This is a genomic window from Bacteroidales bacterium (genome assembly GCA_013141385.1).
Classification (GTDB): Bacteria; Bacteroidota; Bacteroidia; order Bacteroidales; family Tenuifilaceae; genus UBA8529.
Genome location: JABFRB010000032.1, coordinates 1 through 49,252 on the forward strand (window position 1 = coordinate 1; position 49,252 = coordinate 49,252).

Consider the following 49,252-nt stretch of genomic DNA (forward strand, 5'->3'; position numbering starts at 1 on the left):
ATTAAAAATCTAATTATAAACAGGGAACATTATTCCCATTAAAACAAATACTTTATGAAGTTACCGTCAGAAAGTTCTTCGAGTGAGGTATTGGTTAACTACTCTGTTTACACATCGGTACGGGTGGCTGCTAAACATGGAACTAATCAATTATCTAACCCATTAGTTGATGCTTACGAAGCATTAGAAACAAAAATTACAGAACGAAAAAGGAAGACAAAGGAAAGTGCTGCAAAGCTGGCAATGCGCGACGAAAAAAACGATTGTTGCGATAATGCAATTGTAAATTTATCGTTGGAGCTCCTAAGTGCCACTGGAAACAATAGGGAGGATATTCGCTATAAGAGTTTATATACCAAAACTCCAAGTAGAATAACAGTACAACCAATTAAAGATAAATCGAGCGATATTAAAGTATTAATTCAAAAGCTTAGTACCAATAGCGGGGATGCTATATATGCAAAACATCTGCCGATACTACAAGCTGCCATAGCTGAACTCGATGAAGCAGAAGCAAGCTACCAAGCAGCATTGATAAACGAGCAAAGCAGCTACGATTTCGAAAAAGCATCCCAAGCAGCATTACGCAATACTTTAGTAAGAACCTACGGAAAGCTTATTGATATAGCCGGGAAAAAGAATGCAGATAACTACTTTAAGAAATCAGCCGATAAAAAGAAGAAAGAAACAAAGCAGGGAGAAAAACCCATTGAGCCTTGAGATAAATAGAATGATATAAAAGTTAAACCTTTTACGGAAATCTAATCTCATAGGATAACATTTCCGCCCTCGAAAGTGTCTGCACATTTTGATTTTTGCTCAAAGCCCCCCCGCAAAGCAAAAAACACAAAAGGAGCAGACACTTTTATTTTATCATATCTCCAATTTGATAAAATATAGAATATGATTGATTTTGAAACCCCAAAAAAGATAAAATCGCCTTTTGATAATTTATAATAAATCATTAAGTTTGATAAAGATTACTAAAAGGTACACAATACATTCCAATATGGGTTTATATATGTACTTTTAGTGTATATATAAACAAGTTGCCAGTAATTATAAAAATGAAGCCAAGTGCTAGAAATTAACCGAATATTGATTCAATTAAATAAAGCTGTTGATGCAGCTAACTCAGAATTTCCACAGGAAAGGGGAATAGCAATTACTCTATTTGATAACTTAATTGAAGTGCAACTATTCAAAAAAGCAGAGATTATATTTTTATTTGATAGAACTACTTGGTACAAAGGGAATAGGAAATTTAATTATAAAACTCGAAATAGTTCTTTAGGTTATTACGATTCATTATTAAAATTTTCCAAAAATAATGGAATAATTACAGAGAGTGATTTTGAAATTCTAAAATATGCACACAGTATTCGGAATTCAGTATTTCACAATGGCGTGTTGAATAATCTAAAATTAGATTTAGCAATTTTAATTTTTTATGACTTTGTAAATAGGAATATAACAAAATGGGGAAGTCCCCTCGGCTTGATATGCTATAAAAATTCGCCCGGGTATGAAAAAATAGATTTTGGACAGGGGTTAGGGAAAAATAAAATTTCATTAGGCCATAAAGATTATTTTGATGAAGCGGTAGGTTATATCCTTGGTAAGATAAAAATTCGGTCAGGTTTAAATGAAAAGGTACAAAATATATTAGAAACACAAATTGAGAGAATTAAAGACTCAATTGAATTTATAAATTCAGAATCTAAAACTCTAAATTTTTACGATGTTCTTGGGCGATATTGGTATTTAAATGATGATTTCTTTAATTTTTATAAATCAGGTCGTAATCCTAAAAACCTTGATAGTATTTTACTTTTGTATGGTTTTTTACGAGAAAATAAAGAGTACTTAGATGATATTGAAGAATTAAAAAGGAGACAAACTAAAGGTAAAAAACTTTTAAGAAAATATCGTTCACAAAAAAATGAAAAATACCCACATTGGACAGATATTAAAAATATTGAAAAGCGAATTTTAAAATTGAATGGACTAGAACCTGATAAAGTTTTAAAGAATTTAATAGATATAGAAAATAAGATATCTTATTTATATTCAGATTTGGATCAAGCAAGTTCAGATTTAGATTTATATATTCAAGAATTAATTGATATTGAGAGAGAAAAATAAATAACTACTGGCAATCGAGTAGGCAGCCGATGGGCTAAAAGCCTATCGGAGAGCCTCCCCGCTCGCCGAAGTTTAGCGAAGCGTAACTTCGTCGTAATTAACCGAACGAATCCCGAAGGGATCGACGAAGTCAACTGAGCTCATCGAAGATAAATAGCGGTCTTAAATCGCACCAATACCAAATTAAAATTCCCTTGCAAAGCAAAAAAACAAAAGGAGCAGACACTTTTGTTTTTCACATCTCCAATTTGATATAATATAGAATATGGCTATTTATAAAAGACCAAAAAAGATATCAATAATGCTGGTTAAAATTTATTTATGAACTGTCAGGACATAAAAGAAGTAAAGCCACTGAGATTTATATAGATGTAACAGAAAAGAGTAGCAGAAAAATTCGATCTCCATTAAATGATTTAATAATTTAAACTACTTTTGGTATAGAAATATTATACCATAACAATGGTACAATATATACCAAATATTGTTGTATATATACCATTGGGTGGTATATATAAACGAGTTAGCGGCAATAAAAACAGCAGTATGGAGAATCGAACAGAACTAATATTTTCTAATACGACTGCTGTAAAACTTTTGAGATTTAAATAAATTAAAGGATAATAATTATGAATACAAAAAAAACTTTTCAAAATGAAAAGATTAATGTAAAGATAATACTGTCAGCTTTATGGGTTGCAGTAATGTTTATCTATGTTTATGCTGATATTAAGACACTTTTTCAACCTAAGATTCTCGAGCAGATTATCTCAGGAATCGTGGCTGGAATGACAATTAACCAAGGTTTTTTATTTGCAGCAGCTATATTAATGTCTATTCCTGCAATTATGATAATACTCTCACTGACATTAAGACCAAACATAAACAGATGGGTTAATATTATTATTAGTTTTTTATTTATTATTCTGATCATTATTTCACGTTTTGTGCCAGGCAAAATATGGTACTACTATATCTATTATCAGTCAATTGAAGCAATTTTTCATTTTCTAATAATTTGGTATGCATGGAGATGGCCAATACAAGAAGAATAATAGAGAAATTAACAAAATAAAAGATAGATACACGACCGCACAACAACGCCTATCTGTCATTGGGGTTTTACAGTGAAGTTGTTCTTTCGTAGCACGTTTGCAGGTTTGTGGTGGCGGAAAGTTTACAGCTTCGAAGTCCCCCCGTTAAGTGGAGGCTGTAAAAACAAAAATGATTGGGTTGGGCGGTCGGCTGTGCCGCCGTCCACCTATTCCTCCCGCTCGGCATTCTAAGACATAAGCAAATAAAATAGAATAATTATTTTTGTATTGCCAAATAACGACTGGCGGAGCCAAACTCCCAAACACAACAAATAAGCAAAACGTTAGCGTGTCATAATAGAAGAAATAATAACTTTCAAAATAATTTATAGAAGAGCAATTAAACAAGCATTAATATAACAGTATGAAGAACAAAAAAAGCACTTATATAATTGTTTCAATTTCCATTTTCGTTGGACTATTACATTTCGTTATTGGTCCTGATTATCAAGGAATTTTCAAGCATTTTGTTCGTGGATATTTAATTGACATTCTGCTACCTATGAATCTATACTTATTGATGCAAATATCACTAAGAAAGAACATATCAGTTAATAAAGCCCGAATCATAGGTGCAATAATCACTGTTGCTTTTGGAACAATGGTAGAAATATTACAACTTTATAAAATTGAATTTTTTGGCAGCACATATGACCCCTGGGATATTCTTATGTATACAATTGGAGTTGGTTTGGGTATTGTATTTGATTTGACAATAATTGACAAGTTTGAAAAGCAAAGACAGAAAAATGAATAATTACGAACCCCGTTCAGCGAAGCGTAACTTCGTCGAGCTGAGGGAAATTATTAATTTCCAATCTATTTCTGCTTCATCTTCAAATAAATATTTGTGAGTACCTTCTTTGTATAAAGGGGGAACTCGCCATTCATCATCCATCCGTAATAGCTGGGTTCTTTTTCCAGCACTTCAACTACCGATTTGCCTTTATGCTTTCCAAAGTTGAATACCTCAACACCCTTTTCATCAATTATGATTCGTCCTAAAAAATCAACGTTTTTGGTTTGTGCGCTAAATTCGGCAAGAAATTCGACATCATTCTTAAGATCTGTATATTTATCAAGTTGAGACATAAGCACCTCATAGGTTGCATAGGAGTCGGCACCTGCATTATGCGCATTTTCTATTTCCTTATCACAATAAAACTTAAGTGCCGCACCTAGAGTTCTCTTTTCCATCTTATGAAAGATGGTTTGAACATCAATAAATTTACGCTTTCTAAGATCTAAATCAACCCCAGCACGAAGAAACTCTTCCGCAAGTAGTGGAAAGTCAAATTTATTTGAGTTAAACCCTGCAAAATCGCACCCTTCAATAAAATTCGCCAATGATTTTGCCACCTCTTTAAACAAAGGCTCGTTCTTTATATCTTCATCTGTAATGCCGTGAATGGCAGTAGTCTCAGGAGGGATTGGCATTCCAGGGTTTACCCTTTTAACTTTTAGTTCCTCTCTCCCATCAACATGAATTTTAAGAACAGCAATTTCAACAATTCTATCTTTTATTACATCAATACCAGTGGTTTCGAGGTCAACAAAAACGAGTGGATTTTTAATATTAAGTTTCATTGATGGACAGTTTACTAAATAGGGTAAAATTTGTTACAATTTATAAAGATAAAAGGCTGTTTCAAAACCCGAATATTATTGATTATCAGCGAAACGAAGAATACTTAAAATTCAATTTATTACTTCGCTCAGACAATACGATATTAGTTTTGAAACAGCCTTAAAATATGTTTGTTAAAAAATTAAGCACTAATCATCATTGGCATTAAGAGCATCAAGATGTCCTCATCTGCATTCTCATTAACCAATGGGAAGATTAAACCAGCCCTTGAAGGATCTGAAAGCGATAGAACCACATCAGAAGTTGATATATTCGCTAAAATCTCAATAAGGAAAACAGATTTAAATCCGATTTCCATCTCATCACCATCGTATTGGCATTTAAGTCTTTCGTAAGCTGATATTGAGAAGTCGAGATCCTGAGCCGAAACCGTAAGCTGATTACCGCCAAGGCTTAATTTAATAAGATTACTTGCCTGATTTGCATAAACAGCAACCCTACGAAGTCCATTATATAACTCAACCCTATCAATTGAAAGTTTATTTGGGTTATCAGCAGGTATAACTGAGTTATAGTTTGGATATGAACCTTCTACCAAGCGACAAACTAATGTGTAGTTTGACATGGTAAATAGGGCGTTCTTATCATCAAATTCTAAGATAATTGCACCTGATTCTTTTCCAAGAATATTTTTAAGTAATGCTGCTGGTTTTTTTGGAAGGATAAATGATGCTTCGGATTCCGATTGAACATCTTTACGTCTATATCTAACCAACTTATGAGCATCAGAAGCTACAAAAGAAAGGCTATCAGTAGCTAATTCCATAAGGATTCCATTCATTACAGGACGTAACTCATCATCGGCGGTTGCAAAAATGGTTTTTGATATTCCGCTTAAAAGAAGATCCGCTGCTACTTTAACTGTAACCTTACGATCTGGTTTAAGTTCGGCGCGTACTGGGAAATCTTCTGCAGGTTGCCCAACAATATTAAATTGTCCATTCTCAGAGTTAACAACAACTGCAAGGTTTGTGTTATTAATATCAAAAGTTAAAGGTTGCTCGGAGAATTCCTTAAGAGTATCAACAAGAATACGGAAAGGAATAGCGATAGAGCCCTCTTCCATAACATTTTCGAGATGTAACCGGGTGGATAGGGTGGTTTCCAGATCCGATGCGGTTATCTCAAGCTCATTCCCCTCGAGCTTGAAAAGAAAATTATCGAGGATAGGCAGGGTGTTTTTATTGCTAATTACCCTACTAACAATGCTAAGATGACTTAACAGTTCGGTACTTGAAACTACAAATTTCATCTGATATATTTTTAAATGATTATTTAAAGTTAAATGTTATTTGAAATTTATTTTTACCCCAAATTATATCTTTTCACTTAAAGCATAAAGAGTTTCTGGGTCAAAATCTGCTTCATTATCCCATTCAATAGTATCAAAACTTAAATGAACAGTATTAAACTTATCTACATTTCTAAGTTCCTTGAATATACCCTGATTTAAGTATGGATTCATATCGAATTTTCGCTTTTCACCATTTTCAAAAGTAAGCAAAAGCTTAAAATTATTAATCGGTTCAACTTTTTTAACAGCTAAATACATTACAATTTTATTTAAGTGGTTCAATAGTAAAAGGTTTCTCACCATTTTGGCAAAGTTTCCAATCGGCTATTAACTCATCTTTATGTATCTCAATCCATGCTAAAACTAGTTTAATTTGTTTAGTAGGCAAACTTCCCTGTATTAAATCTCCATTAATAATCTCAATTCGGCTGTACTATCTTGATAATACACATGAATATGCGGTGGGTTATGTTCGTTAGGTGCGTAATACATCCTCACAATAATTCCAAAAAACATTGACAACGTTGGCATATCCAATTTTTATACAACAAAGATACAACTCATTTAATCCTATTTCAAAACTCTTTCTCAAACTCTGATTTAAAAACACACTCTATTTCCAATCTCTTTATCTTTGATAATCAAAGAAATCACCTCTCAGAATTCACGAGTCAATAATACAAATTTTTATGCACAAGGGCAAAGGTATATCTAGTTTTTCAATCTAAAAGACGATAAGTCCTTAAGTACAGGGTCAAATGCCACATAATTAGCAATGGCTATGATTGCATCATTGTTAAAAGAAATATACAATCGATTAAGATCGAACTTAACTGTTCGTCCAAATTCATCCCTATATTCGTCAACCGGGATTGGATACGTTTTTAGAACAAGTTTGTTTCTGTTTGTAAGGGTAATTGTAAATATTTGTTCGGGTTGGGATAGAACAATAGCGGCTCTCTCTTCTACTGAGGACTTATTCAGAAGTCTTTCATACGATAAATCACTCAAACCAAAAATAAAGTTGACAACGCGGGAAGTATCAAATTTACTAACATTCTCATCAAAATAGGTGGCTTTTAGGTGAACGCCTTTTTCATCCAATGAAACTGAAAATGATTTTTCGGGGCTATTAGGTATTTCGACATCGATATGCGATATCTGCTTAATATCAGCAATAAACAGCCGATTACTTTTCCAATAATCAGGATCAATTACAAATAGTGATGATAAATCACCCTTGAAACCTGGTAACTTGAGCGTATATGCCGTTCGATATTTCTTTAGTTTTCCAATAGCCCCCAAGTCCAAAGTTTTTGTTGATAGTACAGAGTACGATTTTACAATCTCATCATCATTAAATAGTTCAACGCTTAAACCATCTGATGAAATTAAATCTGATAAACTATCGGAAACAGCTTTTGGAAGAGTGGATCCTATATCTACTAGCATTAAAACCTTCATTAACGCCTTTATGGCATCTGTTCTTGTAGAGATAGTATTATTTAGTAGCCATCCCCGCTCTGTACGGTTTAATGTAATTGTAATTGAGTCTTTACTGAGAACTATTTTATTGATAATAGATGTGTCGGCGATAGAAAAGTTTTTGCTAGCAGGGTTAATTGTTCCCGATTTGTAATGGAAAATAAAGAAATAAAGGGCAATACAACATAGGATGAATAGCCAAGCGTATCTTTTTAAAAATTTTTTAATCATTTCAGTTATTACCGTGTAAATTGTCTCTTTCTAAAATAAAGCCAAATCAAGCCACCAAAGATAAGTAGTGCAGAAGGAACAACAAGGTTAAATAGCTGCCAAGCAAATCTCGATTCGGAAATTTTTTGTTTGTCGAGCATACGAAGCTTAAAATCTCGAGTTCTAAGATTCATAAACCCAATATTATCATCAAGATATTTCACCATGTTTATCACTAAATCCTTATTTCCAAAGGTTTGCTTAGTGTAACGATCATAACCAAGGGGAGAAACATAAGCTCCATCGGGTCTGCGCCTAACTTCGTTTCGAATAATATCGGCATCAGAAATAACAATCATTCTAGTAAAAATGCTGGAAGGCTTAAACTCAAAAGGATGTTCGTGATTGTATTTTGATAAAGGTCGATTCTGAAATGCTGATTCAAAATTTCCCTCTAAAAGAACCGCCACAGGTATGTTTGAGCGATTGAATTCTCGTTCATTGAGTTTTCTACTCACCTCCGCCAAATTAACTAGTAATGGAACATTAAGCGTTCTTGAGTATCTTGAACTTGCAAGTAGAACTGCTTTTTTAACGCTACTGTTTCCTCCAACGGTATCAATAGGGCTAACAAACTGTGCCCTAATCATATTTAAATTCCTTGTAATCGGACTACTGCCTGATGCTGACATCAATGGGTAATATACCCAAGGGGATGCAACAAACTTTGAACTCTGTCCAGGTAAAGATGTATTAACGGGAATTATTGCACATTGAATGTCTTGAATCAATGAAGGATTAAGGCGGACGCCATAACGAAACAATTGATCATCAAGATTATGTTGATTCATGTACGCCAATGTTGATGAACCTTGCGAAAGGCTATCTATACTAACAGTAACAGGATCAACAAACCATAGCACTTTTCCACCTCGCATAATATACTGATCTATAACCAGTTTATCGGCTTCGGGCATTGGTTGCTGGGGACCAGCAATAATCACTACGTTATATGGATCGAGAGCCTTGATATCGCCATTAATTTCTACTCTGTAGGTATCATAATATTCTGATAGTTTTTTATCAATATCGCCAGATTCATATTGATCCAACTCGCCATGACCCAGAATGAAAGCAAGTTTTGGAAGTTTCTCAGTACTTAGCTTAAGGATGGCATCAATAAAATAGAACTCAAAGTTTTGAATGGACAGGTTTATATTTTCATCGCCCGAAAGCGCAGGGTTATTATGGAGAAGGTTTACTGAAATTTCCTTTCCCTTAAAGGAAAGGATTGCACCGGGGTATAACATTCTCTGCGTATTTCCACCCTCTTTATCGCGAACCTGAATGTTTGTTGGTTCGAGTCCTTTGTCAATTAAATCTTTAAAAATTGCATCGCGTACTTTAGGGTTTGTGCTTTCTGATGGGTTAATAAACTCGTACTGAATATTCTCTCCACTATAAACTCTAAACTCATCCAAAGTTTCCTTTAAAGATTTTTGCATCCGTTTAAAACCAATGGGCATATCCCCATCAAGATAAATCTTTACGTAAACAACATCTTTTAAATCCTTTAAGGTATTCTTTGATACCTCCGAAAGGGTATATCTTTTTTCTGATGTAAGGTCGATTCTCCAGTAAATAAAACTAGATATATAGCTGATAATAATAACTGAAGTAACTGCAATTATGAGCTGAACAATATTTCGATTCTTAACGGATTTCGACATAACCCTTCTGTTAAATATTACCATTTTCTGCTTTGAATTCTAACCCGTGTAGCGATAATGAAAATGGATGATAAGCATCCAAAGTAGATAACATCTCTAGTATCAATCACCCCACGACTTATTGAGCCATAATGCTCATTGATGCCAAGTTGAACTAATAAATACTTGAAATCGGTGAAAAGCCCAAGCGAAGCTAATGAATCGAACCCGCTAAAAATAAACAGAGATATAATAATTGCAAGGATAAATGATACTATTTGGTTATCGGTAAGGCTAGATGCAAAAACTCCTATAGCAGCATAGGCCGAAGCCAGAAAAAACAACCCGATGAACGAGCCCCAAGTTCCACCAGTATCAATATTACCAATAGGACTTCCTAGGAAGAATATCGATATAAAAAAGATTAGCGAAGGAATGAGTATAAGCAAAACGAGTAGAACCGAGGCAAAGTATTTTCCAAGTACAAGCTTTAAATCGCTAATGGGTCGGGTTAGGATTAACTCAATTGTACCACTCTTTTTTTCCTCAGCAAAGGTTTTCATGGTTATAGCGGGAACAAGAAAAAGGAATACCCAAGGTGCTATGATAAAAAGAGTCTCCAATGTGGAGTAACCACTATCGAGAACATTTAAAGAGCCGGGGAATACCCACATAATAAGACCATTCACCACTAAGAAGAATGTTGCGGCTATGTATCCTGTTAATGAAGAGAAAAATCCACTGACCTCTTTTTTAAAAATTGCGAACATTTCCTTCTGGTTGATTTTATTATTGTCTGCAATAATACCTAATAAAGAATAAACAACCCAAATTGTCATTCCTGCGAACCGTTAGCTCATGAGCGAAGCGAATAATGCAGGAATCTATTTCTTTTAATAGATTCCGGGACTTCGCCCGGAATGACATTAAGTTTCTTTTTTATTTTAGGTATAATGGCAGATATACATATTTTAAAATTCTATTTCTTGACTACTTCTTCTCCGTTTGCACAATGGTTGAGTCCTTATTCTCAATAATCAAATCTGAGGATCGAGTTTGATCAACCTCGCTGATATTTACAATCTTTACTTTTCTATAGTAGTAATTGATAATCTTATCGTATTTCCAACCCCTTGATGCCATTTGCATTGCTCCCTCCTGACAAAGACCAACCCCATGACCATAGCCACGTCCATCAATTCTTATAATATTCTTAACAGCGGTTACTGAAAAAAACGCCGAACGGAGTTTAAAATTGCTCCGTATTTGAATTGTAGGTATTTTCTGATTTGCAATAGGATAGTAAACTGGTCGTTCCTTGGGTTTAAAATCATACTGCTTAATATCAGTTATGGCTGTAGTATCAACACCTTTCGATTGAAGGAATTTCTTCCATTTTCCGAGCGGAATTTTCATCTCCCAACTGGCATTTCGTGTGCTGGTACAATACCTATCCTCTACTGATACTAAATATGATTTTGGGATAAGCCAAACATCCTGTGAGTTAGCAGTAAAACCACCGCAATTTGAATGGAATGCAGCGGTTATAAATTGCATTGTGGTGTCTACAATTACCAGATCTTTTGTAGCTACAGTTGCTGTATAAATATCTTTATCAAAATTCATTTTTCCTTTATACGCTTGGCAATGCGTTCCATCGCAAAGATTGAATCCTTCGCCTTTATGCTTTTCGAGATGAGCCAATGCAAAAGTTCGAGCAATTAGCGATTGGGCTTTGTAGAACTCTTCATCTTTATTTGGTCCAGATTCTGCCTCAACCACAGATGCGATATACTTTTCTCGGTCAATCATATTTATAACCATCAGCCTATTGAATTCCACATATAAGCTGATATTATCGCTGTAGTTCCTAGCAGGAAATGATGGAAGTATGGGTTTAACCCGAATGGCATCATTATCAGTTTGACCTACAATTGAAATTCTTGCCCATGTTCCTAAATTAGAGTTAGCATCTCGAACAAGGATAGAATCACCAACCCTACTCAAATAGACTATTTGATCTGTTCTGAGCTGAATTTCATCCTTTCCAGTAATAAGTTTATAGCTACCTTCTGTTGGTGTTACCAAAACTGTATTCAAACTCAAATCGTTGAAAAGGCTTATACTTACCTTCTGTGAATAAAGGTTTGTGCAGAGCAAAAGACTTAAAGTAACCAATAAAGTTCTATTCATTGCCGAAAATTGAGTTTATTGTTTTAAAAGGTTAACCACTCGTGCCCCAACCCGTTCCGAAGAACCCTCGCCGCCTAAAATCTGCCTTAGTTTGGAGAAATCATTCAGCATATCGTCCCTCTGCTTGCAACCGGGTAGTAGAACGGATGCCTCATTGTAGAGCCTGTTGACATTAAGATCGTATTGCTTTAGCTCCTTTACCACCTCGCGATCCATAATCAGGTTAACTAAAGAGATATATTTAACCTTAATCACAATCCATGCAATTAGCATTGAGAAGAACCCTCCCTTGTAGCAAACAACTTCGGGAACGTTGAGTAATGCCGACTCAAGGGTGGCTGTACCAGATGTTACCAACGCCAAAGTGCTATGTCTGAATAGCTGATAGGTTTGCCCAAACACAATTGAAACGGGTTTGCCTTTAAAATAGGGTTCGTAAACACTTGCGCCAAGTGATGGTGCGCCGGCTATAACGAATTGGTAATCGGGGAATCTATCAACCATTTTTAGCATTATGGGTAGGTTGTACTTAATCTCCTGCTTCCGGCTACCCGCAACCAGTGCAACTATTGGTTTGTTTGGCAGGTTATTCTGCTTAATAAACTCGCCGAACATCTGGTTTTTATCCAACTTAAAGTTAATGGCATCAATTGAAGGGTTTCCCTGAAAAATTGGTTCAATTGAATGTTTCCTGAAATAATCTATTTCGAAAGGGAATATGATGAAAAGTTGATCAACATAGCTCTTCAATATTTTTACTCTTGATTCCCTCCAAGCCCAAACCTTTGGGGCAATGTAGTAGAATACCTTTAGGCCTGATTCTTTAGCAAATTTTGCAATTCGAAGGTTAAAACCGGGATAATCTACCAGAATAACAACATCGGGTTTGTAGACCATTATATCCTCCTTGCAAAGGCGAAGATTCTTAGAAATTGATTTGATGTTCATCAGCACCTCAACGAATCCCATGAATGCCATTTCACGGTAATGCTTTACCAAATCTCCCCCCTGAGCCTTCATTAAATCGCCTCCAAAAAAACGGAATTCCGCATTCATATCCTGTTTTCTAATTCCGCGCATTAGGTTGGATGCGTGTAAATCGCCAGAAGCTTCACCAGCAACAAGGTAGTACTTCATCTTTTATAATTATTTTATACTAAACGAATATCTTTAATCCAAAAACTAAAAGAGCCATAATAATTGTTGCAGCAAGCACTCCTTTGGCTGCGCTAAGTTTATCTATCCAAATAAATATGAAAAAAATAGCCACATTGGGAATAACCGCTAAGCTAAGAATCTGTGAAGAAAAACCTTTTGTTAGTATCATTTCGTAGAATGAAATCAAACCTTTATGTGAAAATCCAAAGAAATAGATCCCAAAAAAGGTTATGCCGGGCACAATAATTCCCAAAACAAGGCCAATCCATTGTTTATCGATTTTTTGCAGCATATTTTTGATCCTGATTATTAAAACTCCATTGATTTAACCTTTCTATTTCTTTATAATTTGTAAGATCGGTGGTTATTGGCACAATAGATATATAACCGTTTGCTAATGCCCATTCATCTGTATCAATTGCATCGGGTTCGTTATTATGAAAATAACCTGTTAGCCAAAAGTATTCCTGCCCACGAGGATCGGTTCGTTTGTCGAATTCTTCCCTCCATATCCCATTATTCTGCCTACAGATTTTTATTCCTTTAATCTTTTCAATTGGCAATACTGGAATGTTTACGTTTAGGCACGATCTGTTCGATAATCCATTCTCAAGAACACTTTCAATTATCGATTTTCCAAAATGCACCGCGGCAGAAAAATCGGGATTGTTACCGTAATCGAGCAATGAGAAACCTATTGAAGGGATATTGTAAAGGCTACCCTCAATTGTTGCAGCCATTGTTCCTGAGTAGAAAATGCTTACCGATGAATTTGAACCATGGTTAATTCCCGAAAGAATCAAATCGGGTGGATTTGTGAATAGCTGATTCATTGCCAGCTTTACACAATCAACGGGAGTTCCATTAACCGAGTAGAGCTCAACATCATCGGTTCTTGAGCGTTTCTTTAATCTCAGCGGGGTTTTAATTGTAATGGCATGTGACATCCCTGAATTGCCCTCATCAGGAGCAACTGCTATAATTCGCCCAAAAGGTTTAGCCATTTCGATTAATGCCTCTATCCCTTTTGCACGAAATCCATCGTCGTTTGTTACCAGAATTACCGGTTTTCTTGTTTCTGTATTATTCCCCATCACGTTATCAATTGACCTGCAAAGATATTTAAATCAACTTATGCTGCAATATAAAAATGGTTGATTAACTTGAATATGTGATTAAACTCGTGTCCATTTGGGTGTTTAAATCCTTCGCTTTGTTCAGGATTTAAATATCTAAAAAACAGATATTTCACTTTATTCAGCATGACAAAGCAACAATCTAATGGTGAACTGAGAATCAGCATATTATACCTACATCGAATTCACGTTAGGCTTAATAAACAATGGTTCGGTAATCTTTTTGGTAGATTTTTGTGACTTGGTGACTTAGTGGCTTTTAATATTTTTTGGCCACCAAAACTCAAAAGCACCAAATTGCACCAAATCAGTAATTCAAAAATATCGGTTAAAAATTTACCGAACTATTGATAAAGATGTTTTAAAGAAACTTTATATAAAAACATCAGAATTGCATAGATACAACCCTGATGTTTATTGATTTTATCTCAAATTAAATGTTTTTTTACTTATCCGGATTAAGAATAATTGGCATAGTCTTTTTTGTATCCATAATAATTAACTTAGCATTGGGTGATGTTGCAATTGCCTTGATCATTTCGTACTGAAGCTGTTTATCACTAAGCCCAGTGCTTAATATCTTCTGATAATCGGCAATACCTTGTGCTTCCACACGTTTACGTTCTGCTTCCTGTTTTTCCTTTTGAAGAACGAAGGTCATTTTTTGTGCATCCTGCTCAGCATTTATCTTCGATTCAATGGTTGTTTTAACCGATTCGGGCAGAGTAAGATTTCGAACCAGTAGCTGCTCAAGGAATAAACCTCTTTCCTTAAAATCTTTATCGATGGTACTAAATATTCTTGCCTGAAACTCATCCCTTTTGGTTGAATATAAAGCAATAGCATCGTAATACACAGCATTGTCCCTAATTTTTGTTCTACAAATAGGTCGAACTATAGTGTTCTTATAATCGGAACCTATTTCTTTTAGAATTCGGGGCGCCTCGGTTGCAACAACCCGATATAGAACGGTAAGATCTACAACTACCTCAAGCCCATCTGCCGATAATACACGAATGGCATCATCGCCGCTTAGATCTCCCTCATCGTGCTTACCCGACATGGTATAGTTCTGAGTTTTGATATTGAATGGAACAACCTCAACCAAAGGGTTAATAAAATTCAAACCGCTTTCAAGAGTAGTATTATTAACTTTCCCGAATAGCTTTTGAACTCCTACTTCCCCTGGCTCAATTTGAACAAGCGAAGCGACAAGTCCGCCAATTACCAATATTGCAATACCAACAATTTTTACAACGGAGCTGTAAATCCGAACCTGAGGATCGCCCTTTGCAAGGGCAAAACCGATTACGATTACAATAATCCCAATTACTATTATGTACATAGTTTCTGATTTTAGTGGTTAAATAATATGTAAAGATACTTAAAGAAAGAGGGTTTTGCCTTAATATACTCTAAAAATCACACCTGTTCACTTAAATCAAATTGGGAAGCAGCTATTACTCTTTTAAGTAATCATTTGTTTTTACTAGCTTATACTCAGGAGAGCATTCAATCAAATAGTTTAAAATATTTAAATGTCCAGCGCCATAAATTACTAAAATTCTATCTGTAGGTTTTGCGTTGATTTTTTGTATATTTCTAAAAATCCTCAAATTTCTATTAAACCACCAACCCGTAACAAAGTCTGCTCCAAATAGCTCATTGTCTTTAGTTTTGTATTTAAAAACGCCAATTAAATAATTTCCTAAATCCTTTTTAATACTGTTATCGTCATTCATTTGAATTAATTCGGGCAGAATACCTTCCGATTTAAAGACCTGTTTTGGAGAGAAATGTATTAAAGTATCCGGATTTTTATAAAAGAAATTCATAAATCTGCTAGCCTCAATGCTATCTTTACCTTCCAGTACCCTTTTAATATCCTCATAATCCTTTCCCCACTCGTTAATACAATATAATTTTTCAATACCCAACATTTTTGCAAGCCTGAAACCAATTTGCTTTTCTTCGCTTCGTCCTAATTGGTATTCGCCTTGTAAGAATTTATTGTAAAGCGAATCGTATTTTGCCTGTTCGGATGGCTCTCTTTCAATAGCAATAATGGTAGGCTTAAATTTTGCAATTTTACCAACAATATCCTCTATTTCCTGTTGGTATTTGGGTTCTAGAACATCAATCTGATCATTTACTTCGATTTTTTTTACATCGCGATTCGGAAAGCTGAAATGGAAAGTTCCCAACATTAGTACTTCAGTTTTTTGAGACTGCCCAAAAGCCGAAAGAAGTAAAAGCGATAAAGCGGTTGTAAGATAAATTTTCATAGTTTTTTTCTTCTAAAGACATCTATTTCTCAATTTTGTTGCATAGTGCTTTGGGAAATATTGGACACTGGTTTTGTATTAAATTGAGGAGTGAACTTCGATGAATTCACATTATGTTAGGAATACTTTGCCAAGCTTTTTATATCCTAATATATCGCAAAATGCGATATTGAGGGAGGATGGTGTTTAATTTCTAAGAATTTGAAGGGTATATAAAAGGAAGGAAAAGTGTTTTATGGTAAGATTTCCGAATTTTTTAAAAAGTTCGGAAATCTAGGGTTTACCCTTATTTCTTTTCCCCTTTTTCAATTTCTACTAAGCCATTCGAGTTAATCCGTCCTGTTAATTTTTCTTCGGAACTAGCATCGAATGTTACATTACTTGTATCAAACGGTTGAATGGTTGCCTTTAATTTAGAATAGGAAAGAATTGATAAATCCTTCCCTATTATTACGCTATCAAAACAACTTTCAGTATCAACCCGTGGATTCGTGAGACAATTGCAAGTCGAAATAATTTCTTTTGATATCAATTTACCAGATTTGTCGAATGTTATAATACCCGGATAAAGCATATCACCAGACTCTCCAAAAAGAAATGCAAAATAATTTGTTGTATCTGGAAAGCAATTAATTATTGTAAAACAAGAACTAGAAAACACTAATGAATCTGGTGTTGAAGCATCTAAGTGATAACCTTTAATGTGATTTCTGGTAGCATCAAACACATAAGGTAGTGCTATAAACTTTGTTTCATGTATTATATGCCTCAGTCTATTTAGTTTTATTGCCTGACTTTTATTTTGGATTTTTGGATTTGTACAAGAAATTAGTACAACTAATAAAATCGATGTAGAGATAAGTGTAGTTTTCATTATTATTTAATTTTATTCTTAGGTTATTTAAACTCTAGCAGGACCTTCGGACTCTGCTAGGTTATCCAACTTGTTTGACCTTCCAGATTCGTAAGAACTGGAAGCGTCAATTGTAAAATTGTTAAGTCAACCCACATTAATTTATATGCTCCCAACTCTTTAAGTAAAACAAAATAAAAAACTATTCCTTTTCCTTTAATTTTATTGTTAATTGCTTTATGGTAAGAACTCCGATCTTTTAAAAGGTTCGGAAATCTAGGGTTTATGTGTTGGGTTTAATCTTTAGCATAGTGCCGCTGTTATGTGCATGTGCTATTTTGTGATACACCTACAATTGTCTGTTCCAGACATTCCCATTCTTAGCCCAAACTCTTTGCTAAAAACGCTAAGAATATTTGACATTTGCTGGCATTCTTCGAATTCATTCTCATAAACATCGGGGCAATTATACCAATAAAATTTGTATTTGTTCTTAGTAGCATACTCTACATAAAAGGTATAACCATCCGATACTTTATTTTTCCATCCTTTTATGTCCGATTGTGCAGGAAGTTTATAGATATCCTCCTTTTCTATTGCAGTAAAAAATGTTTTCCAATTCGTTTTGGGTTCTAATTTCTTAACCCCAAATGTATCGATTGAAAAAGCCTTTGCATAGTCCAACATATTAAGGTCGGGACTCCATTTGGCTGTTTCAACAAAGTTATAGTTTAAGCAAATCCATTTGTTATCTATTTTCTTAATTATGAAAACCTGCCCTAAAGGCATTACTTCAACCTTTGCCCATAAACGTAATTCGAGTGAATCGGAACCATTCTCAAGCTGATTGAGCATTAATTCTTGAGCGGCCTTCTTTTTCACCTCATAAAAGATATCTGGTTGATGAGTTGCCGAAGTATCAGGCAATTCTATTTTAAATATCGGTTTATCCCTGCCAATATTATTACATGCAGATAATGCTACAATCAGAATTAATAATTTCGAGAGATGTTTCATTTTGATAGCATTGTACATTACTAAATCATAAGCCAAACTATTCCTATTCCTTTAATTTTATTGTTAATTGCTTTATGTATTGGGTTTAACTTTAACTCAGAAGTTTAGAACTCCAAATGCGTTATCAGCTCAAATACAATAAATACACTGTTAGCAAACGTAATTATTGGTTTAGGAAATTTCTTATTTTGTTTTTTTCTTTTTCTGAATAAGGAGTTGAATAGTTGTTGTCGCCTGAAAAATTAACAGTTCGAAACAATTCTTTCTTATATATATTCATCACTTTCTTAGTAAAACCGTAAACTTGGATATTTGGTAAAATAATTTCATTTGCCTTATAGTGAATCCAATAATAGGTGTCATAAATCTGGCCAATCTCATTTTCATAGAGAACCAACATATGAATGCAGAATTTGTTATTAATTATGAATTGTGGACTATAGTCTATCCCAGTATGAAAAGTGTCTGTTGGATTAATGTCCTTATATAAATGTTGCCTTTGAAACGAATTAAACTCATTTAGTTTTTGCCTTATAATTGGTACTTCTGATAGTGTATCAGCAACAAAACAACCAATTATTTTTGCAGTATGATTCCCGATATTTGCACCTTTAATCTTAATACTTAATTTAACTTTTACTGGTAAATTTCCAATACTATCTGAAAAATCTAAATTCTTTTTTATTGGAAGAGAATCACATGATAATTCTATTCCTATCACTTCAGGATTTGAAAATTTAAGTTTTGGTCTATATTCAATCGATGTTAATTTATAGTTTGTTTCTTTTAATTCATTTTCAGATGAGCAAGATTTCCAAGTTGAAAAGATTGCTAATCCAAAAGCTAATCCTGAAATTAATAAAGACCCAAGATTTATTTTATCTAGTTTATCCTTTCCCATTTGTATCATTATGTTTGCTAACGTTTCGTGGTTGGGACAATTGGGGAGTTAGCTGCAACTATCTCGTCCCACGGTAAAAACATACTAAAATAGTAAAAACATTTGTATCTGCATCATCCGCCCCAATTGGATTTGCCACGTGTTGGCAGCAGTTTATTTTTTTATTATTACTATGCTAAATTTTATGGTATCAATAATATTTCCGTAAAACTCATTGCATCCAACTTCAAATGTTTCATTTGTTATCTTCCATATTTTAACCATTGCATTTGATTCTGACACAGGTATTACTAATGGAGATGTATCAAAAGCAGGTAATTTATCTCCTAAATTTGTCTTTAAATCAGCAAAATAAAATTTCTTCATGGTAGTATCATTCTCATTAAATCTAAATTTAATAGAATTCACAATGTAAAAATTCTGTTTAATAATATTTTTACTATTAATGATGTCAATTTTGTTTTTTAATGAATTCAAATTGGTGTTATTCTTCTTAACTTCTGAATCGAATGAGGATAAATTATTTGAAATGGACACTGTTTTTACTTCTAAAGTGCTTACGATAGAGTCCTTGTCTCTGATATTTCTTTCAGTGTTTTTTATTCTTGATTCTACAGGTAATAATTCTTTGTTTAATTCAGTTTTTATCTCTCTCTTAGCATTTTCAAGGGAGTTGTAACCAAGAATACCAGCCAATGCTACAATTACAGAAAATATCGCAACTAGAAATTCCATTTTATATTTGAGTTCAAAGTATTTTGAATCATTTAGTTCTTTGTTCTCAGATGTCTTTTTAGATTTCAGTTCTCTTAATGATAGTATATTCCAAATACTAAAAACTGATAAAGCCACTAAAGTAATTATCAAAATAATTATCATAGGTTGTATGTTTTAAATTGCTGCCAACTTATTTATGCATATACCAAAAGTATATTTATACATTAAATTTTAATGGATACGTATACCTTCTAGTATATTATATATTCAAAGTTAACCAAAATAATAAACCATCAAAAGGAAATTTGATATTTTGGGTTAGAATGTAAATTGGTTTCTCACTCCCCCACCCTCACACTTCATCTTCCTAAATCCAAAATTCACTCGGCTAAATTCCCAAGTCACTTTTCTACATTCAAACCATTACTTTCTACATCGAAAACATTACTTTATATATCCAAAGTATTACTTCCTACATCGAAAGGATTACTTCTTACATTCCCAAGTCATTTGCCTACATCGAAAGCATTATTTTCTACATCCAAAATATTGCTTCCTACATCGAAAGCATTACTTCTTACATTCCCAAGTCGTTTTCCTATATCGAAAGCATTAGTTTTTATATCCAAAGTATTACTTCCTATATCGAAAGCATTACTTCTTACATTTCCAAGTCGTTTTCCTATATCGAAAGCATTAGTTTTTATATCCAAAGTATTACTTCCTACATCGAAAGGATTACTTCTTACATTCCCAAGTCATTTTCCAACATGGAAAAATTCCAGTAAGACTCAAACCAAATAGGGGTGGGTGAATAAACCCCAACCCTTTAAATAAGTAGCTATGATAGTTGGCTTGAGGTTTGGAGAAATGACTTTACAACAAAAAATCGCAAAATGCGATACTGGGTTTTACCAACTGTTTTGTTTCTACAGGACAGTCCCGCTAGGGACGGGATATCGGTAAAAGGTAATATGAGGGTTTTTAAGAATCCCGATAGGAATGAGATATACCCCTATCAGGGTTTGAAACCCTGACAGGGGTTAGATAGTTTCATCCCGATGGGATTTAATGATATTGGGGATGTTTTTTGGTTTTACCGATATGTTGTCCCTACCGATAGGAATGTTAGATGTAGTAATTGTTCAATTTCCGCTAAAAATAGCCCCAACTCCTTAAACAAAGTACTATAATTGAGTGATGTTGTAGTAATGTTTTTTGATTGTTGGTGTAAAATATATCGCAAATTGCGATATTGATGTAAGGATGTGCTAAACAAAACATCAGTTATGCCTAAGTTGAACCGTGTAAATTAATTGATGCTTAATTTTAAGTAAGTTCATTATTCTATAAGGTTTATTTCTGAGCCAATGCTTTTTTTATTGCCTCTTCGGCAAGTGGTGACATTATTTTATATCCTAGTAAATTTGGGTGAACACCATCCTCGGAGTACTCTTTTTTAAGGCCTTTTAGTTCGTCTACCATCGATGAATAGTAATCGAGGTATATTATCCCGTTTTTATCAGCATAGTTTTTTATCAGCTTGTTTAGTTCAACTATTTTTTCTGCCGGATTAAGTCCCGGTTTCCAAGGGTAGTCAAAAGCGGGTAGAACTGAACAAAGTATTACTTTTATATGGTTTGCTATTGCGAGTTCAGCCATGGAAACTATATTATCCATTATCATTCCCAGAGTTGATAGCCCTGTATTACCAGCAATATCATTTGTACCTGCTAGTATAACTACAACTGCTGGTTTAAGGTTTATTACATCGGGTCTAAATCTAATCAGCATTTGAGGTGTTGTTTGCCCGCTAATTCCTCGATTTATATATGATTTTCCCGAGAAAAAACTGGGGTAAATATTCCCCCAACCCTCTGTAATTGAGTTACCCATGAATACAATTCGGTTTTCCTCTGGCGAAGGTAATCCGAGTTTTATGTTTTCGTATTTGTAGCGATTTAAATCCGCCCAATCTTGAGCCTCTGAGAGTTCTATCATAAATATTAATAAGAGTGCACTGAAAATCCATTTCATATTTTTAAAACTTAGCTAGAAATAACGGGTATTGTAAAACTAAAGGTACTCCCTTTCCCATACTGGCTATCCACTGATAATTCTCCGCCATGTCTTTCTATAAATTGTTTACAAAGTATTAATCCTAAACCAGTACCATGCTCACCTAATGTTCCCTTAGTTGTGTTTAATTGTGAAATGTCAAATAGTTTATTTATAGTTTCAGTATTCATGCCCACACCATTATCTTTAATTGAAAATCTAAAATATTTAGGCATTTGCTCAACAATTAAATCAATCTTGCCATCCAAGTTGGTGTATTTTATTGCATTTGAAATAAGATTTCTAATTACAGTATTTATCATATTCATATCGGCAACAATCATCTGATTTCCACCTGCATAAAAATTAAGAGTGATATTTTTATTCAATAAAGAAAGCTTAAATTTTTCAATTATTTCATTACACAAAGTTGAATAATTAAAAGATTGAGGTGAATAATCTATTCGACCTGATTGCGACAATGACCATGTTAAAATATCTTCTAATAAATTATATACTTTTTGTGCTGAATCGTTAATAATACAGAGCTGTTTTTCAATTTTGTCTACTTCGTATGTGCGTATGTTATTAGTAAGCAATTCCAAAAAACCAAGAATTGAATAAAAGGGATTTTTAAGGTCATGAGATAAAATTGAAATAAAAATATTTTTGTCGGAATCAAGTTTTTTAAGTTCAATATTTTGTTGATTAATTAAAATTTCGTCCTGCCTACGTTTTGTAATATCACGGGTAACAAATGCAAACAATTCATCGGACATAGGTATGGGTGCAACACTTACTTCTGTCCAAATTTGACCTCCATCCTCTTTCAAAACTCCAACAACAACGTTTTGAACAATTTTTTGCTCACTCATCGCAATATAACTTGGAATTTCCTCTGGCTTCATTTCAACACAATCGGAATTAAGGTACTTCCATTTCCTGTACGCACCATTTCGAAGACCCTCTTCGGATATTTGTAAAATCTTTCCTAATGCAGAATTAAATTCCAAGATTTGCCCATGTTTGTTTCGAATAGAGACACCCACAGGTAAAATATCAAAAAGTGTATGCCATTTCTCGGCATATAACTTTAGGAAATTTTCGTCATGAGTACGTTTGGTAATATCGCGAATATTTGCAATTACAATTTGCTGATTATGTACTTCTATGTATGAAACATTTATTTCTACTGGGAAAACTTCGTTATTCTTTTTCTTATGATAACGAATTGGAATTTGATTAATAGGATTCTGAAATACCTTGACTGTTTCCTCGGGTTCTGCCGAAACTATAGTGTTAGGTTTGCCAATTAATTCGTTATGATTATAACCGTAAATTGATTCGACTCTATTATTTACATCTAAAATAGTAGAATCTGTTTTATTTAAAATAAATATTGGGTCGGGTGACAGGTTAAATAATGTTTTAAACTTTAATTCACTTTCTTCTGCTATGAGCTTTGCCGCAAGTATTTCTTTTTCTGCAATCTTACGATTGGTAATATCAAGAGATGTAACAACCAAACCAATTACTTCATCGTTATTGCTTTTTATTGCACTTAAGGAGTTTTCAACATAGTGGATTCCATCGTTCCACGGCAATTCACTTTCCACTATTAAATGTCCATCATTAAAACATTTGTCGTAGCTATTTTTCCAAAAATCAAGAAATTCCTTTGGGTATTCGTCGGGCAAAACATTTTGACCTACTGACATCTCTTTGCCCCCTGCGGCAACCAAGGCGGACTGGAAAGCTTTATTTGCAAATAGCAAACGATAATCAGGGTCAATAGCCCAAATTATTCCTTTAGAGTTGTTTATTATCAACTCTAAAAGTTTTAACTGACTATATTTATTCTTATCCATATTGAAAATTTTTAATAAAACCCCAAAAAGGATAACGAAAAGAACATCTTACAATTATTTAGTTAAAGGTAAACTAATTTTCAATTACATTTTCCTGAAATAAATAAAATGTGTATCCGCTTAAATAACAAAATCAAACCTTTGCGCTGTCATTGCCTTACGGCGAACTCGCAAAATACGCTCGGTTCCTGCGAATGCAGGAATCCCCTTTTTTATATCCAGATTAGCATTGCTGAACTCTCTTCGTTCGGTTCCGGGACTTCGCCCGGAACCGAGTTTACGAGCTCGGCGGAGCCAATGACAGTTAAGTTTGCTTGTTGAAATAGTAATCTAAACGGATACTCATAATAAATAAAATGGGATGGGGTGATATAAAAATTTCATTTAACATTTGTCCAAAAAAAATAGAGAGAGTTATCTACAACTCTCTCGTTGCTCATAAACAATAAAGTAAATTAGGAATTACTTTCGTGTTTTAAATTTACGCCCTGATTGTGTTTTGGGGGTTGTTTAAGGTATGGGCTTTAATCTATTTTTAGCTGTTCTATTTCTTCCTTGGACAAGCCGCTATATTTCATAATTTTTTCAATCGACTCGTTTTCAGATTTCATTTTCTTAGCAATCTCAATATTTCTACCGCTTAAAATCTTTCCTTTCTCCCTATTGATAGTTTCCTCAACAATTCTTTCTCCCTCTTTTCGTGTACGTTCAATAAGGTCAAATCTGGGAACCCATTTTGTACTTTTCTCTATTTCTGCCAATAACCCTGTAACAGCAAAACTCTTGAACGTTTTTTCTGAAATTAGCATGAAGTCTATAACCTTTATGTTTAGAATACGTCCAACTTGTAAAAGCCTATCTGTTACGTCCCTATCGGATTCCGTTGGGTCTAAACTGCCGCCAGCATGATAACGTACCAATATTACATTGGCAGAACCTTTCATTACTGCCCAACGAAATATTTCCATAGGTTTAATAGAGGTTGCTTTTACGTTTCCAGTACTAATTAATTCAAAGTATTGCAACCTGCTATCCTCATCAAGGCCTATCATCCAAAAGTATTCTTTTTTGGGATCTACCTCCTCTTCGTGCAAGAGGACTTCCTTCATCACGCTATATATATCGTCAGTATTTAGGGTGTCTAAATTTTGCTGGTCTTTGAGTTCTGATTTCATAGTGCTAATTTTTATGTTCTCTGTCAACAAATATAGGAATTTCTTTTTATTAGGGTGGTAAATTGTTTTACGTCTGCCAAAAGACTTACCGTCACGTGCATTATCATCTTATTTATTTGAGCCCTAATTTACTATTTTCTTTTAATAATTCTATAGATTTTCCCAATCTGCTAAGAATTGTTTCTTCCCTTTTGGCACTGGTAATCCAAAGCACATAATGTTTTTTGTGAGTTTGGGCAAGATTATTGAAATTTGCAAGGGCTGGTTCATTTTTGGCAAACTCTTTTATGATAAAATCTGGAACATCTAACTCCTTTTTATGCTTCTCGTTTTTTAAATCGTTGTTTTCCCAGTTAACGCTACCTGTTTTTACGTAAATATCAATCTTTTTAAGCCCTTCTTCGGTCATCCTACCCTCTTTAATTAGCGATGTTACTAGTTTCTTGTTTATTTCGGACCATTTTGTTTTGTTTGTTCTTGGTGTAAATTTTCTAGCATATTGATCGTTATCGATTCTTTTTATTAGGCTATCAATCCAACCAAAGCAAAGTGCTTCTTCCAAAGCTTCGTTATATGCTATACATTCGATATTTACATGTTTTTTATAGAAGATAATCCAAATACCAAGGCTCTTATTATGATTAACCTCTAACCAATTCCGAAAAGATACGCGGGTACTAAAGTGTATTTGTTCAAGTTCTTTCATATTAGTTTTTTTTTAGGATTGCCGATATTATTTGAGGATTAATACCGCCAACAGGGACATTCTGCGTTAAAATCAAACTAAAGTAGTAAAATAAATTGCATTTTGAAAAATCGGTAAAAGGAAAGATTATCTTTAACCGAATTAACTAGTTTAATACGATTAAATTTTTACCAAGAATGTTTTCTTTCAAAAATTTAATAACGTTAATTTCTCTACTTCTCTACCAATTAGCATTGTCAGCACAAGAAACTGACGATATCAAAATCACTAATTCATCCTATCAATCAGGGGAGCAGGTAACCTACTTAATTAGCTATACTTGGTTTTTCCTATGGACCGATGTAGGTGAGGTTACTTTTAAGGTTACTTCAGATGTATGGGAAGGAAAAGATGTTTTACATCTAAAATGTTCTGGGAATACATACCCATTCTACGATTGGTTTTTTAAAGTTAGGGATTTATATGAATCGTGGATCGATCCTAACACACAGCAACCTCTTCATTTTAATAGGGCAATCTACGAGGGTGGTTATACAAAGGAGAATGAGTATAAGTTTGATTGGTCTACTAATCAAGTATTAATTAGGATTAAGCGTAAAAATGATCCTAACAAGTTTGATACGCTTAAAGTCGAAAAGAACACATATGATGTTATATCGGCAATATATGCGGCCAGAAACTTAAATTATTCAAATATTAAACTAGGAAATATTTTCCCGGTAACTATAATCTTCGATAAAGAAATATATAAAATCGGATTCAAGTTTCTTGGGAAAGAGGAAAAAAGAATTGATGGAATCGGTCGATTAAATTGTCTGAAATTTCAGGTTGATCTTGTTGTAGGTGATGTCTTTTCTGGGAATCAAAAGCTTTATGTTTGGGTTACGGATGACCTTAACCATGTTCCAGTTTTTATTGAATCTCCTATAAAGGTAGGTAGTATTAAGGCTAGGGTGATTAAATGGAAAGGGCTGTTTAATTCTTTGAATTAAAACTCTTTTTTACATATTAAAACTGTGTTGGAATTTTAATTTAAAAGTTATTGTTATTATCGTATTAACGCCATTGCAGAAAAACAAAAAGGCTGAAACAGAGTCTCAGCCTTTCATTATTAATTCAACTAAAATATCTAATCCTTATCCTTTTTATAGATGTAGAGGGCAAATAGCGGAATAAAAATTATGCCCGCCAGTGCTGCTATCATCTTTATATAATAATTAATACAACAATGTTGCCCTTTAAGGAATAGCCCTATTAAGAAGAAAACACCTGCTATTACTCCTAGAATGTAAACTGCTTTTTTCATGTTGGTTAAGTTTTAAGGTTGTTAGTTAGTTTGATATATCTATGGTTAAAAGATTATCTACCTTGAAAACATAAAAACATTATCAAAAAAGAAAGACAGCTATAAATATAGGACACAATTAAATAAAAGTCAATGAAATACAGTAAGTAAGTTATTTTTTCTTCTTCATCAATTTTTCAATATCATCAATCTCCTTCGGGGCGTTTTTTGAGAGAATTTCGCAACCGTTTTCGGTTATAAGAATGGTATCTTCTATCCTAATGCCAAACCCTCTATACTTTTCGGGAGCAGTGGTATCATCGGGTTTGAAGTAGAGCCCTGGTTCAACGGTTATAACCATTCCGGGTTTAAGAATTTGTTCTGTTTTTACATCGTGAACATCGAGCCCAACAGGGTGTGATATTCCATGTATAAGAAACTTACCGTATCCTAATTTTTTAAAGGCATCTTTTACAAATTTCTCCAAATCATCGGTTAAAAGTCCAGGTTTTATAATATCAATTGCATCCTTTTGTACCTTAAGAACCATGGCGTAAATTTCTTTTTGTGCATCGGTAAATTTGCCAGAAATAGGAATTGTTCTGGTTATATCAGTACTATACCCTTTGTATTTTGCTCCAACGTCCATAACCACAAGGTCACCAGTTTGGGTTTGGCGGGTGTTAATGCTATAATGAGGGATTAGGCTATTTAAACCAGAACCAATTATACTGGTAAAACCCCTAAGCATTGCACCCTGTCGGGTATATTCATATTCAATTGCTGCTTGCAGCTCATATTCCCATACACCAGGTTTAGCCAGTTTCATTGCAGCAATAAGTCCATCGGATGTTATATCTGAAGCTTTTCGGATATAGGCTATCTCCTGCTCCGATTTTATTGTTCTAAGTTTCCCAACGAAGAACTCAGCGGATTCTATTTTTAACTTTGGGTAAAAGTTTTTCATTCTGGCTTTCATTTCCCTCTCCATAAAAAAGGCTTTATCGCTAATCCAATCGTTATATAGCGCAAGATCGGGGGCTGAGTAGTAAAGTTTACCAATTGTTGGCAAAAATTTAGTGAAGATTGATTTAAACTCGGAAACCTTAACAGTGGTATCGTTTAATCCTAGCTGGAGGTTTTTAACTACATCGATCTCAGAATAAAAAATAATTGTATTCTTTTTCTTACCCCCAACCTTAATCCCTTTTGGAGACATCAAAAGCATGTTTGTTGCAGAGTTAATACCTGTAAGATAATAAAAGTTATGCTCCTGAATATACTCATTGGCATATGGTGCAGCATTTATTGCTTTTAGTACAATTGCAGATGATGTGTCGAGCATCAAAAGGACTTTTTCCCTTCTTGATAAATATTCATCGGTTGATGCTATTTGAGCAAAACCAACACTGGGAAGAAGCAGAATGAGGTACAAGAATTTTCGCATGGTTTATTTAGTTAAATAGTTCAAGTTGCTAGTTTCTAGTTGCTGGTAATTGCATGATATATAAAACTATATACAAATATGTGAGATTTTTAATTCATTTATAATATCCAATGAAATTCTCATAATCAACAATATAGCAACTAGCATCGAGCAATCAGCAATTTGGGTTTAATAGAAAAAAGGTCGCTACCATTTATTCTGATAGCAACCTGTAAGTTAATCAAATAAAACTATTTCTTCTCTTCAAACTTCATAATATTTATCATAACCTGTGTCATAGGCATGGTCATGTTTTGCTGACCCGAAAGGGCAATTGACATATCCATTTCCGTAGTATCCTCAGAATAAACTATTAGGGATACTTGAGGATTGTAGTATGCAAATCCTTCGGATTTTCCAGTTCCCTCCATGAATAAATCCATTCCATGGGTATTTCCCTTACCATTTATAGTTATTGTCCCCGAATAGTTTAATCTTAAATATTCAACTCCATCCTTACTCTCCTTACCAGCAAATGTATAATCCATTTCGGTTGTAGAGTTTGTGTTAACAGGATTGTTTTCAGATATTTGAGTTGAATCAACGCTTGTGTTATGCCATTTATCTCCAATTTTGATTTCGTTACTTGGCAGTACTAGAATTTTACCAATTTGACTCTCGGTTCCCATCATCTGGAATTTTTTGGCATCACCAACAATAACAGAAGAAATTTGTTTCCCAGTGTTTGATAGCACAACCCTTTTCTGCTCATTTAGGTTGAGTTGCATGGTTGTATCTCTGCCCATCATTGTTGAATGAACGCTAGCACTTAAAAACGTATTAAGAGCAGTTGCATTACCATCATTATCTACATCCTCAACATTGATTTCGCTAGATGAATTTATTTCCGATGACATTTTCACTTCCTGCCCTCCCATAGATTGGGTCATATTGCTTACAATCTGGTTGCTTACAACGTATGTTTTGCCCTTAACAAAGTTATACTTTAGCATTACCGATTCTTGTGAAAAGGCAAATCCACATATTATCATAAGGGATAATACCAAGGTTTGTTTTAAAATAAGTTTCTTCATGATTTAATTAAAGTTGGTTAAGTTATTTGTTTATTCCGAGTTACTAGTTATTTGTTATTAATTATTGAGTTATCAAGTTATCAAGCCATTAATCTATTTATAAAAAATAAGGAATCTTTATTACTACGTTAATTTTATTAATGCTTCTTGATGATGCTATAATGCTTTTTCTCGTTTGCGATTACCCAAGCAGTTCTGAAAACTAGCCTAGAAATTTGGGATGCTTTGAATGGGTTAATCGACTGTGGATCGTCCCTAACAGTATGATAATCTTTATGCAATCCAGATGTAAAGCCAATTACAGAGATATTTTTCTTAAAAAAACTGTACTGGTCACTTCTTCCAAATAGATCTTCCGCAGAAAGAGTAATTTTTAGTCCAATACTTTTATTTTCGTTCCTTATAATCTCAGCAAGATCTTGATTCATAGTATCTCCTTCAATTTGGATTGAATCGTTCCCATTCCGACTAATCATATCCATATTGAGCATTGCAACCGTTTTATTTAGTGGAAATAACGGAGTGCTACAGTAATAATCAGATCCATAGAGACCTTTTTCCTCCCCAGCAAATAGAATGAAAAGGATGCTACGTTTTGGCTTACCTTTCATGGAAGCAAATGCTTTTGCAGCGGCCATAACACCTGCTGTTCCCGATGCATTATCATCGGCACCATTGAAGATATAATCTTCACCAGGTTTATGCTTTGCCATAAAGCCAACATGATCATAATGCCCGCCGATTACAATAATCTCATCCTTAAGGGTTGCGCTTTTCCCCTCAATGACTCCAACAACATTTTTCGCAACAATATCTTGAATAACTAGTTTGGTTGCTATTTCGCATGTTGAATTTGAAATTGAATAGGATTGAGGGGTGTAATTCTGATCGATTCTACGCTGAATATTTTTAAGTGAGTCGACACTTCCAAAAATATACTTTATTACGCTTTCTCCAACCTGAGCAAATGGGATTGATGCTCCTTCTTTACATAGTTCTATTGGCAAATTATACTGAGGTAAAAATTTCGAGAGGCTTGGCCATGGATAACCCTGTGGGGTAAGCATTATATGATTTAACGGATCGTTTACAACGAGTACCGCTACTGCTCCATGATTTTTAGCATTTTCCATCTTTGAATTCAAGTAGGAATACTTAGTCTCCTGAACGCCTCCAAAAGGTGATTTTGCATCCTTCTCACCGGGTTCATGCTTCAAAATAAGGACAATCTTACCCTTAAAATCTATATCCTTATAATCATCGTAATTATATTCAAGAGCAGTAATCCCGTACCCAGCAAAAACTATTGGTGCAGTCGCACTAGTATTAGAGGTTGATTCAAAAGGAGTATAATCGGTTTTCAGATTGAATTCCTTGATATTACCGCCCTGCGATATTTTTAAGAGGCAATTTTTAACATCCAGATTCTTAGTGCAAAAAGGGATGTTCTGAAAGTAAGAGCCATTAACCTTTTTGATGCCTAACGCAGCAAATTCTTTTGCAATATAATCAGCTGCACGATCAAGTTCAGGACTTGGGGTATTTCGACCCTTCATTGAATCGGAGGCCAAGTAATCGATATATTGCTTTAAGAGCTCAGGGGTAATCTGCTTCACTCCTTTTTCAACTTTCTTCTGTGCATATATGCTTTGGGTTAAGAACATGCACAGGGACAAAATTAGAATCGCTGACCTTTTCATTTTCAATCTTTTAATGGATATGTTTATTTTTAGATAAATATATGGATTTTTTTGATTTACACTTTTAGATACTCAATCGCTTAAAAAGCTACACCTAAAACAAAAAATAGGTCAAATTATTTTATTGTCAACAGGAAACTCTGTCCGGAAAGATTAAAAATCATATATAAAAAAGCCTCAAAGTCTCATGACTTTTCGAGGCTTTTATGTGATATCAAACTCTCATTATTTTATTTTCTTCAACACCTTATTAAGCCTCACTCTTTGAGAATCTTTGTCCATTTCTGGAATTCTTGATTGTATTAATTCGATGAATTGCTTTTGATTTTTAGAGCTTATCGCAAATTGTGATTTTTCAGCATACATGGGTAATTGTTTTGCAGGGCATTTTTTCAGTTGCTCAATCAACAGCGGAAAAGTATTATCAGCGTATTCATCAATACTTGACAATTTGGCCAAAATCCCCACTCCATGGTCAATGGTAATTACTGAGCCTTTATCAATTGCAGAAATAGTAAGCGGCAGTAAATCATAAATTCCTTTTGGATTAACAAGCGTAATCGTATCCAAAGCGGTCATTGTACCCCAAATTAGCCTATTATTTTTTGAGTTTAAAATCTCACCAAATTCTTTATAGTAGGGTGCAATCATATCTGCCGAACCACGCTCCCCAATTTCATAGAGAGCCTTAATACAATCGCTCTGGATATTCTTATCCTTATTTTTTAAATTCTCAACCAATTCCTTAACCCAATCGTTACGTTTTGATCTGATTATCTCAACGGCTAACGCTTGATTTGGCTCATCATCTCGCCTGTTTAAACTTGTTGCAATTAAATCCAATGCTTTCATATTATCATTGATTATCAATATAATTAATCCACTTGGGTAGTTCAATCAGTAGATTTTGCATAACAGTATCGGCTCTTTGAACGAACAAATCAAAGTTTCCATAGGCTTCGCCTTGTTGAGTGCTCACTAAATCGGTTACACCCCGTAAAATCAATATTTTTTTATTATTCCGATTTGCCACATAAGCAATTGCGCCCGTTTCCCAATCGCCTGCAACTGCATTATACTCCTTCTTTAATTGTTCAATTTCATTTATTCTCAAATCTCTATCGGCAGAGACCAATACAGTTTTGCACACTTTTGATGGGAAATTATTGCCTAACCATGTTAGGTCAATTTGAGTGGTATAATCGGCAATTGCCTCCTTGGAATCGCCCATCGCCTCGCTGATATCATAAATTACAGTCTTATCGGCTAAAATAACATCAAATCGTTGAACCTTCCCTTCAAATCCACCACAAGTCCCAAGGTTTATTATGATTTCTGGGTTATATGTATCAATTACATATTGGGTTGCGCCAGCAGCCGCAACCTTGCCCCAACCCTCGTGAAAAAACAGAACATTTTGACCTTGGATTTTCTTGTAGAAGTATTCACCCCAAGGTGATTTTTGGTAATTCTCGTTTGGGTAAAGTTTCTTCAAAACCTTCCATTCCATGTTAGCAGAGATAATAACAGCATACCTGTTTTTCCTGACACAGGAGGAAAAACAAATCAAAATTAAAATAGTAAAAAATAATAAATATTTCCTCATTATTACTTTGGTTTTATTATGTATATTGAATTGATAATTTTTAATTCTAAACATGTAGAGTCTTGCATTATCAATTAGCCATTTTAATGTCTATCAAACTCTTTATATCACTTATTATACTATCATTTTTAATATCAATACGAATTCCACGACCTTCGGCATAAACCCTTGCTGAACTGAGTTCTGTCTTAATCGCCTGCGAAATTTGGCTTTGCATTATTATGTCTGTTGCTTTTTGTCCGAATACAAATGCAACTTTAAAGAACTTATCCCTTGGTAAAAGATATACTATTGCTCGCTTTTTATCTTTTATCCTAAAGTTCCAACCAAAGTTTGAATAATTCCACTCCTCAAATCCTTTTGGGTATTTTGAAATTATATAATCCTTAATCAATTGCCATAATTGGTATGTATCACCTAATGATTCTTTCAAATCATCATTACTTGGAGTCGTATTTTTATCTGTAAAAATGCTTTTGTCCATGTATGTGGTTTTATAATACAAAATAATATCTGTAACCAACACTCACGCTAATTGTCTGATTATAATAATAGTTTGGATTTGGAATCAAATCTCTCCCGTAAGAGTTTAAAATACTTCTACTCCATTCAAAATCAATAAATATATTACCAAACCGTTTAGGCAATGAATGGATATATCCACATCCTAATAGGAATCCTGATTCTTTATCATTAGCACCTCTTTCATTTATATAGCTATATTTTTTCCCTTGTATTTCAATTTTACCTTTTTCTTCAGAGTTTAATAATTTCCCTTTAAATACTCCCACTTTTATAAAAACGTCATTTTGTTTGAATGGAAGATAAAATGTGATAGGAATATCAAACGTCCGATAATTTTGAATCCAATTTACTTTGCCAGTTACAGTTTCATATATTTGCAAATCACTATTCCAATGACCTACGGTATTTATTCGTGTTCCCTTTTGTATATAATTTGCTCCAAAGCCAATAGAGAAATACTTACCAATTCTATAATCAATTAAAACTCCAAAGTTAGTCCCGTTTTTAAATTTACTACTAGCCGGATTATTTGCGTAAAAATCAGCAGGAGTATCTCCATTCAAGAAAGTTTTACTTTCAACACCAGATCCATACATATTGGCTATTGTAATCCCTCCTTTGAATGATATATTAAGACCACTCTTTTTTTCCTGAGCAAGAACTATTGTCTGCATTAATACAAATAAAATGAATATAATCTTTTTTTTCATGATATATAGTTTACTATTTCCAATTAATATTTATAAACGGTAAGTCGGTTTTCTATGGCACTTGATATCGTTTTCCGCACCTGTGTATTTGCAATTCTGAGTGTTTTTATTTGAATTTCTGAATTATTCCCTACTCGCGCCATTTTAGCAATTGCTAACTATTTGGACATTATTCAGAGTTGCTTAATTAGTAATGAATATCTTTTCGAGGAATCGGGTGATAATATTCTCATTGGGAAATAACCTTCTGGCACAACACAAGGCATTTCTCCGTGAGATTTTGGTTTGTCGGTTCTCGTAAGTGGATTTTGTGTAGAAATAAATTTCCTCTTTTGAAGATTGGGTGTAAATAAATTATCGCTCTTTAATGGGCAATTCAAAAAATTATTGAAATTTCTACTTTTCTCAAGTGTGTAAGGGTTTCTATAAATACTTTTCAATGTTGTATCCAATTTGAACTTTCCGCCTATCTGCGAAAAAGTTGGAGTAATTAGCAGGCTTAAAAAAGCAGTAATTATCATTAACTTCTTCATATTCGCTATGATTTAATCTGTCATCAGTTTTCTAATTTAGTTACTCTGCCGCATATCTTTCCTGAATTATATCTCAATCCCTCGCTAGTAAAGTTATCAAAAAACTGCGAACCCTCCAAATGCGAAACCAGTTCCAATGATTAAACCACAAGTTACCAACTATATTTTTTTATATGCAATATCCGTTATAATACTTAAAAGCAAAACACACTCCATTGTCATTCCTGCGAATGCAGGAATCTATTTGTTTAACTTGATTCCGGGACTTCGCCCGGAATGACAATTTGGATTATTTATTCTTTATTATGCATTATTGCGGACAATCATATTTTTTTAATACCCCAACTTTTCTAAAAACTTTCTTGTTATCTCTGATACCTGTTCCCCGTATTGTCCATACCAGATAAAGTGACGAGCACCTTCTAATGGATGAAATTCAATGCTATTCCCTGCTTCTGTCATCTTTTTTACAAACTGATCGGCAGTAGAGAATGGAACATTCCTATCTTGTGTCCCATGAATTATTAATGTTGGGGGTAACCCATTTTTTATTAGATAATTAGGTGATATTTCTTTCACTAGATTTTCATCAAGGTTTCTTTCCTTTAACCCCTTTTTTATCCAGCTAGTATTGTCATCATTCAAATCAAATACACCCGAGATAACCATCAACACATTAGGAACAGGGCTATACCTTAAATCATCTGTTTTTTCATTCCATTTATCGGCTAATGCTGTGGCAAGAACTAAATGACCTCCTGCACTATTTCCTGATGCCACAATACGGTTTGTATCGATATTATATTCATTGGCATGTTGTCGTAACCAGCGAATAGCCGATCTGGCATCCATAACCGACTCAAAAGGGAGTGTTCCATGCCTATACGCCAATCTGAATTCAACAGCAACACCAACCCATCCTTTCTTCGCATAGCTCTGACAGGCATAAAAATTCCAATCAGGCTTTCCCTCCGACCAACTGCCGCCAGAAAAATAAACTATCACAGGTCTTTTTTTATTTGGATCATCGTTTTTAGGTAAAAACAAATGTATTTCCAAATTGAAATCATCAACTGTTTTATATATTTTAATTAGATGATCTTTTCTTCCACGCTCATCGTCTGTATATAATGCTCTAATTTTATTAACGTAAGATGTGTCCTTGCATGTAGTAATAAAAGTTTGATAAATATTTTCAAGATTTTTTATCCCGAAATTATCAATGTGATTATATAAATAATTAAACGTTAAATAATCAGCTACAGCTTGATTCGAAAAATACTTTGGAATCAGATTCAGTGATGCTTGTAGCTGCTGATTATCGAGCTTTTTGTAGCTAGAGTTTTTAAGTTCAATACTCGATTGAAAATACAAAAAAGCCTTTAGGTAAGCTTTAAAACTTTCAATTTGCAACAGTTCTGGATTATTAAACTCTTTAATATTTTCATTAATTCTTTGATCAATAAGCCCATTGGGTAAGGTTTTATCCCCAGTATAACTTTCATGAAAGTATGGATAATCAAGTAGAAATTTATCGAAAGAGTAATGAATATCCTTTGATTCTTTGTGGATAATAGATTTATCAAATTGTGGAATTTTTATTTCAAATAGTCTTAATTGTTCCACAAAGATATTTCTTAAAGAATCCACCTTTGAAATAAAATTTCGTTCATTTAAGGAGTATATTTTATTATAATTAGGAAAGAAATAAGCAGCAAATGATTGATTAATTGCCTCCTGTTCTAATTGAAATTGTTTATAAAGACTATCGTTTAATTCCTTTTGCTGACCAATGCTTATTTTCGATATTATTATTAAGGAAATTATTAGGAAGAAGAAGATTTTTTTCATTTTATGCTAAATGTTTGTAGAAAAAGGCTGATAACCCTCTCGCACAGAGGATTGAGTTGGATTTCGCTTGTGCGGATTTGCAATTTTGAGTGTTCGAAACCTTGATGTGAATATGAGAAATATTTATTTTTTGCGTAATTGTCAAATTACGTTAAACGATGTTTTTGGATTTATATAATTTAAACCTAACGGTTTAACTTTTAGAAAGTCTTTGTCATTATCAGAAAGCAAGATAAAATTATTTACCATTGCAGTAGCAGCAATAATAGCATCAGGCAATTTTATTCTTGTTTCTTTTTTTATTTGTATAGCCCTCATTATAATATCATCGTTAATAAAATGTATTTCTGAACCTGCCAAAAATTCCTCAACAATTTTAATATCATTCAGATTTGGCGGATTCCAAACCAACAATTCAATTTTTGTAATGAATGAAACATTACTATCATCATCAACTAGAGCATCCATAAAAGAAATTGCATCTGAAGGAAATTGATTGTTCAAATACTTGATAACCGCACAGGTATCTATTAAAAATCTCTGTCCCATTCGCTACGTAAATCTAAAATTTGATTGTCAATTTCTTTTTCACTCTGTTTGGTTAATTTCCCTCTTAAAGTTGATAATTTCCTTTTTGGTTTTTCAGATGACATTATGAATGTTGATCCAACTGGAGGACAGAACATAACAATATCGTTTTCGATACCACAAATAAAGTCATCAAAAGAAAAACCTTTAAATTCTGTTTGCCATCCTGCAATTTTATATTCAACCTGTGGTTCATTCACTACTGTTACCATTGTTGTTTTCTCCTTTTATTTCAATAAATTTATACTTACTTAATTTAATAATGATACAGAAAAGAATCACAATATGTTCAAAAGAATATTCAAAAACATCCATCAAACTATGAGCAACTGCATTTCTTAAATTTAAACCTGCCTTCTCTGCTAGCACATATTTAATTAATATTCTGTCCTCCTCGTCAAAATTAGTTTTCTGTTCAGGTGAAATGCCTGCCAATAAATCATCAAGTAATTTTTCCATCACCAATTTATCAGAACCTTTTTGCCTTGTTTTAAATGTTGCGACTCCGATTTTTTCACAAAAATAACGTAAAAGTCCCTCAACTTTTAAAGTTAAACTATCGGTTATAGTAACAAAATCACATTGATAATTATTGTCAGCAAAGAATTTATCGAGTTCTTCAAAAACTCTTTTAAGTCCAGGTTTTAATGTATCAATTGGTTTTACATCTACTTTTTGTCCATGATAATTTCTAACAATAACTTCATTAAACCATGTGCCTTCTAAATAAAATAGAACGGAAGCATAATCTATTTTTTTGGCTTTATAAGCTTCGATAAAAAACCTATGCATGGTTTGTGTACCAACTTGAAAGTTAAATGTATATGAATTCCAAAAATTGAATTTTTCTTTTTCTTCATCTGTATAAAATACATCAACAGTATTGCCAAACTTATCCATAATTGAAGTTGGTAACATGGAGAGCAAAACAGTTTGGCTACTTAACTCAATAGAACGATCTTTAATATTTTGAATTTTATCGTACCAAGGCGATGTAATGAAATGATGAATTATGCCTTTTTCATCGTTTTCGGCAACAGTTTTTAAAATACGCTCATTCATATTATCTGCATATTCCTTTGGTAATCCCTGCTTTATTACCGACAAGCGAAACTTTCCTCTTAATTCAGCATAATATTTTTCTAATCTACTAATGTCATCAGTAAGTTTAATCTGTTGATAGATGCGAAGTGCATTTTCCGCAAAATTCACGCAAGCAAGATTAGCTTTACTTTCTGCATCAGTTGCAAGTTTTTCATATAATTTCGCTTTGCAATTTAATAAGTAGACAACTGGTTTATTTCTTTTTTGTTCAATAGTAATATTACGATCAATGGCATACATAGCACCCCAAGCATAGGTTTTTTCAAGTTCTTTTGCACCTTCCAAGTTTTTATCAAGTATTTTCTGAAAGTCTATTAATTTATTTGATAAACCAAAATAATCAGACAATAAACCGGAAAGATCAAGTAAAATACGTAGAGTACCCTCTCTTGTCACATCCCAATCCTGATGAGTTTTAAAAATATACTTTATTATATTTGTAAGTTCGGGTTCAAGATTTGATTTCTCTGCAACGCCAAATGCCATTCGAAGTGAATGAAAAAAGTGTATAACGTAATGATTCTTTTCACCGCCTTTATCTGCTTTGGTGTGATAATCTTTACTAAGTTGAAATAACTCATTACAAAGTTGACGTTTAAAATCATTACGTTTTGAAGTGGTTGTTTTCTGACCAAAGTAAACCATTAAACCATATTCTGTTTTTGCATAAAGATTCTTGCATTCATTGTATCGTTTTTCGAAATATTCAAAATCTTGCTGGGTATATTTAGTAACATCAGGCCAGTAAAGAGGTATTTGGCTTCCATCCTCTAGAGTTTGAATGCCACTCATTTGCCAACTTAATCCTTTAATAATTCCTTTTTCATTATCGTTTTTTTTATCAAAAGATTTTTGTACTGAAAAAACCTGTCTGTCAAGGTCAGCAATTGCTGCAATATCGTGTTTGCCCTCTTCAAAAAAAAATTTACAAATCTTCTGAAATTCAGAATTGATAACACGTACATCCTCACAATCATAAGAACTCTCATCAATTTTTTTTAAATATTGTGCAAGTGCATTCATGTTTTACTCTTAGTTTACTTCTAATTCTTCACTTATTATCTTTAACACAATAAACTTTCAAAATTATCTTAATTTTAAGAGTGTTTTCAATTTTCATCCATTTATAATGGGTTACATTTCAATTTATGTGTGTTATTTCTATCTTTTACAATTGCTGTCAAGCAATCTATGCATATAATAAACCTATACCCTACACAAATATATCTTTTGTTTTTTTAAAATCAAATTGGATATCAAAAGAATTAGTATACGATTATCGCCCAAACCGATAACCAATGTTCCACTCAAAACATTTTATGTAATTGGTGTGAGAAACTCTCCAGATGGCCTTTTTAGCCTATCGGCAGCCTATAGAGGCTAGCTACTATTTCTCCAGAAGTCTATTGATTTCTTCAATAAAAGTTGTTTTCAATCACGCATGTAATCCATTAGCTAAAGCGTTCACGAAAATAGGTTGCTTTCCTCTCAAGGTCAAAAGTTCAGATTCGCCAATAATATGAGTATCAGTTATTATATTGTATTTTAGATCAATTTCATAGCAAACATCCGATATTTCTCGTTCAATTTCCCAATCTGCTTTCTGTTTTAGAACAATAAGGATGTCGTAGTCAGAATCCTTATGTGCTTTTCCACTAGCCTGAGAGCCAAAAAGCACTACGTCTTTAATATCATCCGAAAATTTAGATTTCAGCAGATGACTTAAATCTTTCAGAACTCTCTGTCTGTCAACTCTCATAAAAATAATTTTATTCAAAGATAATTAATCCTGATGAATTAATCTCGCCTACTAATCGAAAAATCCACTTGCTACTAATTCGTTTATATGTACTGCATGATAAATCCATTCCCTACACAAATTTAATCTTAATTCCTCTAAGATTAAAATGTATATCAACAGAATTAGTATACGATTATCTCCCAAACCGATAACCAATATTCCACTTAATAAAACTCGTATGTACAGTGTTGTGAGAAACTCTTCAGATGGTCTTTTAGCCTAACGGCTACCTAATCGATTAGCGTTTCGTTGGTTTTGAATTTTATTATTTTTCATGTTACAATATGTCTATGTTCATTACTCAAGCATTAACTTATTTAAAACCTCATCACCGGGAATATAATCCCACTCAATTATAAATCGCTGTTCACCGTTACCAACATCGTTCCATGTCCCATCTGACCCCATTTGACCATAATCTTCAATACCATTCATATTATTTGGTTCGCAAGATTTCCAATTTGCATATAGATAATTTGTCACTGTTTTGCAATTACAGGCAGCCCAATCCATTTCATTATTTCCAGTAATACAATTGGGGTTATTATAGTGCCAGTCGACCGTACTACATAAAGTACCATCAACCCAATGCCAAATCCCTTCCTGTCCAACATCCGTTAGTCCAATCGAAACAGTTTCACCGGAGGGATCACAGAGACTATTAACAAAATTGTTTTCATCCAATGAGCTAATGATCACTAAATGACCACTAATACTTTCGCAATAGGTTTTAGCGTCAGGCCAATTAAAGCCTTTAAATGATTTATAGTATAAATGTCCGTCATAAATACTGCCTTTAACTTTAATTTCGATGGGCTCGAATAAAAAAATATTACTCAAAGTTGAAGCATCAATGCTAAAGTTGTCATCATGTTCAGGGCATATTCCGTTTAAGTTTATATTAAAGTTCAGCTTTACTTTTGCGGTTATGTGTTGCTCTGCACCTAGCATACGTGTTGTACCGTTTTGTTTTCCTAAAACATTAATAACATAGCTGGAACTTTGCTCGTCGTAAATTACTGGGGTTTGAATCTCGGCAAGGGATGGAACTTCAATTTTAAGTTTAAGATCTGTATACTCGAGATTGGCTTCTAAAATAGTCGTTTCAATCGTGAAGAAAATCTTATCGTATAAATACAGATTTATTGGATCTATCTTTAAATTCAATGGTACGGTAACCTCTTTATTTATGTTAAGATTGCAGGTTTTTGTGTTACCTGCCAGGATATTTAATGGATCATTATTACTGGTTGTATATGAAGGTAATTGCATTTTTATTGCATCTAATGTTTGACTATTGAAATTGGATAAAACTTCCAATATTTTGGCTTCAAGACTTTGACAATCCTCAATTCTAGTATTTTCACTATCTTCAAACACATTCATTAGTTTCTTGTCGATTATTGTTGATATATCCCCAATTATTGTAGTAGAATAATTAATATTATTCATAATACTAATGGCTGAAATACCCAGTCCGATATATGTTAGGCCAGAAATACTATTTTTCCCCCTAGAAACTTTTGTATCCATATTATAGAACTGATCGGTTATCAGAAGAGGGTAAATATTGCTTTTTTCATTGTAATCGAATTTTAATTCGGTAGAAACAGGGATACCAATTTCACATGGAACATGATATGAAATATTAGATAGCTGATCATTTGATATTGATACCACAAAGCCACCAATAGCTCTGAGAGATGTGTTTGGATCTCCATTTTGCAATTCCTTGCTCACATCCTGTGATGAGATATACTGAATAACTATCTCAATATCCCTAGTTAGAATATTGGGCTCTATTTTAACATATGCCCCATCAGAGGTTGAAATTGTACCTCCTGCTGGTCCAATAGTACCTTTTGTAAGAACATTAATTGGTATTGTATCTGAGTACGCTGAAGTACATGTCCCAGCAATTACTTCTGCCCTATAGTAAGCAGACGTTTTGGGTACAAGTTTTAGGGTACCACTGGTTGCCCCATCAATGGTTTCCCAGTTGTTCAAATCTTTTGTTTTCTGCCAATAAACATTCCCGTAGTAGGAAGTCAGTTCAAGAATAATCGTATCTCCCGAATAAACAGGGTTATCTGTACTTTGTGAAGATATAAGATATTGACCTTTAGATTGGATAAATCCGAAGATTAGAATTATCGACAGTATATATCTAATTGATTTCATGGTTCAACATTTATTGTAATACAATCTTCTTATATAGGGAAATACCTTTGCTTGAAATATTCATAATGTACAATCCCTTTGGTAATCTGGATAGGTTGTATTCTGCTGTTAATCCACTTGAATCTGGATTTTCTTCCGCAACAAAAACAATTTCACCAACCACTGAACTTAACTGTAATAGTACTTTTGAGTTCCACCTTCGCAATCCGAAATCAACTTTTATTAAACCAGCAGATGGATTAGGAAATATTTTAATCGGGCAAATTACTATGTCATTAATTGAACTAGTTATACACTGTTCAATTGGAGGTTGTTGAACCCTTAGTACAAAGCGTTTTGTTTGCGAAAAAACTTGTTGATTTAAAATGAAACAAAAGAACAAGTTTACTAAAAAATATAAGAAGAGTTTCATATAGTAATTTTTAAAAAGTTCTATAACAGATTGATAGTAAATCTATATTTTAAATCCTCAAAATACAAATTCCGTTTTGATCTTTCATGAAAAATTCAATTTTAAAGGGAAGTATATATTCATCTAATGAACACTAACTCGTTTACAAATACCACCCAATGGTATCCATACTACCATGATTTGGTATGTATTGTACCGTAAACCCATCTCTTACACAAATATAACTTTTGTTTTAGTAATATCAAACTGTACTTTAACAGGATTAGAATAAGATTATCGCCCAAACCGATAACCAATGTTCCACTCAATAAAATCGGCAACATGGAATGCGTAATCACGAAGGGTAATGCCAATAAATAGGTTATTGGCAAAGTGGTATTTAATGCCTACTCTCTGGTGGAAGTTGGGCGATTGGTTTTTAATTTTCTTACGATATAGGTAGAATGCAGGCTGTAGGGTTAGGGATAATTTGTTTATTACCAATTCGTATGAGGGATAAATGCTTACCTGAATTTTATCGCCTAGGGGCTTATCAAATAGCACTGTTTGGTTATTATCAATGGCTACCTGAGCATTCACCGAGCCATTATACGTAATTGTGGTTCCAATCCCAAATTTTGACAGATGGCTTATCTGCTTGTTATACATCACTGATAAGCCAAAAACAGGAAAATAAACACCCTCGTATTTCTCAATAATATTAATATTCACCGAATCGTATACCACATTCTTTACCCCAGCAAATACGGAAATCAACCATTCTTTGGAATGGATATACTTTGAAATATCCTGCGTGCGAAAGGATGGAGTATCGTAGAAGTTGTATTTTAGGCTAATTTTAGGTGCTACGGTGTTAATACCTAGGTTGGGTTCTTTAATGGTACCATTGGAAAAATGTGTAAGGCTAAACCCTGTAACCAACTCAATTTTATGGGTTAAGTAGTATTGTAAATTCAAGCCAACATCAATCAGGAATGATTCTCCGGCACCCATAGCGGAATTGAACTTATTAGTAACCGGGTTAAATGATCTCCAGTTAAAGGTAGCACCAAATCCTAACTCGTAGTTAAATGATAATCTATTCCACCTTTTAAAGGGTGCATTAAAAAACCCGTATATAGCAATAGGATAGCCAATCTCCTTGGCGTTATAAAAATCGGCAAAGTATAAACCAACGCCCCAATTCGGGTATTTGTAAAGCTGCTCCCAAAGTTTATTCCCTCTGGTTTGTATGGAGAATTTTATTGATGATGCCTGAAAATTGTTAATCTTTTCAGCTTCGATATTCGTTCCCCTAAGGAAATTATTGGTGGAAAAAACGTAACCATTCTGATACATTGCCTGCATGGATGGACTATTCCAAATATTTATTCTATGATATTTCACAGAATCAACCTGTGATTGACTGAAGATAGGGAGTGCAAGAAAAACCAATGCGTAAAAGGTTTTCATTTTCAAATTGTAATTTTCTCTACACTGTATTAAACTTGCTACTGCTATGTTAATTGCAAAGATTAAATTACCCCCTACACAACTCTGTTATAACCCCTTGTTTAAGGGGTTGGGGTTTATTTGTCATTTTAAATTTAACATAACACTAATTTATACAAAATCACTCATCCATAAAGTATTCAAACGAGAAATGAAAATCAACTTAATGTTTAGCCAAGTTACGAAATACTTTCGTATTCGCAATTATTTGATTCTCTCGGCAAATGCTATAATATGCCCATCGGGATCGGAGAAGTAGCAAACCCTATCGCCCCAATCGCGATCGATAATTGGGCTTACCAATTTTGCTTCGCATTTGGTTGCATTATCAAATTCCAGTTGGATGCTTTCAACATAAAAGTAGAGTTCGCAACGTGGGATTCCATTGCCAGTATTGGGATGCGGGGTTTTATCGCCCAATATTTTGGCGATGCCTTTGTTGGGCATTAGCCCAATTTTACAGCTGCCCGATAGAATAAATTCGGTCATTCCGGGGACATTCAAATCGGGGTCTTTACGAAATATTTTTTGATAAAATTTGCAACTTTCTTCCTGATTATTTACGTAAAGAATTGTTTCGATTAGTTTAATATGGTTTATCATGTTTTCTATGATTTTGCGGGGCTTATATTGTTATAATTATATTGTTTTAAATTTATAATATAAAAGATTTACCACAGTGATAAATGGACTTTAAGCCATTTTTGATATTTTCATCCCATTATCAGAATGTGGATGGATTTATGGCTTATTGTGTAATTAATAAACATCGCAAATTGCGATAATATTTCTCATTAATTATCAATCTGGTATTTTGGTTAATTAATATTTCATAATTTGGTTATTTTTTTCCAACCTTACTTATAGGCCTAAAGCGCAATGCGCTCCATGTATCGTCAATAGAAATTGCTGCTACTGTTGTAATACAAAATTCTTCGGCTGTTACTCGAATGGAATCCCTGTTGATATCGGTTTTAATTTTTGAGGTTCCTTTCGGGTAGGCAAACCATAGAACGCTATCTAATTCAATGAATTTTAGCTGTTCTTTTAGAAAATCAAGAAACTCCTTTTTATTGTTAATGAATACCAATGTATTGCTGTTCAACGATTTTATGTTGAGAGTGGTTTTGAAACCAAGTTTCACAAATTCCTTTTCAAGGTTTTCTGGCGCATTGATTACAATTCCAGCACCCTTAAACTTAAGTTTATGGATAATATCTTGCATACTGCTTGATTTTTTGTTCGCTATAAATATGAAATCACTCAATTAATTTAAATTACATAATGTTAAAACAACAAAGTTGAATTTTAGTTGATATTGTAAGATGGCTTTATAAACCTCAATATTATATTAAATAACTATAAATAATTTTACTTTTCCCCTTTCAACTTCTTAATAACTGTATCGATTTGCTTGTTTATATCCTCAATTTGAACTCCATAGGCATCAGTATTTTCCTCAATTGCTTTGCAATACAAATCGCATGTTTTAACTCTTAAATCGCAATATTGTAATAACTTTTTATTCTTATCATGAATTGTGCTTGGCAAATTTAATTTCTCCACCTCGTTAATAAGTTTAATACTTTCGTTCCAAAAATAAAGGCTTCTTGTTTTAATTTCTTTTAGTAGTTTTTCATCAGTTGTGTTCTCAGGCATTTTAAACATTTCTAAAGCCATGGATTCATAAGCAATAAATTCTTTCATTCTAGCATCATATTTTCCAAAATCATAACTAGTAATATTTTTATAAACTAATGTTGATGAGAATATAATAACGACAGAAAGAATTGCAACAAGTGTATATTTTAATTTTAGGTCATCACTTCTTTTTAAACTTGGGATAAAGGAATAACCAATAACAATTCCAGAAATAAGTCCACCTATATGAGCAGCATTATCAATTCCTCCCTTCAATCCATTAAGCAAATTGTATCCAACAAAAATTGCAATACTTGTTAATAAGGCATTCCGTGCCGATTTCTCAATTAAATTTGTTGTTAACATAGCGAGAAAAACCCCATACAACCCAAAGATTGCTCCTGAGGCTCCAGCACTTATTGTTAAATCATGCCACCATAAGCTTGTTACACTGGCTACTAAACCTGTAAGTAAGTATGCTGCAATAAACCTTGTTTTGCCCAAATGCGGCTCTAAAAGCAAACCAATGTATAGCAAAGCATACATATTCATTAGTAGATGAAAAATGCCAATGTGTAGAAAACAGTTTGTGATTAAACGCCACCATTCACCATCTAATGTTACGGGTCGAAAATTTGCGCCCCAAGTAATCAGGCTTTCATTATCGGGAAGAAAAATATTGACACCCCTAATAGCCATTAGGATAAAAATTGCAATATTTAAGTTTATTAATATAGGCGTAATAAAATAGCCTTGTGAAGGTTTAAAAATCGATAGAATTCCAGATATTTTTTCTTTTGTTGTTGGTGGTGCTTGATTTAAAATATCATCTTCCTTTGGAACAAAGTTTGGTTTAAGCTCTTCGAATTTTTGGTTTAATTCTTCGGGTAAAAAAGCGTTTTTATTTTCATTGAATGAAGAAATAAATTTAGAAATATTCTCCTTGTTTTTCCCCCAGTCAACCATTTGACTTCCTGTGCATTCACTTTTTAGAAAAGCTTTATTATCTTGTATTTTAATTTTCACCTCTTCGCTAAATGAACTCATCGACATTTTTGTATAAGCTATAAATCCATTCTCACTTATAAATCCAATATTCCAATTGAGTTTTTTAGATGTTTCAATTGCAATAATTAAAAAATGCTCGGGCGAAAGGTTATCAAGAGAAATTTCTTGAATGTGTTTCGGTGAAAGTCCAAATGCCATAAAATAATGTTTTCAATTATTATTAATATTTTGTCAAGTAATTATAAAATATTTGCAAATGTTAAGTTTATTTATTGTGTTTGCAAATTTGATTTTCAAAGGTTATTTTGATCGTTAGGTTTCTCTAAACGCACAGCAAACGCTTAGTTTAAAAGGATATTTAAACCCTAATTAGTAAAACTAGCAAAAAGAGGTGAATCTAGCAAATGCGTCATCTAGCCCGAGTGGCATCAATTAGCTGGTGTATCCCAGGATATCCTATCGTTCTTAAATATAAATCGTTTATTATCCGGTCGTTTCTTGTTAAATCTTTCCCATTTTTCACTTGCCTCCTGACATCTTTCCTCAATTTCCTTTTTATCAAGACCTAGTGAAAGTTCTTCTACACTGGCAAAGAAAAGCATACTGTTCCTAGTAGGGCTGGTGTCGTCATTAATGTAATAAAGATCATCATCTATTTCATCGGCTAAAATATAAATCGAATTTTCAATACTCAAAAACTCCTTCTCCTCCTTAAATGACTTAAATATTTTATCAATCCGCATATCTATTGCATATTTTGTTAGTGCAATAATTGTGGCGTTTTCCATATCTTCCAGCTGCATTTTCTCTTCAAGAAGTATTTGTAAGGATTTTGATGTCAAAGATTTCAAATACTCTTTAGGAACGGCTATAATATCAGTAGATTGTTCAATGTAGTAATCTTGAATATTACTACTTAATAAAGCAATTTTGAGTGCTTTTCTTTCTAGAGGTTCAATGGCTTTTTTAAATTCCTTCCAGTTTTTTTTCACTTTTAGGTGTTCTTGGGATAATAGCTGTTTAATCATAAGCCTTGCTTCTTGAAGCCTATCTTTTGGTAGTTTTTCGATGCTATCTGTTTCAAAACGATCAAGAACCACTTTTGTGATTTCTTTACTCAAGTATTTTACAAATAGACTATTTAAGCCGATAGTTTCTAAAAGTTTCATTAGAACTTGATTTATGGTCTATATTTAATCTCCAATCATATCCAAAATTCAAAATTCCTTCAAAACTTTATATTTCTCTTCTCACTTTTCTCCTTGGGGTAAGAATTTATTTTCTCTCGGAAATATGGGGAATTGCACACCTAGTTTATTTAAATTACTTTATAAGATTCACTCCTTCAGGTTGTAAATATCTGACTATAAACATTCTAATACAAATATATATTTTATTTAATTATATATCAATACTCATATGATTTATTTTGATACAAGTTGTTATTGAAAAACTTCGATTTATCATTCACATTGGCAAAACCTCACCAATTCGACTCAATCTCATCCTGCCATAAATAAGTAGACACGGGACATTCTGAAAACTTGCGGTGGAGATGGTGATTTTTTTGTTTTGTCTTATCCTGAAATAGTTTGACCCCAAACAAGCCAAATGGAAGAGATAAGACAGTTTCTCTGCAAAGGCATTTTGATTCATTGCAAAGAGATTTTGTTACTCTGCAATGGGGTTTTGTTGAGAAAATGGTTTGACGAATTGTAAATCTGCGCTAACGTTTGCTAAAAAGCGTTGGGAAGTTCGAAGCAGCGTTATCGTTCCACGGTAAAACTGATGCTAATACACTACAATAAAAACTATCTAACCGTCAATTAAAATGGATTTTAGCTGCTGTTGTATGCAATTTTTATTCGTCGATTCGGTTTTCAATGTCCATTTTGTGATGTAAAACCCTTATTATTTCAACAATATTCCTTCTGGATTTCTTATAGAAAATAATGTGCGACTTCACCATTGATGCTCTATATCCTTTTTTAATGTAGTCAACGGATTTTCCACTTTCAAAGTTCTCAGAAATAAACTCGATTTCGTCTAAAATTAGATTGTAGTATCTATCAGCTTGCTCAAGCGACCAGTTTTCAAATGTGTATAACCATATCTTTTCTATATCTTGATTTGCTTTCTCACTAATTAAGTATCTCATTTCTTCAAGTGTTTAGCATGAAGATTTTTAAGATTTTCTGTTCGGTCAAAGTCTTTAATAAATCCACTCTTCTCTCCAATTTCAAGTTCCTTAATTAGAGCATTATACCTATTCTCCTCATTCTCCAAAAGACGAAGAGCCGTTCTAATAACCTCACTAACAGACGAAAATTTTCCAGAAGAGATTTTCTCATTAACAAAGTTCTCGAAATATTCTCCAAGTAGTATTGATGTATTCTTTGCCATTGTAAATATTTTCTCTCAAAAATACCAATTCTTGGTATCAATTCAAAATCTCGCAACGGCTTTTTGATAAAATTACAAACAACGGTTTCTAGTTGGTTGCGTTTGGGAATTTAACTCCGCCTTTAGATTTGCATTCAAATAAAAACATTAATTTTCAATACCGATTAACCAGAAGAGTAAAGGTGAACTAGTAGCTCCGCCAGATTATAAGATCTAAGTTCAGCTAAAGACCCTTACTCTT

At 33.4% G+C, this 49,252-nt stretch carries 49 protein-coding genes and 1 pseudogene; 5 read left to right on the plus strand and 45 right to left on the minus strand.

The genetic code is table 11. The features are described 5' to 3' along the window. The first annotated feature begins 54 nt into the window (after nt 1-54). The 4 genes from HOO91_16915 to HOO91_16930 all read left to right on the plus strand — a co-directional run bounded on the left by HOO91_16915 (nt 55) and on the right by HOO91_16930 (nt 3,996). Nucleotides 55-720 carry a hypothetical protein gene (locus tag HOO91_16915; GenBank protein ID NOU19241.1) on the plus strand — a complete coding sequence of 222 codons (666 nt, stop codon included), beginning with the start codon at nt 55-57 and terminating at the stop codon, nt 718-720. A 357-nt stretch (nt 721-1,077) separates the two neighbouring features. Then, nucleotides 1,078-2,145, plus strand: a complete 1,068-nt coding sequence (locus HOO91_16920; GenBank protein NOU19242.1) for a hypothetical protein — start codon at nt 1,078-1,080, stop codon at nt 2,143-2,145. A gap of 629 nt (nt 2,146-2,774) precedes the next feature. Further along, a complete protein-coding gene (locus HOO91_16925; GenBank protein ID NOU19243.1) occupies nt 2,775-3,200 on the plus strand; it encodes a hypothetical protein in 426 nt (141 codons plus the stop codon). A gap of 403 nt (nt 3,201-3,603) precedes the next feature. Beyond that, a complete protein-coding gene (locus tag HOO91_16930) occupies nt 3,604-3,996 on the plus strand; it encodes a hypothetical protein (protein NOU19244.1) in 393 nt (130 codons plus the stop codon). A gap of 62 nt (nt 3,997-4,058) precedes the next feature. Here HOO91_16930 and HOO91_16935 read toward each other — a convergent pair whose 3' ends face one another. The 22 genes and pseudogenes from HOO91_16935 to HOO91_17040 form a co-directional block, all read right to left on the minus strand. Beyond that, the gene (locus tag HOO91_16935; GenBank protein ID NOU19245.1) at nt 4,059-4,826 is read right to left on the minus strand and encodes a 3'-5' exonuclease; all 768 of its coding nucleotides are present in this window, start codon (nt 4,824-4,826) and stop codon (nt 4,059-4,061) included. Nucleotides 4,827-5,008: 182 nt separating this feature from the next. Continuing rightward, nucleotides 5,009-6,139 (minus strand): DNA polymerase III subunit beta, encoded by a 1,131-nt coding sequence (gene dnaN, locus HOO91_16940; GenBank protein ID NOU19246.1) that lies wholly within the window; start codon nt 6,137-6,139, stop codon nt 5,009-5,011. A gap of 63 nt (nt 6,140-6,202) precedes the next feature. Next, nucleotides 6,203-6,439: a DUF2442 domain-containing protein gene (locus tag HOO91_16945; GenBank protein ID NOU19247.1), complete on the minus strand. Its 237-nt coding sequence runs from the start codon at nt 6,437-6,439 to the stop codon at nt 6,203-6,205. A 7-nt stretch (nt 6,440-6,446) separates the two neighbouring features. Beyond that, nucleotides 6,447-6,712, minus strand: a pseudogene (locus HOO91_16950) (DUF4160 domain-containing protein). Between the two features lie 180 nt (nt 6,713-6,892). Next, entirely contained in the window at nt 6,893-7,897 is a 1,005-nt protein-coding gene (locus HOO91_16955; protein NOU19248.1) for a hypothetical protein, read from the minus strand. 8 nt (nt 7,898-7,905) lie between these two features. Further along, complete coding sequence (gene gldG, locus HOO91_16960; protein NOU19249.1) at nt 7,906-9,606, minus strand: gliding motility-associated ABC transporter substrate-binding protein GldG; 1,701 nt, start codon at nt 9,604-9,606, stop codon at nt 7,906-7,908. A 17-nt stretch (nt 9,607-9,623) separates the two neighbouring features. After that, nucleotides 9,624-10,355, minus strand: coding sequence for a gliding motility-associated ABC transporter permease subunit GldF (gldF, locus tag HOO91_16965; protein ID NOU19250.1), 732 nt, complete (start codon nt 10,353-10,355; stop codon nt 9,624-9,626). A gap of 220 nt (nt 10,356-10,575) precedes the next feature. Continuing rightward, complete coding sequence (locus HOO91_16970; GenBank protein NOU19251.1) at nt 10,576-11,778, minus strand: SpoIID/LytB domain-containing protein; 1,203 nt, start codon at nt 11,776-11,778, stop codon at nt 10,576-10,578. 15 nt (nt 11,779-11,793) lie between these two features. Continuing rightward, nucleotides 11,794-12,915, minus strand: coding sequence for a lipid-A-disaccharide synthase (gene lpxB / locus HOO91_16975; protein NOU19252.1), 1,122 nt, complete (start codon nt 12,913-12,915; stop codon nt 11,794-11,796). A gap of 19 nt (nt 12,916-12,934) precedes the next feature. Further along, nucleotides 12,935-13,228 carry a hypothetical protein gene (locus HOO91_16980; GenBank protein NOU19253.1) on the minus strand — a complete coding sequence of 98 codons (294 nt, stop codon included), beginning with the start codon at nt 13,226-13,228 and terminating at the stop codon, nt 12,935-12,937. Beyond that, complete coding sequence (gene surE, locus HOO91_16985; GenBank protein ID NOU19254.1) at nt 13,209-14,030, minus strand: 5'/3'-nucleotidase SurE; 822 nt, start codon at nt 14,028-14,030, stop codon at nt 13,209-13,211. Before surE ends, HOO91_16980 begins: the two co-directional genes overlap by 20 nt. Nucleotides 14,031-14,517: 487 nt before the next feature. Next, the gene (locus HOO91_16990) at nt 14,518-15,417 is read right to left on the minus strand and encodes a prohibitin family protein (GenBank protein ID NOU19255.1); all 900 of its coding nucleotides are present in this window, start codon (nt 15,415-15,417) and stop codon (nt 14,518-14,520) included. A 115-nt stretch (nt 15,418-15,532) separates the two neighbouring features. Beyond that, nucleotides 15,533-16,357, minus strand: coding sequence for a hypothetical protein (locus HOO91_16995; GenBank protein ID NOU19256.1), 825 nt, complete (start codon nt 16,355-16,357; stop codon nt 15,533-15,535). A 286-nt stretch (nt 16,358-16,643) separates the two neighbouring features. Continuing rightward, nucleotides 16,644-17,231, minus strand: coding sequence for a hypothetical protein (locus HOO91_17000; protein NOU19257.1), 588 nt, complete (start codon nt 17,229-17,231; stop codon nt 16,644-16,646). A 312-nt stretch (nt 17,232-17,543) separates the two neighbouring features. Then, the gene (locus HOO91_17005) at nt 17,544-18,227 is read right to left on the minus strand and encodes a hypothetical protein (protein NOU19258.1); all 684 of its coding nucleotides are present in this window, start codon (nt 18,225-18,227) and stop codon (nt 17,544-17,546) included. Between the two features lie 163 nt (nt 18,228-18,390). After that, a complete protein-coding gene (locus HOO91_17010; protein NOU19259.1) occupies nt 18,391-19,128 on the minus strand; it encodes a hypothetical protein in 738 nt (245 codons plus the stop codon). Nucleotides 19,129-19,281: 153 nt separating this feature from the next. After that, nucleotides 19,282-20,007 carry a hypothetical protein gene (locus HOO91_17015; protein ID NOU19260.1) on the minus strand — a complete coding sequence of 242 codons (726 nt, stop codon included), beginning with the start codon at nt 20,005-20,007 and terminating at the stop codon, nt 19,282-19,284. Between the two features lie 344 nt (nt 20,008-20,351). Continuing rightward, entirely contained in the window at nt 20,352-20,558 is a 207-nt protein-coding gene (locus HOO91_17020) for a hypothetical protein (GenBank protein NOU19261.1), read from the minus strand. Nucleotides 20,559-21,201: 643 nt separating this feature from the next. Continuing rightward, the gene (locus tag HOO91_17025; GenBank protein ID NOU19262.1) at nt 21,202-21,882 is read right to left on the minus strand and encodes an acylhydrolase; all 681 of its coding nucleotides are present in this window, start codon (nt 21,880-21,882) and stop codon (nt 21,202-21,204) included. Between the two features lie 11 nt (nt 21,883-21,893). After that, on the minus strand, nt 21,894-23,771 hold the full coding sequence (locus HOO91_17030) for a PAS domain S-box protein (protein NOU19263.1): 1,878 nt from the start codon (nt 23,769-23,771) through the stop codon (nt 21,894-21,896). A gap of 524 nt (nt 23,772-24,295) precedes the next feature. Beyond that, nucleotides 24,296-24,946, minus strand: a complete 651-nt coding sequence (locus HOO91_17035) for a DNA repair protein (GenBank protein ID NOU19264.1) — start codon at nt 24,944-24,946, stop codon at nt 24,296-24,298. A 112-nt stretch (nt 24,947-25,058) separates the two neighbouring features. Continuing rightward, nucleotides 25,059-25,652 carry a hypothetical protein gene (locus HOO91_17040; GenBank protein NOU19265.1) on the minus strand — a complete coding sequence of 198 codons (594 nt, stop codon included), beginning with the start codon at nt 25,650-25,652 and terminating at the stop codon, nt 25,059-25,061. 176 nt (nt 25,653-25,828) lie between these two features. On the opposite strand from HOO91_17040, the gene HOO91_17045 reads away from it, so the two are divergent. Continuing rightward, the gene (locus tag HOO91_17045) at nt 25,829-26,644 is read left to right on the plus strand and encodes a DUF3108 domain-containing protein (GenBank protein ID NOU19266.1); all 816 of its coding nucleotides are present in this window, start codon (nt 25,829-25,831) and stop codon (nt 26,642-26,644) included. A 137-nt stretch (nt 26,645-26,781) separates the two neighbouring features. Here the strand turns inward: HOO91_17045 and HOO91_17050 are convergent, their stop codons facing one another. The 23 genes from HOO91_17050 to HOO91_17160 form a co-directional block, all read right to left on the minus strand. Continuing rightward, nucleotides 26,782-26,958 carry a hypothetical protein gene (locus tag HOO91_17050; protein ID NOU19267.1) on the minus strand — a complete coding sequence of 59 codons (177 nt, stop codon included), beginning with the start codon at nt 26,956-26,958 and terminating at the stop codon, nt 26,782-26,784. 151 nt (nt 26,959-27,109) lie between these two features. After that, nucleotides 27,110-28,384 carry an aminopeptidase P family protein gene (locus HOO91_17055; protein ID NOU19268.1) on the minus strand — a complete coding sequence of 425 codons (1,275 nt, stop codon included), beginning with the start codon at nt 28,382-28,384 and terminating at the stop codon, nt 27,110-27,112. A 230-nt stretch (nt 28,385-28,614) separates the two neighbouring features. Further along, nucleotides 28,615-29,457: a hypothetical protein gene (locus tag HOO91_17060; GenBank protein NOU19269.1), complete on the minus strand. Its 843-nt coding sequence runs from the start codon at nt 29,455-29,457 to the stop codon at nt 28,615-28,617. Nucleotides 29,458-29,594: 137 nt separating this feature from the next. Further along, on the minus strand, nt 29,595-31,157 hold the full coding sequence (locus tag HOO91_17065) for a M20/M25/M40 family metallo-hydrolase (protein NOU19270.1): 1,563 nt from the start codon (nt 31,155-31,157) through the stop codon (nt 29,595-29,597). A 225-nt stretch (nt 31,158-31,382) separates the two neighbouring features. Then, complete coding sequence (locus tag HOO91_17070) at nt 31,383-32,009, minus strand: hypothetical protein (protein ID NOU19271.1); 627 nt, start codon at nt 32,007-32,009, stop codon at nt 31,383-31,385. Between the two features lie 4 nt (nt 32,010-32,013). Further along, on the minus strand, nt 32,014-32,667 hold the full coding sequence (locus HOO91_17075; protein ID NOU19272.1) for a 5'-methylthioadenosine/S-adenosylhomocysteine nucleosidase: 654 nt from the start codon (nt 32,665-32,667) through the stop codon (nt 32,014-32,016). A gap of 166 nt (nt 32,668-32,833) precedes the next feature. Further along, a complete protein-coding gene (locus HOO91_17080; protein NOU19273.1) occupies nt 32,834-33,247 on the minus strand; it encodes a DUF3788 domain-containing protein in 414 nt (137 codons plus the stop codon). Between the two features lie 10 nt (nt 33,248-33,257). Beyond that, entirely contained in the window at nt 33,258-33,998 is a 741-nt protein-coding gene (locus tag HOO91_17085) for an outer membrane beta-barrel protein (protein ID NOU19274.1), read from the minus strand. Between the two features lie 173 nt (nt 33,999-34,171). Next, a complete protein-coding gene (locus HOO91_17090) occupies nt 34,172-34,531 on the minus strand; it encodes a hypothetical protein (protein ID NOU19275.1) in 360 nt (119 codons plus the stop codon). A gap of 333 nt (nt 34,532-34,864) precedes the next feature. After that, nucleotides 34,865-36,382 carry an alpha/beta hydrolase gene (locus tag HOO91_17095; protein ID NOU19276.1) on the minus strand — a complete coding sequence of 506 codons (1,518 nt, stop codon included), beginning with the start codon at nt 36,380-36,382 and terminating at the stop codon, nt 34,865-34,867. A gap of 141 nt (nt 36,383-36,523) precedes the next feature. Further along, complete coding sequence (locus HOO91_17100; protein ID NOU19277.1) at nt 36,524-36,931, minus strand: type II toxin-antitoxin system VapC family toxin; 408 nt, start codon at nt 36,929-36,931, stop codon at nt 36,524-36,526. Continuing rightward, the gene (locus HOO91_17105; GenBank protein NOU19278.1) at nt 36,913-37,182 is read right to left on the minus strand and encodes a hypothetical protein; all 270 of its coding nucleotides are present in this window, start codon (nt 37,180-37,182) and stop codon (nt 36,913-36,915) included. Before HOO91_17105 ends, HOO91_17100 begins: the two co-directional genes overlap by 19 nt. After that, nucleotides 37,163-39,097, minus strand: a complete 1,935-nt coding sequence (locus tag HOO91_17110) for a DUF4209 domain-containing protein (GenBank protein NOU19279.1) — start codon at nt 39,095-39,097, stop codon at nt 37,163-37,165. Before HOO91_17110 ends, HOO91_17105 begins: the two co-directional genes overlap by 20 nt. A gap of 412 nt (nt 39,098-39,509) precedes the next feature. Further along, a complete protein-coding gene (locus tag HOO91_17115) occupies nt 39,510-39,833 on the minus strand; it encodes a nucleotidyltransferase domain-containing protein (protein NOU19280.1) in 324 nt (107 codons plus the stop codon). Between the two features lie 339 nt (nt 39,834-40,172). Then, nucleotides 40,173-42,056 (minus strand): hypothetical protein, encoded by a 1,884-nt coding sequence (locus HOO91_17120; GenBank protein NOU19281.1) that lies wholly within the window; start codon nt 42,054-42,056, stop codon nt 40,173-40,175. 10 nt (nt 42,057-42,066) lie between these two features. Beyond that, nucleotides 42,067-42,468: a T9SS type A sorting domain-containing protein gene (locus HOO91_17125; GenBank protein NOU19282.1), complete on the minus strand. Its 402-nt coding sequence runs from the start codon at nt 42,466-42,468 to the stop codon at nt 42,067-42,069. 273 nt (nt 42,469-42,741) lie between these two features. Then, nucleotides 42,742-43,920 (minus strand): acyloxyacyl hydrolase, encoded by a 1,179-nt coding sequence (locus HOO91_17130; protein ID NOU19283.1) that lies wholly within the window; start codon nt 43,918-43,920, stop codon nt 42,742-42,744. Nucleotides 43,921-44,163: 243 nt separating this feature from the next. After that, nucleotides 44,164-44,559 (minus strand): lactoylglutathione lyase, encoded by a 396-nt coding sequence (locus HOO91_17135; GenBank protein NOU19284.1) that lies wholly within the window; start codon nt 44,557-44,559, stop codon nt 44,164-44,166. Nucleotides 44,560-44,800: 241 nt separating this feature from the next. Further along, on the minus strand, nt 44,801-45,184 hold the full coding sequence (locus tag HOO91_17140; protein NOU19285.1) for a hypothetical protein: 384 nt from the start codon (nt 45,182-45,184) through the stop codon (nt 44,801-44,803). 146 nt (nt 45,185-45,330) lie between these two features. Beyond that, nucleotides 45,331-46,806, minus strand: coding sequence for a rhomboid family intramembrane serine protease (locus HOO91_17145; GenBank protein ID NOU19286.1), 1,476 nt, complete (start codon nt 46,804-46,806; stop codon nt 45,331-45,333). A gap of 230 nt (nt 46,807-47,036) precedes the next feature. Further along, nucleotides 47,037-47,777: a hypothetical protein gene (locus HOO91_17150; GenBank protein NOU19287.1), complete on the minus strand. Its 741-nt coding sequence runs from the start codon at nt 47,775-47,777 to the stop codon at nt 47,037-47,039. A gap of 692 nt (nt 47,778-48,469) precedes the next feature. Then, nucleotides 48,470-48,766 carry a type II toxin-antitoxin system RelE/ParE family toxin gene (locus HOO91_17155; protein ID NOU19288.1) on the minus strand — a complete coding sequence of 99 codons (297 nt, stop codon included), beginning with the start codon at nt 48,764-48,766 and terminating at the stop codon, nt 48,470-48,472. Beyond that, complete coding sequence (locus HOO91_17160) at nt 48,763-49,011, minus strand: type II toxin-antitoxin system ParD family antitoxin (protein ID NOU19289.1); 249 nt, start codon at nt 49,009-49,011, stop codon at nt 48,763-48,765. Before HOO91_17160 ends, HOO91_17155 begins: the two co-directional genes overlap by 4 nt. Nucleotides 49,012-49,252: the final 241 nt, after the last annotated feature.

What these genes read in the sequence shown, in the direction of transcription:
- HOO91_17065 (NOU19270.1), bottom strand. Translation starts at nt 31,157, where the DNA reads ATGAAAAGGTCAGCGATTCTAATTTTGTCCCTGTGCATGTTCTTAACC.
- HOO91_17155 (NOU19288.1), bottom strand. Translation starts at nt 48,766, where the DNA reads ATGAGATACTTAATTAGTGAGAAAGCAAATCAAGATATAGAAAAGATA.
- dnaN (NOU19246.1), bottom strand. Translation starts at nt 6,139, where the DNA reads ATGAAATTTGTAGTTTCAAGTACCGAACTGTTAAGTCATCTTAGCATT.
- HOO91_17090 (NOU19275.1), bottom strand. Translation starts at nt 34,531, where the DNA reads ATGAAGAAGTTAATGATAATTACTGCTTTTTTAAGCCTGCTAATTACT.
- HOO91_17150 (NOU19287.1), bottom strand. Translation starts at nt 47,777, where the DNA reads ATGAAACTTTTAGAAACTATCGGCTTAAATAGTCTATTTGTAAAATAC.
- HOO91_17100 (NOU19277.1), bottom strand. Translation starts at nt 36,931, where the DNA reads ATGGGACAGAGATTTTTAATAGATACCTGTGCGGTTATCAAGTATTTG.
- gldG (NOU19249.1), bottom strand. Translation starts at nt 9,606, where the DNA reads ATGTCGAAATCCGTTAAGAATCGAAATATTGTTCAGCTCATAATTGCA.
- HOO91_17105 (NOU19278.1), bottom strand. Translation starts at nt 37,182, where the DNA reads ATGGTAACAGTAGTGAATGAACCACAGGTTGAATATAAAATTGCAGGA.
- HOO91_16935 (NOU19245.1), bottom strand. Translation starts at nt 4,826, where the DNA reads ATGAAACTTAATATTAAAAATCCACTCGTTTTTGTTGACCTCGAAACC.
- HOO91_17005 (NOU19258.1), bottom strand. Translation starts at nt 18,227, where the DNA reads ATGAAACATCTCTCGAAATTATTAATTCTGATTGTAGCATTATCTGCA.
- HOO91_17010 (NOU19259.1), bottom strand. Translation starts at nt 19,128, where the DNA reads ATGGGAAAGGATAAACTAGATAAAATAAATCTTGGGTCTTTATTAATT.
- HOO91_16995 (NOU19256.1), bottom strand. Translation starts at nt 16,357, where the DNA reads ATGAAAATTTATCTTACAACCGCTTTATCGCTTTTACTTCTTTCGGCT.
- surE (NOU19254.1), bottom strand. Translation starts at nt 14,030, where the DNA reads ATGGGGAATAATACAGAAACAAGAAAACCGGTAATTCTGGTAACAAAC.
- HOO91_17125 (NOU19282.1), bottom strand. Translation starts at nt 42,468, where the DNA reads ATGAAACTCTTCTTATATTTTTTAGTAAACTTGTTCTTTTGTTTCATT.
- HOO91_17140 (NOU19285.1), bottom strand. Translation starts at nt 45,184, where the DNA reads ATGCAAGATATTATCCATAAACTTAAGTTTAAGGGTGCTGGAATTGTA.
- HOO91_17095 (NOU19276.1), bottom strand. Translation starts at nt 36,382, where the DNA reads ATGAAAAAAATCTTCTTCTTCCTAATAATTTCCTTAATAATAATATCG.
- HOO91_17110 (NOU19279.1), bottom strand. Translation starts at nt 39,097, where the DNA reads ATGAATGCACTTGCACAATATTTAAAAAAAATTGATGAGAGTTCTTAT.
- HOO91_16945 (NOU19247.1), bottom strand. Translation starts at nt 6,439, where the DNA reads ATGTATTTAGCTGTTAAAAAAGTTGAACCGATTAATAATTTTAAGCTT.
- HOO91_17055 (NOU19268.1), bottom strand. Translation starts at nt 28,384, where the DNA reads ATGCGAAAATTCTTGTACCTCATTCTGCTTCTTCCCAGTGTTGGTTTT.
- HOO91_16915 (NOU19241.1), top strand. Translation starts at nt 55, where the DNA reads ATGAAGTTACCGTCAGAAAGTTCTTCGAGTGAGGTATTGGTTAACTAC.
- HOO91_17160 (NOU19289.1), bottom strand. Translation starts at nt 49,011, where the DNA reads ATGGCAAAGAATACATCAATACTACTTGGAGAATATTTCGAGAACTTT.
- HOO91_16930 (NOU19244.1), top strand. Translation starts at nt 3,604, where the DNA reads ATGAAGAACAAAAAAAGCACTTATATAATTGTTTCAATTTCCATTTTC.
- HOO91_17080 (NOU19273.1), bottom strand. Translation starts at nt 33,247, where the DNA reads ATGGACAAAAGCATTTTTACAGATAAAAATACGACTCCAAGTAATGAT.
- HOO91_16970 (NOU19251.1), bottom strand. Translation starts at nt 11,778, where the DNA reads ATGAATAGAACTTTATTGGTTACTTTAAGTCTTTTGCTCTGCACAAAC.
- lpxB (NOU19252.1), bottom strand. Translation starts at nt 12,915, where the DNA reads ATGAAGTACTACCTTGTTGCTGGTGAAGCTTCTGGCGATTTACACGCA.
- HOO91_17025 (NOU19262.1), bottom strand. Translation starts at nt 21,882, where the DNA reads ATGAAATGGATTTTCAGTGCACTCTTATTAATATTTATGATAGAACTC.
- HOO91_17030 (NOU19263.1), bottom strand. Translation starts at nt 23,771, where the DNA reads ATGGATAAGAATAAATATAGTCAGTTAAAACTTTTAGAGTTGATAATA.
- HOO91_17000 (NOU19257.1), bottom strand. Translation starts at nt 17,231, where the DNA reads ATGAAAACTACACTTATCTCTACATCGATTTTATTAGTTGTACTAATT.
- HOO91_17015 (NOU19260.1), bottom strand. Translation starts at nt 20,007, where the DNA reads ATGATAATTATTTTGATAATTACTTTAGTGGCTTTATCAGTTTTTAGT.
- HOO91_16990 (NOU19255.1), bottom strand. Translation starts at nt 15,417, where the DNA reads ATGTACATAATAGTAATTGGGATTATTGTAATCGTAATCGGTTTTGCC.
- HOO91_17045 (NOU19266.1), top strand. Translation starts at nt 25,829, where the DNA reads ATGTTTTCTTTCAAAAATTTAATAACGTTAATTTCTCTACTTCTCTAC.
- HOO91_17035 (NOU19264.1), bottom strand. Translation starts at nt 24,946, where the DNA reads ATGAAATCAGAACTCAAAGACCAGCAAAATTTAGACACCCTAAATACT.
- HOO91_17115 (NOU19280.1), bottom strand. Translation starts at nt 39,833, where the DNA reads ATGAGAGTTGACAGACAGAGAGTTCTGAAAGATTTAAGTCATCTGCTG.
- HOO91_17040 (NOU19265.1), bottom strand. Translation starts at nt 25,652, where the DNA reads ATGAAAGAACTTGAACAAATACACTTTAGTACCCGCGTATCTTTTCGG.
- gldF (NOU19250.1), bottom strand. Translation starts at nt 10,355, where the DNA reads ATGTTCGCAATTTTTAAAAAAGAGGTCAGTGGATTTTTCTCTTCATTA.
- HOO91_17085 (NOU19274.1), bottom strand. Translation starts at nt 33,998, where the DNA reads ATGAAAAAAAAGATTATATTCATTTTATTTGTATTAATGCAGACAATA.
- HOO91_17120 (NOU19281.1), bottom strand. Translation starts at nt 42,056, where the DNA reads ATGAAATCAATTAGATATATACTGTCGATAATTCTAATCTTCGGATTT.
- HOO91_17050 (NOU19267.1), bottom strand. Translation starts at nt 26,958, where the DNA reads ATGAAAAAAGCAGTTTACATTCTAGGAGTAATAGCAGGTGTTTTCTTC.
- HOO91_16925 (NOU19243.1), top strand. Translation starts at nt 2,775, where the DNA reads ATGAATACAAAAAAAACTTTTCAAAATGAAAAGATTAATGTAAAGATA.
- HOO91_16980 (NOU19253.1), bottom strand. Translation starts at nt 13,228, where the DNA reads ATGCTGCAAAAAATCGATAAACAATGGATTGGCCTTGTTTTGGGAATT.
- HOO91_17060 (NOU19269.1), bottom strand. Translation starts at nt 29,457, where the DNA reads ATGAAGAAACTTATTTTAAAACAAACCTTGGTATTATCCCTTATGATA.
- HOO91_17130 (NOU19283.1), bottom strand. Translation starts at nt 43,920, where the DNA reads ATGAAAACCTTTTACGCATTGGTTTTTCTTGCACTCCCTATCTTCAGT.
- HOO91_16955 (NOU19248.1), bottom strand. Translation starts at nt 7,897, where the DNA reads ATGATTAAAAAATTTTTAAAAAGATACGCTTGGCTATTCATCCTATGT.
- HOO91_17070 (NOU19271.1), bottom strand. Translation starts at nt 32,009, where the DNA reads ATGAAAGCATTGGATTTAATTGCAACAAGTTTAAACAGGCGAGATGAT.
- HOO91_17145 (NOU19286.1), bottom strand. Translation starts at nt 46,806, where the DNA reads ATGGCATTTGGACTTTCACCGAAACACATTCAAGAAATTTCTCTTGAT.
- HOO91_17075 (NOU19272.1), bottom strand. Translation starts at nt 32,667, where the DNA reads ATGGAATGGAAGGTTTTGAAGAAACTTTACCCAAACGAGAATTACCAA.